The organism is Actinobacillus pleuropneumoniae, from assembly GCF_003290385.1.
Lineage (GTDB): Bacteria > Pseudomonadota > Gammaproteobacteria > Enterobacterales > Pasteurellaceae > Actinobacillus > Actinobacillus lignieresii.
Window position 1 is genome coordinate 1,326,441 of record NZ_CP030753.1, and the last position, 57,671, is coordinate 1,384,111.

55 protein-coding genes, 3 tRNA genes, 3 pseudogenes and 1 riboswitch (2 of these 62 cut by a window edge) are annotated in these 57,671 nt (G+C 41.3%); of the genes and pseudogenes, 27 read left to right on the forward strand and 34 right to left on the reverse strand.

What is annotated here, in order from left to right; genetic code table 11:
* Positions 1-1,487, reverse strand: the 5' portion of a protein-coding gene (plsB, locus tag DRF63_RS06055; RefSeq protein ID WP_005597985.1) for a glycerol-3-phosphate 1-O-acyltransferase PlsB. The gene continues 988 nt to the left of window position 1, outside the view; 1,487 of the gene's 2,475 nt are visible here — the first part of the coding sequence; the start codon lies at positions 1,485-1,487; its stop codon lies off the left edge, out of view.
* A 156-nt stretch (positions 1,488-1,643) separates the two neighbouring features.
* On the opposite strand from plsB, the gene lexA reads away from it, so the two are divergent.
* The 8 genes from lexA (at position 1,644) to DRF63_RS06095 (ending at position 8,888) form a co-directional block, all read left to right on the forward strand.
* Positions 1,644-2,276 (forward strand): transcriptional repressor LexA, encoded by a 633-nt coding sequence (lexA, locus tag DRF63_RS06060; protein WP_005597987.1) that lies wholly within the window; start codon positions 1,644-1,646, stop codon positions 2,274-2,276.
* A 59-nt stretch (positions 2,277-2,335) separates the two neighbouring features.
* On the forward strand, positions 2,336-3,016 hold the full coding sequence (mutH, locus tag DRF63_RS06065) for a DNA mismatch repair endonuclease MutH (RefSeq protein ID WP_005597989.1): 681 nt from the start codon (positions 2,336-2,338) through the stop codon (positions 3,014-3,016).
* Positions 3,017-3,101: 85 nt separating this feature from the next.
* A complete protein-coding gene (locus tag DRF63_RS06070) occupies positions 3,102-3,833 on the forward strand; it encodes a TerC family protein (RefSeq protein ID WP_005597990.1) in 732 nt (243 codons plus the stop codon).
* 114 nt (positions 3,834-3,947) lie between these two features.
* Entirely contained in the window at positions 3,948-4,985 is a 1,038-nt protein-coding gene (nagZ, locus tag DRF63_RS06075; protein WP_043993299.1) for a beta-N-acetylhexosaminidase, read from the forward strand.
* A gap of 80 nt (positions 4,986-5,065) precedes the next feature.
* Positions 5,066-6,241 carry a 23S rRNA (uracil(747)-C(5))-methyltransferase RlmC gene (gene rlmC, locus DRF63_RS06080; RefSeq protein WP_005597991.1) on the forward strand — a complete coding sequence of 392 codons (1,176 nt, stop codon included), beginning with the start codon at positions 5,066-5,068 and terminating at the stop codon, positions 6,239-6,241.
* Between the two features lie 207 nt (positions 6,242-6,448).
* Positions 6,449-7,759, forward strand: coding sequence for a phosphopyruvate hydratase (eno, locus tag DRF63_RS06085; RefSeq protein WP_005597992.1), 1,311 nt, complete (start codon positions 6,449-6,451; stop codon positions 7,757-7,759).
* Positions 7,760-7,834: 75 nt separating this feature from the next.
* Positions 7,835-8,464, forward strand: coding sequence for an NUDIX hydrolase N-terminal domain-containing protein (locus tag DRF63_RS06090; protein WP_005597993.1), 630 nt, complete (start codon positions 7,835-7,837; stop codon positions 8,462-8,464).
* Between the two features lie 13 nt (positions 8,465-8,477).
* On the forward strand, positions 8,478-8,888 hold the full coding sequence (locus DRF63_RS06095; RefSeq protein ID WP_005597994.1) for a DUF2251 domain-containing protein: 411 nt from the start codon (positions 8,478-8,480) through the stop codon (positions 8,886-8,888).
* 58 nt (positions 8,889-8,946) lie between these two features.
* Here DRF63_RS06095 and recQ read toward each other — a convergent pair whose 3' ends face one another.
* From recQ to DRF63_RS06125, 5 genes and pseudogenes are all read right to left on the reverse strand, one after another.
* Positions 8,947-10,755, reverse strand: coding sequence for an ATP-dependent DNA helicase RecQ (gene recQ / locus DRF63_RS06100; protein WP_005597995.1), 1,809 nt, complete (start codon positions 10,753-10,755; stop codon positions 8,947-8,949).
* Positions 10,756-10,839: 84 nt separating this feature from the next.
* Positions 10,840-11,145 carry an iron donor protein CyaY gene (cyaY, locus tag DRF63_RS06105; protein ID WP_005597996.1) on the reverse strand — a complete coding sequence of 102 codons (306 nt, stop codon included), beginning with the start codon at positions 11,143-11,145 and terminating at the stop codon, positions 10,840-10,842.
* An 8-nt stretch (positions 11,146-11,153) separates the two neighbouring features.
* Positions 11,154-11,930: pseudogene (locus DRF63_RS11175) on the reverse strand (glycosyltransferase family 25 protein).
* Positions 11,931-11,970: 40 nt separating this feature from the next.
* Positions 11,971-13,014 (reverse strand): tRNA (adenosine(37)-N6)-threonylcarbamoyltransferase complex transferase subunit TsaD, encoded by a 1,044-nt coding sequence (tsaD, locus tag DRF63_RS06120; RefSeq protein ID WP_005598001.1) that lies wholly within the window; start codon positions 13,012-13,014, stop codon positions 11,971-11,973.
* A gap of 91 nt (positions 13,015-13,105) precedes the next feature.
* Positions 13,106-13,882: an outer membrane protein assembly factor BamD gene (locus DRF63_RS06125; RefSeq protein WP_005598002.1), complete on the reverse strand. Its 777-nt coding sequence runs from the start codon at positions 13,880-13,882 to the stop codon at positions 13,106-13,108.
* Positions 13,883-14,034: 152 nt separating this feature from the next.
* On the opposite strand from DRF63_RS06125, the gene rluD reads away from it, so the two are divergent.
* On the forward strand, positions 14,035-15,012 hold the full coding sequence (gene rluD, locus DRF63_RS06130; RefSeq protein ID WP_005598003.1) for a 23S rRNA pseudouridine(1911/1915/1917) synthase RluD: 978 nt from the start codon (positions 14,035-14,037) through the stop codon (positions 15,010-15,012).
* A 43-nt stretch (positions 15,013-15,055) separates the two neighbouring features.
* On the opposite strand, the gene DRF63_RS06135 is transcribed toward rluD, so the two are convergent.
* The 7 genes from DRF63_RS06135 to DRF63_RS06165 form a co-directional block, all read right to left on the reverse strand.
* Complete coding sequence (locus tag DRF63_RS06135) at positions 15,056-15,769, reverse strand: YwiC-like family protein (RefSeq protein ID WP_005598004.1); 714 nt, start codon at positions 15,767-15,769, stop codon at positions 15,056-15,058.
* 58 nt (positions 15,770-15,827) lie between these two features.
* On the reverse strand, positions 15,828-16,802 hold the full coding sequence (pfkA, locus tag DRF63_RS06140; RefSeq protein WP_005598005.1) for a 6-phosphofructokinase: 975 nt from the start codon (positions 16,800-16,802) through the stop codon (positions 15,828-15,830).
* Between the two features lie 109 nt (positions 16,803-16,911).
* Positions 16,912-18,114 (reverse strand): aminotransferase class V-fold PLP-dependent enzyme, encoded by a 1,203-nt coding sequence (locus tag DRF63_RS06145; protein ID WP_005598006.1) that lies wholly within the window; start codon positions 18,112-18,114, stop codon positions 16,912-16,914.
* Entirely contained in the window at positions 18,114-18,812 is a 699-nt protein-coding gene (locus DRF63_RS06150; protein ID WP_005598007.1) for a thermonuclease family protein, read from the reverse strand. The genes DRF63_RS06145 and DRF63_RS06150 overlap by 1 nt, the downstream gene beginning before the upstream one ends.
* 65 nt (positions 18,813-18,877) lie before the next feature.
* Entirely contained in the window at positions 18,878-20,245 is a 1,368-nt protein-coding gene (locus DRF63_RS06155) for an alanine/glycine:cation symporter family protein (RefSeq protein WP_005598009.1), read from the reverse strand.
* Between the two features lie 108 nt (positions 20,246-20,353).
* Positions 20,354-20,460, reverse strand: a riboswitch (glycine riboswitch).
* A gap of 250 nt (positions 20,461-20,710) precedes the next feature.
* A complete protein-coding gene (locus DRF63_RS06160) occupies positions 20,711-21,763 on the reverse strand; it encodes an AI-2E family transporter (protein ID WP_005598011.1) in 1,053 nt (350 codons plus the stop codon).
* A 93-nt stretch (positions 21,764-21,856) separates the two neighbouring features.
* On the reverse strand, positions 21,857-22,231 hold the full coding sequence (locus tag DRF63_RS06165; protein ID WP_005598013.1) for a cytochrome b562: 375 nt from the start codon (positions 22,229-22,231) through the stop codon (positions 21,857-21,859).
* A gap of 148 nt (positions 22,232-22,379) precedes the next feature.
* Between DRF63_RS06165 and trhP the strand changes: the two genes are divergently transcribed.
* The 7 genes from trhP (at position 22,380) to DRF63_RS06200 (ending at position 29,254) form a co-directional block, all read left to right on the forward strand.
* Positions 22,380-23,777 carry a prephenate-dependent tRNA uridine(34) hydroxylase TrhP gene (gene trhP, locus DRF63_RS06170; protein WP_005598015.1) on the forward strand — a complete coding sequence of 466 codons (1,398 nt, stop codon included), beginning with the start codon at positions 22,380-22,382 and terminating at the stop codon, positions 23,775-23,777.
* A 246-nt stretch (positions 23,778-24,023) separates the two neighbouring features.
* The gene (locus tag DRF63_RS06175; protein ID WP_005598017.1) at positions 24,024-25,271 is read left to right on the forward strand and encodes an O-antigen ligase family protein; all 1,248 of its coding nucleotides are present in this window, start codon (positions 24,024-24,026) and stop codon (positions 25,269-25,271) included.
* Entirely contained in the window at positions 25,271-26,551 is a 1,281-nt protein-coding gene (gene waaA / locus DRF63_RS06180) for a lipid IV(A) 3-deoxy-D-manno-octulosonic acid transferase (protein ID WP_005598019.1), read from the forward strand. Before DRF63_RS06175 ends, waaA begins: the two co-directional genes overlap by 1 nt.
* A gap of 1 nt (position 26,552) precedes the next feature.
* Positions 26,553-27,029, forward strand: a complete 477-nt coding sequence (gene coaD, locus DRF63_RS06185; protein WP_005598022.1) for a pantetheine-phosphate adenylyltransferase — start codon at positions 26,553-26,555, stop codon at positions 27,027-27,029.
* Positions 27,030-27,031: 2 nt separating this feature from the next.
* Positions 27,032-27,586: an oligoribonuclease gene (gene orn, locus DRF63_RS06190; protein WP_005598024.1), complete on the forward strand. Its 555-nt coding sequence runs from the start codon at positions 27,032-27,034 to the stop codon at positions 27,584-27,586.
* 7 nt (positions 27,587-27,593) lie between these two features.
* Positions 27,594-28,085 (forward strand): tRNA (adenosine(37)-N6)-threonylcarbamoyltransferase complex ATPase subunit type 1 TsaE, encoded by a 492-nt coding sequence (gene tsaE / locus DRF63_RS06195; protein ID WP_005598026.1) that lies wholly within the window; start codon positions 27,594-27,596, stop codon positions 28,083-28,085.
* 23 nt (positions 28,086-28,108) lie between these two features.
* Entirely contained in the window at positions 28,109-29,254 is a 1,146-nt protein-coding gene (locus DRF63_RS06200) for an N-acetylmuramoyl-L-alanine amidase family protein (RefSeq protein ID WP_043991856.1), read from the forward strand.
* A gap of 78 nt (positions 29,255-29,332) precedes the next feature.
* Here the strand turns inward: DRF63_RS06200 and pgi are convergent, their stop codons facing one another.
* The 13 genes from pgi to DRF63_RS06265 form a co-directional block, all read right to left on the reverse strand.
* On the reverse strand, positions 29,333-30,973 hold the full coding sequence (pgi, locus tag DRF63_RS06205) for a glucose-6-phosphate isomerase (RefSeq protein WP_005598030.1): 1,641 nt from the start codon (positions 30,971-30,973) through the stop codon (positions 29,333-29,335).
* A 36-nt stretch (positions 30,974-31,009) separates the two neighbouring features.
* Positions 31,010-31,261, reverse strand: a complete 252-nt coding sequence (gene ubiK / locus DRF63_RS06210; RefSeq protein WP_005598032.1) for a ubiquinone biosynthesis accessory factor UbiK — start codon at positions 31,259-31,261, stop codon at positions 31,010-31,012.
* Positions 31,262-31,382: 121 nt separating this feature from the next.
* Positions 31,383-31,457, reverse strand: a tRNA-Gln gene (locus DRF63_RS06215).
* A gap of 25 nt (positions 31,458-31,482) precedes the next feature.
* A tRNA-Leu gene (locus tag DRF63_RS06220) sits at positions 31,483-31,567 on the reverse strand.
* Between the two features lie 3 nt (positions 31,568-31,570).
* Positions 31,571-31,647 (reverse strand) — tRNA-Met (locus DRF63_RS06225).
* A 174-nt stretch (positions 31,648-31,821) separates the two neighbouring features.
* The gene (gene aroE, locus DRF63_RS06230; protein WP_005598034.1) at positions 31,822-32,646 is read right to left on the reverse strand and encodes a shikimate dehydrogenase; all 825 of its coding nucleotides are present in this window, start codon (positions 32,644-32,646) and stop codon (positions 31,822-31,824) included.
* A 6-nt stretch (positions 32,647-32,652) separates the two neighbouring features.
* Positions 32,653-33,207: an L-threonylcarbamoyladenylate synthase type 1 TsaC gene (gene tsaC, locus DRF63_RS06235; RefSeq protein ID WP_005601623.1), complete on the reverse strand. Its 555-nt coding sequence runs from the start codon at positions 33,205-33,207 to the stop codon at positions 32,653-32,655.
* Entirely contained in the window at positions 33,200-33,733 is a 534-nt protein-coding gene (locus tag DRF63_RS06240; RefSeq protein ID WP_005619441.1) for a DNA topoisomerase family protein, read from the reverse strand. The genes tsaC and DRF63_RS06240 overlap by 8 nt, the downstream gene beginning before the upstream one ends.
* On the reverse strand, positions 33,730-34,038 hold the full coding sequence (gene yqfB / locus DRF63_RS06245; protein ID WP_005598038.1) for a N(4)-acetylcytidine aminohydrolase: 309 nt from the start codon (positions 34,036-34,038) through the stop codon (positions 33,730-33,732). The genes DRF63_RS06240 and yqfB overlap by 4 nt, the downstream gene beginning before the upstream one ends.
* Complete coding sequence (gene recX, locus DRF63_RS06250) at positions 34,031-34,486, reverse strand: recombination regulator RecX (protein WP_005598040.1); 456 nt, start codon at positions 34,484-34,486, stop codon at positions 34,031-34,033. The genes yqfB and recX overlap by 8 nt, the downstream gene beginning before the upstream one ends.
* Before the next feature lie 72 nt (positions 34,487-34,558).
* Positions 34,559-35,689, reverse strand: a complete 1,131-nt coding sequence (recA, locus tag DRF63_RS06255; RefSeq protein WP_005598042.1) for a recombinase RecA — start codon at positions 35,687-35,689, stop codon at positions 34,559-34,561.
* 113 nt (positions 35,690-35,802) lie between these two features.
* Positions 35,803-36,408 carry an aminotransferase class IV family protein gene (locus DRF63_RS06260; RefSeq protein WP_005620210.1) on the reverse strand — a complete coding sequence of 202 codons (606 nt, stop codon included), beginning with the start codon at positions 36,406-36,408 and terminating at the stop codon, positions 35,803-35,805.
* Positions 36,386-37,354, reverse strand: a complete 969-nt coding sequence (locus tag DRF63_RS06265) for an aminodeoxychorismate synthase component I (protein WP_005598045.1) — start codon at positions 37,352-37,354, stop codon at positions 36,386-36,388. Before DRF63_RS06265 ends, DRF63_RS06260 begins: the two co-directional genes overlap by 23 nt.
* A 134-nt stretch (positions 37,355-37,488) precedes the next feature.
* Here DRF63_RS06265 and DRF63_RS06270 point away from each other — a divergent pair, with 134 nt between their 5' ends.
* The 8 genes from DRF63_RS06270 to ruvC all read left to right on the forward strand — a co-directional run bounded on the left by DRF63_RS06270 (position 37,489) and on the right by ruvC (position 44,762).
* Positions 37,489-39,123: a DNA recombination protein RmuC gene (locus DRF63_RS06270; protein WP_005598047.1), complete on the forward strand. Its 1,635-nt coding sequence runs from the start codon at positions 37,489-37,491 to the stop codon at positions 39,121-39,123.
* Positions 39,095-39,706: an anthranilate synthase component II gene (locus DRF63_RS06275; protein ID WP_005604884.1), complete on the forward strand. Its 612-nt coding sequence runs from the start codon at positions 39,095-39,097 to the stop codon at positions 39,704-39,706. The genes DRF63_RS06270 and DRF63_RS06275 overlap by 29 nt, the downstream gene beginning before the upstream one ends.
* A gap of 71 nt (positions 39,707-39,777) precedes the next feature.
* A complete protein-coding gene (locus DRF63_RS06280; RefSeq protein ID WP_043991857.1) occupies positions 39,778-40,227 on the forward strand; it encodes a DUF302 domain-containing protein in 450 nt (149 codons plus the stop codon).
* A gap of 171 nt (positions 40,228-40,398) precedes the next feature.
* A complete protein-coding gene (gene aspS / locus DRF63_RS06285; RefSeq protein ID WP_005598050.1) occupies positions 40,399-42,174 on the forward strand; it encodes an aspartate--tRNA ligase in 1,776 nt (591 codons plus the stop codon).
* Between the two features lie 33 nt (positions 42,175-42,207).
* On the forward strand, positions 42,208-42,678 hold the full coding sequence (gene nudB / locus DRF63_RS06290) for a dihydroneopterin triphosphate diphosphatase (RefSeq protein WP_005598052.1): 471 nt from the start codon (positions 42,208-42,210) through the stop codon (positions 42,676-42,678).
* Positions 42,679-42,701: 23 nt separating this feature from the next.
* Positions 42,702-43,442: a YebC/PmpR family DNA-binding transcriptional regulator gene (locus DRF63_RS06295; RefSeq protein WP_005598055.1), complete on the forward strand. Its 741-nt coding sequence runs from the start codon at positions 42,702-42,704 to the stop codon at positions 43,440-43,442.
* A 133-nt stretch (positions 43,443-43,575) separates the two neighbouring features.
* Positions 43,576-44,100, forward strand: a complete 525-nt coding sequence (locus tag DRF63_RS06300) for a hypothetical protein (RefSeq protein WP_005598057.1) — start codon at positions 43,576-43,578, stop codon at positions 44,098-44,100.
* An 83-nt stretch (positions 44,101-44,183) separates the two neighbouring features.
* Complete coding sequence (gene ruvC, locus DRF63_RS06305) at positions 44,184-44,762, forward strand: crossover junction endodeoxyribonuclease RuvC (RefSeq protein WP_005598058.1); 579 nt, start codon at positions 44,184-44,186, stop codon at positions 44,760-44,762.
* A 39-nt stretch (positions 44,763-44,801) separates the two neighbouring features.
* Here the strand turns inward: ruvC and DRF63_RS06310 are convergent, their stop codons facing one another.
* The 3 genes and pseudogenes from DRF63_RS06310 to DRF63_RS06320 form a co-directional block, all read right to left on the reverse strand.
* Positions 44,802-46,316 carry a M16 family metallopeptidase gene (locus DRF63_RS06310; RefSeq protein ID WP_005614008.1) on the reverse strand — a complete coding sequence of 505 codons (1,515 nt, stop codon included), beginning with the start codon at positions 46,314-46,316 and terminating at the stop codon, positions 44,802-44,804.
* Between the two features lie 156 nt (positions 46,317-46,472).
* Entirely contained in the window at positions 46,473-48,746 is a 2,274-nt protein-coding gene (gene metE / locus DRF63_RS06315; RefSeq protein ID WP_005598062.1) for a 5-methyltetrahydropteroyltriglutamate--homocysteine S-methyltransferase, read from the reverse strand.
* A 229-nt stretch (positions 48,747-48,975) separates the two neighbouring features.
* Positions 48,976-50,187 (reverse strand): annotated as a pseudogene (locus DRF63_RS06320) (DASS family sodium-coupled anion symporter); the annotation flags it as partial.
* Positions 50,188-50,436: 249 nt separating this feature from the next.
* Here DRF63_RS06320 and DRF63_RS06325 point away from each other — a divergent pair.
* Positions 50,437-51,366, forward strand: a complete 930-nt coding sequence (locus DRF63_RS06325) for a LysR family transcriptional regulator (RefSeq protein WP_005598065.1) — start codon at positions 50,437-50,439, stop codon at positions 51,364-51,366.
* Positions 51,367-51,443: 77 nt separating this feature from the next.
* Here DRF63_RS06325 and DRF63_RS11410 read toward each other — a convergent pair.
* The 5 genes and pseudogenes from DRF63_RS11410 to DRF63_RS06350 all read right to left on the reverse strand — a co-directional run bounded on the left by DRF63_RS11410 (position 51,444) and on the right by DRF63_RS06350 (position 55,651).
* Positions 51,444-52,340: pseudogene (locus DRF63_RS11410) on the reverse strand (Slam-dependent surface lipoprotein).
* A gap of 132 nt (positions 52,341-52,472) precedes the next feature.
* On the reverse strand, positions 52,473-53,522 hold the full coding sequence (gene rluB / locus DRF63_RS06335) for a 23S rRNA pseudouridine(2605) synthase RluB (RefSeq protein ID WP_005598071.1): 1,050 nt from the start codon (positions 53,520-53,522) through the stop codon (positions 52,473-52,475).
* A 71-nt stretch (positions 53,523-53,593) separates the two neighbouring features.
* Entirely contained in the window at positions 53,594-54,211 is a 618-nt protein-coding gene (locus DRF63_RS06340) for an L-threonylcarbamoyladenylate synthase (protein WP_005598073.1), read from the reverse strand.
* 197 nt (positions 54,212-54,408) lie between these two features.
* Entirely contained in the window at positions 54,409-54,639 is a 231-nt protein-coding gene (locus DRF63_RS06345) for a hypothetical protein (RefSeq protein WP_042655098.1), read from the reverse strand.
* A 115-nt stretch (positions 54,640-54,754) separates the two neighbouring features.
* Positions 54,755-55,651, reverse strand: a complete 897-nt coding sequence (locus DRF63_RS06350; protein WP_005598075.1) for a Dyp-type peroxidase — start codon at positions 55,649-55,651, stop codon at positions 54,755-54,757.
* Positions 55,652-55,810: 159 nt separating this feature from the next.
* On the opposite strand from DRF63_RS06350, the gene DRF63_RS06355 reads away from it, so the two are divergent.
* Positions 55,811-57,361 carry an anthranilate synthase component 1 gene (locus DRF63_RS06355; RefSeq protein WP_005598077.1) on the forward strand — a complete coding sequence of 517 codons (1,551 nt, stop codon included), beginning with the start codon at positions 55,811-55,813 and terminating at the stop codon, positions 57,359-57,361.
* A gap of 13 nt (positions 57,362-57,374) precedes the next feature.
* Positions 57,375-57,671, forward strand: the 5' portion of a protein-coding gene (locus DRF63_RS06360) for an aminodeoxychorismate/anthranilate synthase component II (protein WP_005598079.1). 291 nt of this gene lie beyond the right edge of the window; 297 of the gene's 588 nt are visible here — the first part of the coding sequence; the start codon lies at positions 57,375-57,377; the stop codon falls past the right edge of the window.

Below are 57,671 nucleotides of genomic sequence, written 5' to 3' on the forward strand. Positions count from 1 at the left end.
AACCATTTCGGACGACTGTCTTCAGCTTGAGATTCTTTCCATTCCGGAAAATGCTGATTTAAATAATTATTAACCTGAATAGGCTCGGCAAAGTTCACATAGCATTGTCCTAAGTTTTTCAGTTTCTTGATCACGCGTAAAACTAAGCCGGCGTTTTCTTTCTCTTTTTCCGCACCGCGCAACTCTTTCGCATAAGTATCCACTTCCAACACGTGTTCATAACCGATATACACCGGCACGATGCTAATCGGACGGGTTAAGCCGCGCTGCAGAGCTTGTAAAGTCATCGACATCATACCGGTTTTCGGCTCAAGTAAACGTCCGGTACGGGAACGACCGCCTTCGATAAAATACTCCACCGAATAGCCACGATAGAAAAGCTCCGCCAAATATTCGCGGAAAATCGTCGAATATAAGCGGTTTCCTTTAAAAGTACGGCGAATAAAAAATGCGCCCCAGCTACGGAAAATCGGTCCTGCCGGAAAGAAATTCAGGTTAATCCCCGCTGCGATATGCGGCGGTACCAATCCTTGATGATAAAGCAAATACGAAAGCAATAAATAGTCCATATGGCTACGGTGACAAGGTACATAAACGATTTCATGTCCTTCTAACGCCAATTTACGTACGCGATCCCCGTTTTGAACGTTGATCCCCTGGTACAACTTATTCCATAACCAGCTCAATACGCGATCGGCAATGCGTAAACTCTCATGGCTAACGTCCGCCGCAATCTCATTCACGATCTTTTCCGCTTCTTGGCGCGCTTTTTCAATTGAAATTTTCTTCGTTTTCGCTTCTTCTTCTATTGCCGCTTTAATCGCCGGCGATTGAATAATTTTATTAAACATCGCTTGACGATCAGGCAATCTAGGCCCCATTGCGGAATAACGTTGCTTCGCAAAATGGATTTTTGCCACTCGTGCGAGTTTTTGAGCGATGCCTTCATCGGCACCGTGTTCCGCTACCATATATTTCAACGACAACGCCTGAGAAAAGCGCACAAAATTATCACGCCCGAACCAAATCATCGAAATAATGCGTTGGAAACTGCTCATTAAGCGTAAATGCGGTTCGGATTCTTTCCCCGGAGAACGTCCCCACAATACCGAAGCCGGTATCAATTGCACGTCCAACGATTCATTATTGCGATGTAAATCCAAATAACGATAAAAGATGGACTCCGTTTCGCTCTTTGCACCTTTAGACTTAAAAAAGCGGCGTCCCTCGTCTAAGAAAACATAACGAGGTAAAGATTGACCGTTTAATTCGTTATTCTGTAACGGATCGGGTAAATTAAGCGACAAGCAGTTTTTTTGGAGAATCAATAAATCGGTTTGAGAAGTGTAAGGTAGAACATAAATAATGGGCTGTTCCAAATTTAAGTTAAGCTCTTTGACCGGATCGGTCGGGATAGCACGAGATTTAACTAACAGTGAAAGCGGAACATTTAATACTTTACGATAAAAATTTAAGAGGCTAGACATTTTAATATCCTTAATTGTTATGGTTTATGCCGTCTAATGTATTTCGTCCGCAGTTTACCATAAATTTGTGAGGATTTTCTGAATTTATCTAGTTACAAATAAAAAATTACTGTATATAATAACAAAAAATCTGTATATAAAGACAGCGAGGAAAAAATGTCACGTAAACACTTAACGGCTCGTCAGCAAGAAATTTTTGATTTTGTTAAACATCACATAGAAACCACCGGTATGCCGCCGACTCGTGTTGAAATTGCAAGAGAAATCGGTTTTAAATCGCCGAATGCGGCAGAAGAACACTTAAAAGCATTGGCGCGTAAAGGTTATATCGAAATGCTTTCCGGTACATCGCGCGGAATTCGTATTTTAGTCGATAACGAAGAAACTGCGGCAAATGACGATGGTTTACCGTTAATCGGCAAAGTGGCTGCCGGTACGCCGATTATAGCGATTGAACATGTGGAAAGTCATTATCCGGTAAACGGCGCGATGTTTAATCCGAATGCCGACTATTTGCTCAAAGTAAACGGTAACTCCATGGAAAAAATCGGTATTTTAGACGGTGACTTACTTGCGGTGCATAAAACCAATTTTGCCCGTAACGGCCAAGTCGTCGTCGCTCGCGTTGATGACGAAGTGACCGTAAAACGCTTGGAGAAAAAAGGCGATCTTATTTATCTTCATCCTGAAAATGACGAGTTACAACCGATTATTGTCGATCCTCGTATCGAATATATCGAAATTGAAGGAATCGCCGTCGGTGTAATTCGCAATAACGCTTGGATGTAAATTCTCTACTGCGGGGAAAATGCGTGATAAGCGTTCCCCTAAATCGTTATCATACGCTTATGCAACTTTCCACCTTTTCACATTCCGAAGACGAATTACTTAAAAAAGCGAACTGGCTTGCCGGTTTTACGCTGGGTGAAATCGCACATCAATTAAATATTGGTGTGCCTTTGGATTTGCGTCGTGATAAAGGTTGGGTCGGGCAATTAATCGAAACGGCTTTAGGTGCAAAAGCCGGCAGCAAGCCCGAACAAGACTTTGCTCATCTAGGCATTGAACTGAAAACCATCCCTATCAATCATAAAGGTTTTCCGCTTGAAACCACTTTTGTCAGTTTAGCGCCGCTGACCCAAAATACCGGCATTACTTGGCAAACCTCTCATGTTCGCCATAAATTACAAAAAGTGCTATGGATTCCGGTACAAGGAGAAAGACATATTCCGGTTGCCGAACGCCACATCGGTCAGCCGATTTTATGGGAGCCTTCATGTGAGCAAGAACAGCAGTTAAAAAATGACTGGGAAGAATTGATGGAATACATTATTTTCGGACGTTTAAACGAAATTAATGCTACGCTCGGCGAAGTGCTGCAATTACGCCCTAAAGGCAGGAATAGTCGATCACTCACTGCAGCTGTTAATCAACAGGGTGAAAGGGTTCAATCGTTACCGTTAGGTTTTTATTTACGTAAACAATTTACCGCTGAAATTTTACAGAATTTTTTACGTTCTCCTCTTTAATTTTTACATGACTCTCGCTATATTAGCGCCTTTTAAATTATAGGTAGTAACCTATTAAATTTTTCTCTGTTTAAAAGGACATTTTATGTTTGATTGGATTGCCAATCCCGAGGCGTGGGTCGCGCTCTTAACCCTTACCGGGCTTGAAATCGTATTAGGTATCGATAACATTATCGTTATCAGTATTTTAGTTTCACGTCTTCCGATTCACCAACGTCAATCAGCCCGTATTATCGGTTTGGCACTTGCAATGGGTACTCGTATTCTGTTATTGCTTTCCCTTGCTTGGATGATGAAATTGGTCGATCCGCTTTTCTCCATCGCGGGGATGCCGATTTCCGGTCGCGATTTAATTCTTTTACTCGGCGGTATTTTCCTGATAGTGAAAAGTGCCATGGAGTTAAAAGAATCGATTGCAGGTGAATCTCATGAAGAAAAAGAGGACTCGGCGAAAAAAGCCAGCTTTTTAATGATTTTAGTTCAAATCGCGATTTTTGACGTAGTATTCTCTCTCGACTCGGTAATCACAGCGGTTGCAATGGCGGACGATATTCCGGTAATGGTAATTGCAATTATTATTGCGGTTGCAGTAATGATGCTGGCGGCAAAAGCTATCGGTGATTTCGTGGATAACAACCCGACCATCAAAAACCTTGCATTGGCTTTCTTAATTTTAATCGGTGTGGTGTTAGTCGGCGAAGGCTTCAATATCCATATTCCGAAATCCGCCGTTTACACGGCAATGGGCTTCTCCGTTGTGGTAGAGCTGTTAAATATTAAGATGCGTAAAAATCAAGCAAAACACGCTAAAGCGTAATAAATCGGCCTTTGATGAAAATCAGGGGCTTTTTTAATGTAAAATAGTCCATCCTTATTTTATGACAAGCGGTCGATTTTGCGCCGAACTTTGCAATTACACTCGCAACAAATTATGTTATTGATTGATATAAAAGATAAAGAACTCAGCCAAGAAGAAGTTGAAATTCTTGAACATCCGCTCGTATCCGGCTTAATTTTATTTAGCCGTAATTTTCACGATAAAGTCCAATTGGAAGCCTTAGTGAAATCGATTCGCCAACGGGTAAAAAAACCGTTATTGATTACCGTCGATCAAGAAGGCGGTCGAGTACAACGCTTCCGTGAAGGCTTTACTAAGTTGCCGGCAATGCAAGCGTTTCATACCCTTGCAAAAAACCCGCAAGAATCGACCGCTTTAGCCCGACAAACCGGTTGGTTAATGGCGGCTGAAATGTTTGCCTTAGACATCGACTTGAGTTTTGCACCGGTCTTAGATTTAGGGCATCAGTGCAAAGCGATTGGCGATCGTTCGTTCGGTGAAAATCCGGATTCGATGCTACCGATAGCCGAAGCCTTTATCGACGGTATGAGAGAAATGGGTATGGCGACCACCGGTAAACATTTCCCCGGTCATGGACATGTATTAGCCGACTCTCATTTAGAAACGCCTTTTGATGATCGTCCGAAAGAGGCGATTTTCAACCGTGATATTCTGCCGTTTAAACAACTTATTTCAAAAGGTAAACTGTCCGCGATTATGCCGGCTCACGTAATTTATACGCAATGTGACAGCCAACCGGCAAGCGGATCGGAATATTGGTTAAAACAAGTTTTACGTAACCAACTTAACTTTAACGGCGTGATTTTTTCCGATGATTTAGGTATGAAAGGCGCCGGTTTTATGGGTAATTTTGTAGAACGTTCTGAGAAAGCGATTCACGCCGGTTGTGATTTACTGCTGCTCTGTAATGAACCGGAGGGAGTTATCCAAGTATTAGACGGTTTAAAATATCAACCGACTAAAACGCAAACCGAACGCCATATCTCCTTGATGAAACGTAAAACGGTACGTTGGAACGAGCTTGAAGCGAGTCCTCGTTATCAGCAAGCGCAGCAACGTTTAACCGCATTACAAAACGACTGGCTTGAATATAAAGCGCAGCACTGCTAATCAGCCATTTATCTTTTTAGGGTATAAATTATATTTATGCCCTAACAAACCACTAAAAATACCTCGATTCTTTTAACAAAATGATATTAAACTGCCCGCATTTTCAACAACAAAATTGCGTTTCGTGCCAATGGTTAGAAAAGCCGTATGCTACGCAACTTACCGATAAAGAAATCGATCTTAAGCGGTTAATTTCGCCTTTTATTTTGCAAAATTTCACCGAAATCTTACCGCCTGTCCAATCGTCACAAAAACAGTTTCGTAATAAAGCGAAAATGGTGGTATCCGGCAGTGTCGAGCGTCCGATTTTAGGCATTTTAAAAGATCAAACCGATCCGCAAAGTGGCATTGACCTGTGTGATTGTCCGATCTATCCGACTGAATTCGAAGCGATTTTCCCGATTCTAAAAGACTTTATCGCTCGAGCGGGACTCGTGCCTTATAACATTTCGAAAAAGAAAGGCGAATTGAAGTATATTTTGCTTACGCAAAGCCGATATAACCAATCGGTTATGTTGCGTTTTGTGCTAAAAAGCGAGCAAAAACGACCGCTTGTTGAACGCGAATTACCGAATCTGTTAGCCAAACTGCCGAAAGATTCGGTGGTAAGCCTGAATATTCAGCCGCAACACGCGGCAATTTTAGAGGGCGAAACCGAAATCTTCCTCACCGAAAAAACTACGATTGAAGAAAATTTCAACGATATCCCGTTATTTATTCGCCCGCAAGGCTTTTTTCAAACCAATCCGAATGTGGCAAGTCGGCTTTATGCCACAGCGCAAAACTGGATCAAAGATTTACCGATTCAGCAATTTTGGGATCTGTTCTGTGGTGTGGGTGGCTTTGGTTTACATTGTGCCAAAGCATTACAAGAGAAGAATGAGAATGTTCAATTAACCGGTATTGAGATTTCCGCCTCGGCGATTGCCAGTGCCACGAAATCCGCCGAGCAATTACAACTTAAAAATATTACATTCGCTTCGCTTGACTCGGCACAATTTGCGCTAAACGAGAAAAGTGCAACACCGGATCTTGTGATAGTGAACCCGCCTCGCCGTGGTATTGGAAAACCGCTTGCGGAGTTTTTAAACCAATTGGGTACACCTTATTTAATTTATTCAAGCTGTAATGCCCGAACAATGGCGCAAGATTTTGAAGCCTTAAGCAATTATTCACTCCAAAAGGTGCAATTATTCGATATGTTTCCGCATACTTCACATTATGAAGTGCTGACGTTTTTAGTGAAAAAATCGTAACTTTTTATAGCCCGATATGGGTAGAAGTTTATATTTTTAGTAAAATCTCGGTATAATTAAACCGCTTTAGTTTCATTTATCCGTATTCGATCAAAGAAGTGCTAGATTTTGTGAGCTAAATCACTTTTCTACAAGACAAAAGCGTAAAATATCTTTACTATATCACTATTCTTTTTTTTATTAACTCTCAATTAGAGGATATTAACAATGGCTAAAATCGTTAAAGTAATCGGTCGTGAAATCATCGACTCACGTGGTAACCCAACTGTTGAAGCGGAAGTTCACTTAGAAGGTGGTTTCGTCGGTTTAGCGGCCGCTCCATCTGGCGCATCTACCGGTTCACGTGAAGCATTAGAATTACGTGACGGTGATAAATCACGTTTCTTAGGTAAAGGCGTATTAAAAGCTGTTTCAGCGGTAAACAACGAAATCGCACAAGCTATCTTAGGCAAAGACGGTTCCGCTCAAGCTGAAATCGACCAAATCATGATCGATTTAGACGGCACGGACAATAAATCTAAATTCGGTGCAAACGCAATCTTAGCGGTTTCTTTAGCAACCGCTAAAGCGGCGGCGGCATCTAAAGGCTTACCGTTATATGCTTATATCGCTGAATTAAACGGTACGCCGGGCGTATATTCAATGCCGTTACCGATGATGAACATCATCAACGGTGGTGAACACGCTGACAATAACGTTGATATCCAAGAATTTATGATTCAACCGGTTGGCGCATCAACATTAAAAGAAGCGCTTCGTATCGGTGCGGAAGTATTCCACAACTTAGCGAAAGTATTAAAATCTAAAGGTTTAAATACTGCTGTGGGTGACGAAGGTGGTTTTGCACCTAACTTAGCATCAAACGCAGATGCGTTAGCATGTATCAAAGAAGCGGTTGAAAAAGCGGGTTATGTTTTAGGTAAAGACGTAACTTTAGCGATGGACTGCGCATCTTCTGAGTTCTATAACAAAGAAAACGGTTTATACGAAATGAAAGGTGAAGGTAAATCTTTCACTTCTCAAGAATTTACTCACTACTTAGAAGGTTTATGCAACGAATACCCAATCAAATCGATTGAAGACGGTCAAGACGAATCCGACTGGGAAGGTTTTGCATATCAAACTAAAGTTTTAGGCGGTAAAATCCAATTAGTTGGTGACGACTTATTCGTAACTAACACCAAAATCTTAAAAGAAGGTATCGAAAAAGGTATCGCAAACTCAATCTTAATCAAATTCAACCAAATCGGTTCATTAACCGAAACTTTAGCGGCAATCAAAATGGCTAAAGATGCCGGTTATACCGCAGTTATCTCACACCGTTCTGGTGAAACTGAAGATGCGACTATCGCGGATTTAGCGGTTGGTACGGCTGCAGGTCAAATCAAAACAGGTTCTATGAGCCGTTCAGACCGTGTTGCTAAATACAACCAATTAATTCGTATCGAAGAAGCATTAGCGGCAGCTGGTACGCCTGCACCGTTTAACGGTTTAAAAGAAGTTAAAGGTCAAGCGTAATCTTATTTGATTCGTAAGTAATAAATGCCACAGAAATTTCTGTGGCGTTTTTGTAATTTTTACTTGGTATTCCTTATGCAAGAAGTTCTCCTTTCCGAGCCTTGGCTAAAATGGGCGATTGAAATTCAAAGCATTGCACAAAACGGGCTGACTTATACCACAGGCATTTATGATCGTGAACGTTACGAGCGTTTACGTGACATTTCCGCCGAGATGCTAAGCTGCAAAACAGATATTCCCGTTGAGAAAATCAAATTGCTTTTTTGCAATGAAGAAGGTTATCAAACACCCAAAATTGACACGAGAGCCGCGATTTTTAAAAGCGGGCAAATTCTACTGGTACAAGAAAATGACGGTCGTTGGGCATTACCCGGAGGCTGGGTTGATGTGTTGGAAACCATTCAGTCCAATACGATAAAAGAAGTAAAAGAAGAAGCCGGTTTAACTGTAAAAACACATTTTATCATCGCAATTCATAATCAACATCGCCGTAATGATCCTAATTATCCTTATAGCGTTCTAAAAACCTTTGTGATGTGTGAATTACTTGGCGGCGAATTTGTAGAAAATAGCGAAACGATTGCTTCACAATACTTTTCTCTGAAAGATCTTCCGTTTCTTGCTCAAGAAAAAAATACTCGCGAGCAAATCGCTTTATGCTTTGAAGCATACCAAAGTAAACACTGGCAAACTCAATTCGATTAAATAAGGAAAACTAATGTTATATTCTGTTTTAACCGATCAATTACTTATCGGTCAAGGTTATCGTAACGGCGCACATTCGACACAACACGAGCAATTAGTCGTGATGTTTGAAGATGACGGCGAAACCGGTTATTTTTATGCCATGGACTTACATCAGGCAGAAAATCCGGTAGTGGACAGCCTATTTGTGTACAGTAAAGCCGATATTGACGAGAAGACGTTAGCGGAACCGCGCCGTTTAGAGATCTGTTGGTCGGAAAACGGCTATCAAGCCTTTTTATTGTTAAACGGTTATCCGCACGCCGCTTTCGATTTTAGCCAATTTGTCGGCTATAACCACACCAAATTCCCGCAACCGGAATTAGGCAGTATGTGGGTTCATAAAGAAACCAATACCGAATTAGTGGAAAAATGGCTAGGCTAATCACCAAACAAGCGGTTAAATTTCGCTAATTTTTAACAAAATTTAACCGCTTGTCCGTTTATTGGCGATTATTACAATGCTCTCGAATCAGGCTTAAAAACGCACCGCCGAAACGTTCCAGTTTACGTTCTCCGACCCCATTAATATCCAACATTTCCACTTCGCTAAGCGGTAAAAATTCCGCCATTTCCTGCAAAGTCGCATCGTTGAATACCACATAAGGCGGGATATTTTCTTTATCGGCAATTTGTTTACGTAGAAAACGCAGGCGAGCAAATAAGTCTTTATCGTAACGAACCGAACTCTGTTTCTGTACATAAGCCGTTGCCGAGAAGGTTAAGCGAGGCATTGCCAATTCAAGTTTTTTCTCCGAACGCAGCACCGGACGAGCTTCTTCCGTCAGCTGTAATGCCGAATGGTTCACGATATTTTGACGAATTAAACCCAAATGAATTAATTGACGAATAATACTTAACCAATAATCTTGGCTCTGCTCTTTACCGATACCGTACACCGAAAGCTGATCATGATTAAACTGGCGAATTTTTTGGTTATTTAACCCTCGTAATACGCCAATCACATGGTGTGCGCCAAAAGTTTGACCGGTACGGTAAATAACCGACATCACTTTTTGCGCATCTAACGTACCGTCATATTTACGAGGCGGATCTAAGCAAATATCACAGTTTTTACAGGGTTCTTGGCGTGATTCGCCGAAATAATTCAATAGCACTAAACGGCGGCAGGTTTGCGATTCGGCAAAAGCACCGATGGCTTGTAATTTATGTTGCTTTATATCGCGCTGTTCGCTTTCCGGCTCTTCCAATAATACTTTCTGTAACCACGCATAATCGGCGGGATCATAAAATAACACCGCTTCAGATGGTAAATCATCACGTCCGGCACGCCCGGTTTCTTGATAGTAGGATTCGATACTGCGTGGCAAATCGAAATGCACCACAAAACGCACGTTTGATTTATTAATCCCCATCCCGAAAGCAATAGTAGCCACCACAACTTGAATATTATCTCGCTGAAACGCATTTTGAACCGTTTCACGTTGCTGAACCGACATACCGGCGTGGTAACCCATTACTGAAATTTTACGTGACGCCAATTTTTCGGTAATTTCTTCCACTTTTTTACGGCTATTGCAATAAACGATACCGCTCTTGCCCTGCTGTTTACTGATGAATTTTGCCAACTGTTCCACTGGCTTAAATTTTTCTTGTACCGTATAGCGAATATTCGGGCGATCAAAACTGCCTAAATAGGTATGCGGATCGGTTAAGCGCAGGTGCTGCAGAATATCGTGGCGAGTCGTAGGATCTGCCGTTGCCGTTAATGCCATCAGCGGCACATTCGGAAAGGTATCACGCAAATTGCCTAATAAAGTGTATTCCGGACGGAAATCATGCCCCCATTGCGAAACGCAATGCGCTTCATCGACTGCAATCAGGCTAATTTTGCATAACGAAATAAAATGGAAAAAGCCTTGAGTCATTACTTTTTCCGGCGAGAGATAAAGTAATTTCAACTGACCGGAAAGTGCTTTCTGTTCGACAAGCTGTTGTTCTTCAAAAGTTTGCGTGGAATTTAAAAAGCCGGCTTCGATACCATTGGTAAGCAACTGATCAACCTGATCTTTCATCAAAGAAATCAGCGGAGAAATCACTAGCGTAATGCCGTCTAAGCAAAGCGCCGGTACTTGGTAACAAAGCGACTTACCGCCGCCGGTGGTCATAATGACTAAACAATCTCTACCCGCCAGAACCGAATCGATCACTTCTTGTTGTCCGTGACGAAAAGATTGATAACCGAAGACATTATTCAATACGTCTTTGGCGGCGGTTTGAGATAATTGCATTATAGTTCCGATAAGATAAGCTAAAAAAAGACTAGACAAGCGATCAAATTTGCAAAATATTTTGCAAAAGCGACCGCTTATTGATTAAAAACTGATTTGTTCGCCGTGACGTGCAAAAGCTTCTTCCAGATGCGTCCAGAACGAACGCCCTTCTGCGGTAACCCATTTGCCGTCACGGAAAGCGAAATGGAAGCCGCCTAATTTGCTGGCAAGCCATAACTCTAACATCGCTTCTTGTTTATTGATGATAATCTGCGATTCGTCATCAAAAGTCAAAGTACATACCGCACCTTGAATCTCGGTATCGATACTTAAACCTTCGTCATCAATTTTTTCTTCGATTTGTTGCCACACTTGTTCAACTTTTTGATGGAATTCCGCTACGTTCATAAGGTCCTCTATTTAAAATAAATTTTCTTTCTCTTAAGTTGTAAAAAAGGTCTTTTTAATTCTTTAATCAGTTTTTTCAAAGGAGTGAGTTTTTGCTTGCCAATTTTCTTTGTACAGCGAATATCTCGTTCGTCTTTTAAAGCACTCTTAAAATTCGTATCTTTATTTAAAATGAAATCTTGAATACAAACCGCCGGATTCATCTGTAACACAAGATAGTCTTCATTTTTTAATAACGCTTCAAAAATCAGATCATCAATCAGTATCGATAAATGATACGTATTAAGTTGCTCTAAAATATAATCGATACCTTTTCGGGAAACGATATAACCGGCCGCACCGACATGTTTCGATTTCAATTTATAAAATTTTCTGCCTAAATAAGTCAATCTGGGAAAAATCGACATATCGGCGCGATAAAAATGCTGCTCCAGCTTCAATATGTCCATATCTTTCGGCAAATAATACGGTTGAAGCAATGCTTACGCATTTTCGCCCAAGTAAATGTCGCCTTCAAAAATGGCGATATAATCTAAGCCTTGCTCTTGCGCCAAACGCCACAACGCAATATGACTTAACGCGCAAGCGATTTCCCCTTTGGTCAAAGGGCTTGTCGTAATATCAATACCGAATTCTTTTGCTTTTCGCTCAATTAAATCGGGCGTAATTGCATCGAAAAACACAAAAGGAATATGCTGTTTAGCAAATTCCGACATCATATGATTTCGACGTTGTGAATTATTTTTTAGACTAATAACATAGTTGCGCAATTCCATACTTTGCATAAGATTCCATCCTTAGAAAATAAAGCAAAATTTTTTACATCTAACCGCCTGTCGTTGAAATATCAGGAAGTTCGGTCATATTCCACCGAGGTTTTACGCTGATGCTTAAATCGCTGGTTTCACCGTTTTTTAAGCGTAAAAACCCGGTATAAGCAATCATTGCACCGTTATCGGTACAAAATTGCGGACGAGGGTAATAAACCTCGCCTTTTAAATTTTTCATCATCTCCGCCAAATCGGTACGTAATTGCTTGTTAGCACTTACACCGCCCGCCATCACAAGACGTTTATAGCCGGTTTGCTGTAAAGCTCGCTTACATTTGATGATAATCGTGTCCACCACCGCTTGTTGGAAAGCGTGAGCAATATCACAGCGAGTTTGTTCGTCCAGCCGCCCGTTCTCGTCTAAATTGGCATTAATCGTATTAGCGGCAAAGGTCTTTAAGCCGGAAAAGCTGAAATCCAGCCCCGGTCTGTCCGTCATCGGACGAGGAAATACAAAACGATTCGGCGTACCTTTCTCAGCCAACTGCGAAACCGCCACGCCCGCCGGATAATCCAATCCGAGTAATTTGCCGGTTTTATCAAAGGCTTCGCCGGCGGCATCGTCAATCGATTCGCCTAAAATTTCATACTGCCCTACGCCCTCCACTTTAACAAGCTGGGTATGTCCGCCCGAAATCAATAACGCCACAAACGGAAACGCCGGCGGGTTATCTTCCAACATCGGCGCCATTAAATGTCCTTCCATATGGTGTACGCCGAGTGCGGGCACGTTCCACGCATAGGCGAGCGAACGGGCGATTGTCGAGCCGACTAATAACGCTCCGACTAAGCCCGGACCTGCGGTATAAACCACACCGTCAATATCGGCTGCAGTTAAATTCGCTTCTTTTAACGCTTCTTGAATCAGCGGTAACGTTTTACGGATATGATCACGTGAAGCCAACTCCGGCACGACGCCGCCGTAATCCGCATGCATTTCGATTTGGCTATAAAGTTGGTTTGCCACCAAGCCTTTCTCTTCATCATAAATTGCCACTCCCGTTTCGTCACAGGAAGTTTCAATACCTAAAATTCGCATATTTTCGTCTTATTTATGAAATGGGAAAGGGGCATTATTCAAAAATAACGCCCCTAAAATTGCAAAACTTTTATAAAAATCAACCGCTTGCTTAGAATTGTTCGCTATATTCAGGCTTAATCGCTTCAGGGAAGTTTTTATCTTTATTCGCTTCGATTAATGCCGCGACTTTCTCCGCCGAATCTTTCACGCCCATTTGTTCATAGGCTTTTTGCATATAAGAAAGCGCTTGATAGGTCGGTTTACTTTCCGGATAAAAACGCATCATTTCTTCTACTCGGTTTACCACCGCTACATAAGCCTCTCGCTCATCGTAGAATTTTACGATGGACAATTCATGCTCCGCCATACGATTAATTAAATACGCCATCCAATTTTGCGCATCACGTGCATATTGGCTTTGCGGATAATGTTGCACGATAGTTTGGAAGCTACCGTATGCGTTACGCACACTGTCTAATGCGCGAGAAGCACGATTAACGCCGAAGAAATCTTGAATAAAATTATCGCCTAAACGCGCATTGCTTAAACCCGCCAAATAATAAACATAATCCATACTTGCACTGTTCGGATAGGCGCGTACGAAACGTTCCGCCGCATCCAACGCCTTATAATACTCGCCGATTTTATAATTTGCGAAAATTAAACTTAATTGCGTTTGTTCACCGAACGTACCTTGTCCGCCTTTAGCCCCAATTGCATCCAAATAACGAATTGCAGAATTATAATCGCCGTCTTGCAAATAGGTTTGACCTTTGGTGTAGAGATCTTGTGCCGACGTTTCTTCTAATTCTTTATTCGCACTTGAACAACCTACAACTAAAAGTCCTGCCAATACGAGAGAAGCAAGAGAAGTAAATTTACGCATATGATTTTACCTATAAAAAAGTGTGTGCAATGAAAAGTTAATGTACAATAGTTTCGTTTGACCGATGGCACTTTGCTAAGTTCATACAGATATGCCTTATTTTATAGAACCTCGCTAAATAAGCAACAAACAAATTTTGGAATTTATATTTAATGACTCAACAAATGACATTAACGGCGGAAGTCACCGCCGACTTATTAGGCTGTCGTCTTGACCAAGCCCTCGCTCAGCTTTTTCCCGACTATTCTCGTTCTAGAATAAAAGTGTGGATTGAGAGCGATTTAGTAAAAGTAAACGGTATAGTTGTAAATAAAGCGCGTGAAAAAGTTTTCGGCGGCGAGCAAGTCGAAATTCAAGCGGAAATCGAAGAAGAAATTCGTTTCGAGCCGCAAGACATTCCGCTAAATATCGTGTATGAAGACGATGATATTATCGTAATTAATAAACCGAAAGATCTGGTTGTCCACCCCGGGGCAGGGAATCCGGACGGTACGGTGCTGAATGCGTTATTGCATTACTACCCGCCGATTGCCGAAGTACCTCGTGCCGGTATCGTACACCGTTTGGATAAAGACACGACCGGTTTAATGGTGGTAGCAAAAAATATTCCGGCGCAAACCCATTTAGTCACCGCACTCCAAAAACGTCGTATTACCCGTGAATATGAAGCGGTGGCAAGCGGGGTAATGACGCAAGGCGGTAAAGTGGACGAGCCGATGGCACGCCATCCGACCAAACGCACCGCAATGGCGGTACACCCGATGGGTAAGCCGGCGGTAACTCATTATCGTATAATGGAGCGTTTCCGTAACTATACTCGCCTACGCTTACGCTTGGAAACCGGACGTACTCACCAAATTCGCGTACATATGGCGCATATTGCTCACCCGTTATTAGGTGATCAACTGTATGGCGGTCGTCCTCGTCCGCCAAAGGGGGCGAGCGAAGAATTTTTAGCGGTGTTACGCGGTTTCCAACGCCAAGCGTTACACGCAACCATGCTGCGCTTAGAACACCCGATTACCGGCGAATTGATGGAATGGCACGCACCGCTACCGGACGATTTCGTCGAATTAATCGAAGCCTTAAAAGCCGATTATCAGCTTTATAAAGACGATTTGGATTATTAATGAGAAAAGTCCGTAGCCTTAAACGGTTACGGACTTTTTATTTTTACGGCGAGTAAATCAAACAAATAAAGAAAATAAATACGGTAACAAATTCTAACATACCGATTTGCTTTACATTTAAGCCGAAACTTGGCACTAATGCGGCTCGTATAAATCCGATCAGATAAGCAAAATAAAGCCATTTATCACCTAAAAACCAATAAATCACCGCCAGCAATAAATGTAAGCCGAGGCTTAGCTCCATAAATAACGGATTTCTTCTCTCTCGCACCATACTTTTTACATAAAAAGTAGTGGCAATAAAGAAAAGCGTCGGATGAATCAAAATCGCCCAGTCATATTCCGAGCTAACTAAATAACCGCTTGCCATACCGATCACACCGAAAGTAACAATGCCGGCAATATCATTATTCAAATGGCGTTCGTTTTTTTTCTTCGCATAATAAGTTTGTACTAATCCAAGCGGTAAAATAATCGGTAAAAATTGCAAAATATCCGGTTTATTGATAATCACCGGCAGTGCGAAACCAAGACTGAGGACAAAATAAACGATTGCCCATTTTTTATTACGTGCGGTCGGTTTTTTACTAAATAAGGAAAGGAAAGGATAAGAGAATAAATAGAGGAACAGCCAAGAAAACGCCAACCAAAAATGAAGCGGACTAAATCCGCTTTTAAAACCGGCATATAAAAACGGAACGAATGCCATCACTAATGCGCCGTGTTGATTTGAAATGACCGGTTTATCTTTCAGCATAAAGTATCCTTACATAAAAAAGGCGACTATATTAGTCGCCTTGGTATTCTAAGGAAAATTAGAATAATTTTCTAGCCGCCTCAAACAGTTCTTCTTTGAACGGACGGCGCATATTGTTAATCGCATCAATAATATCGTGATGTACCAAATTCTCATTTTTGATACCGATACAACGACCGCCGTGACCTTGTAATAACAGATCCACCGCATATACGCCCATACGGGAAGCTAAAATACGGTCGAACGGGCAAGGCGCACCGCCGCGTTGAATGTGACCTAATACGGTTGCGCGCGTTTCATGACCGAAACGGTCTTCGATTTCTTTTGCCAATGCCTGAACGTCCGTCATTAATTCGGTAATCGCAATAATCGCATGACGTTTACCTTTATTAAAACCGTCTTCGATATTACGCATTAGCGACTCTTTATCCAAACCTTTTTCCGGCACGATAATATATTCGCAACCGCTGGCAAGCGCCGCACTAATGGTTAAATCGCCGCAGTGGCGTCCCATAATTTCAACGATTGAAATACGCTGATGCGAGGTAGAAGTATCGCGTAAACGGTCAATCGCTTCCACCGCCGTTTCCAATGCGGTTTGGTAACCGATAGTATAATCCGTACCGACGATATCATTATCGATCGTACCCGGAATACCGATACACGGATAACCGAATTCTTCGGTTATAAGTTTCGCTCCCATATACGAGCCGTCTCCGCCGATAACGACCAGCGCATCAATATCGTATTTTTTTAAGGTTTCTACCGATTTTTTACGTACGTCAGGATCTTTAAACTGCGGGAAGCGCGCCGAACCTAAAAAAGTACCGCCGCGGTTGATCGTTTCCGATACGGAACGACGATCAAGCGGAATTACTCTATCGGTATATAAACCGTAATAACCGTCTTGTACGCCATATACTTCTAAGCCTTCGTTTAATGCGGCGCGGACTACGCCACGAATTGCGGCATTCATACCCGGTGCATCACCTCCACTGGTTAGCACGGCAATTTTTTTGATTTGTTTAGCCATTTTTTGACACCTTTTGCTATAAATTTAAATTTTAAAATAAATCGAAAATTGGCGGCAAGATTACCTTATTTAGGGTATTCATTCTAGTGCTATTTCATCTTTTTTTGATCTAATCAAGCAAAATATCCAAGGCTAAATCCAACGCCTTGAAGAATTTCTCCAATTCGTCGGGCGAAGTATAATGCGCCAACGAAATTCTTAGTGTGCCGCTTTGTTGCAAATAATGCAGATACGGCTTCGCACAATGCTCTCCGCTACGTAACGCGATTTTACTTTCGGTCATAATCGCCGCAATATCGGCATGATGAATCCCGTCAAATGCAAAACTAATGGTAGAACAATTCGGCTGAGAAAAAATTCGAATATTTTTATACTTTTTTAACCGCTTGTAGGCTTCTTCCGCCAGATTATCCACAACATGATTCAATGCTTCGAAATCCCATTGTTCGAGCCATTCCAATGTTTTGCCGAAACCAATAATTCCGGCGATATTCGGCGTACCGGCTTCCAAGCGATAAGGTAAAGCGGCAACGGAAAGTGCGGATTCCGAAATATCTTCCAACATTTTACCGCCGAAAAACAGCGGTCGAATTTGCTCTAAACTTTGCAATTTTCCGGTTAAAACACCGACACCGGTCGGGCCATACATTTTATGCGCCGAAAAGGCATAAAAATCCGCATCCAGTTTTTGTACGTCCACTTTTTCGCAACATACCGCTTGCGCGCAATCTAATAAAATTTTTGCATTGGAACGGCGGCGAATAATCGGGATCAGCCGTTCGACCGGCTGACGTACGCCGGTTACGTTTGAAACTAAATTCAAGGCAACGATTTTAGTTCTTTCGGAAACGGCTTGCGTTAAAGCGGTCGGATTTAACTGAAAATTTGCATCTAACGGCAACACAATTAATTTCGCTTGCTTACGCTGTGCTAACTGCTGCCACGGAATAAAATTCGCATGATGTTCGGCAACCGAAATCACAATTTCATCTCCCGCTTCCAGTAAATGTTCCAAACCGTACGCCACTAAATTAATCGCATGGGTGGTACCGCTTGTCCAAATCACCGCATTGCGAGATTCCGTATTAAAACGAGAAGCGACTAAATCTCTCGCTCGCTCATAAGCTCGGCTTTGTATCAGATCGTATTGGCTGCGATGTACCGACCCAGCCGAAGCATAAAATTCGACCGTACTATCAATGAGAATCTGTGGTTTTAAAGTCGTGGCGGCGGAGTCCAGATAACTCCATTCCGCTTGTTGTCGAAAAAAAGGAAATTGAGATCTAAACGCTTCCGTTTGCTGCATATTCATTAACGCACCGCCTCCCGATACAATTTATTACAAGGAATACCGTCACGATTACCGTCCATCGTTTTAGAACCGCATAGATCGAAATAACGCTTCGCACTTTGGTAATCGCTAAAATCACGACAATGTAACACTTTATGACAATCTACCGCTTTCTCTTTAGCAAGCGGTCGTGTTTTAGCCCTATTTTGCAAATGCCAATCGAAATCCGACCGCTTGTCCGCCTGATGAATTTGCCGCCATTGTGCGGGATTTATCGGCGATTTATCTTGCCATAATCCTTGCTTTTCTCGCTTCGCTTTTTGCATGGCATTTTCATAAATCGGCAAGGTTTCACGGTATGCCCACGCCATGCCTCTTTTTACTAATAATAAATTGATATTGCGTTCTTGCTCGTCATATACCACCGCTAATAAACGTTGGTAACGATCATAGCCGTTATACCGTAATATCACTTGTTTTTTAAACACGAGATTTGCCAATGTTTGTTTCGCTTTATTACCGTAGGGCTGAGCGGATTCCGGTGCGTCAATATGTAGCAAACGTACTTTAAGCGGTTTGCGTTTGTGTAAACAGGTCAGCGTGTCGCCGTCGCTGATTCCTACCACTTTACAACTGATTTCATTGTCTGAAGCGGCATAGAGCGAAGGAGAGATTAAATTAAAAAAGACGAATAAAATTAAAGAATAAATAACTTTCATACAAAATAAAAAAGTGTAGGTATTACCCTACACTTTAACAGATTTTCCATAACTCGGCGTGAATCTTATTCGAGTTCACCGTTTTTTAAACGAGCAAAATAACTTTTAGTTTCTTCGATAATGACTTTACGCAACGCAATTAATGCGATGAGATTCGGGAACGCCATCAAACCGTTTACGATATCCGCAATCGTCCAAATCGTATTTAATTGTAAGAACGGTGCGGAAGCAATTAATAAGATAAACAGTAAACGATAGAATTTAATTCCTTTGGTTCTGCCGTTCGTGAGGTACACGAAACAACGCTCACCGTAATAGCACCAGCCCAAAATAGTGGTAAAGGCGAAGAAAATCAATCCGACGGTAACGATGACCGCCCCGAACGAGCTGTCTAAACCTTGGTTAAAGGCAAGATTGGTTAATTCAGCCCCTTCGGCTTTACCGGTCCAAGCGCCGGTTAATACGATAACTAAACCGGTCATAGTACACACAATAATCGTATCCAAGAAAGTACCGGTCATGGAAATTAAACCTTGGCGTACCGGCTCTTTAGTTTGTGCCGCCGCTGCCGCAATCGGCGCCGAACCTAAACCCGATTCATTCGAGAAAATACCGCGTGCCACCCCTAATTGAATTGCTTGCATTACGGTAAAACCGAAGGCTCCGCCCAATGCGGCTTCCGGATTAAACGCCGCATGCACGATTAACACGATTGCATCCGGTACTTTTTCCGCATTCATAATTAATACGCTGACAGATGCAATCACATAAGCGACCGCCATAAAAGGTACGATAATCGATGCGATTTTAGAAATACGTTTCACACCGCCTAAAATGATCGAAGTCACGACTAAGGTTAAAACAATCGAGCTAAATACGACCGGTATATCGAAAGTCGATTCTAACGAATGAGTAATACCGTTTACTTGCGGGAAGGTACCAATCCCTAATAAGGCAACCAATACACCAAAAAATGCAAATGCTTTTGCCAGCCATTTCCAGTTTTTACCCATTCCCATTTCGATATAATACATCGGGCCGCCGGCGACAAAACCGTCTTTATCACGACCACGGAATTTAATCGCCAATAAACCTTCCGCATATTTGGTCGCCATACCGAATAAAGCGATCAACCACATCCAGAATAATGCGCCCGGTCCGCCCGAATGAATAGCGGTCGCTACGCCGACAATATTACCGGTACCGATGGTTGCGGCAAGTGCGGTCGAAAGTGCGGCGAAAGCGGGAATATCGCCGGATTGTCCTTTCCCTTTTTCCGGTTTGAACATATAGACGAATGCACGCGGAAGCTGCGAGATTTGAATACCTTTCAAAGCGCAAGTCAGATAAATACCGACACCGGAAAGTAAAATTAAAAGCGGAGCGCCCCAAATAAGGCTATTAATTTGATTAAGAATTGCGTCAAATGACATGATGGTTCCTCGTAAACATAACTTACAAGGAAAGAAAAGCAGGCTATAAGCGGTCGAATTTCGCCAAAAATTTGCAAAATCCTAAACACAAATAGAAAATAGGTTGTACTTTTCTCCCCTGTCCTTTTGCCTGAGCGTTTCATGCTTACGCACTTGCGCCTTCGGCGTCCATTTTCCATTAACTACATGGATTGGATCTCTCCAAGGGTTCGTCCAGTAACTGTCCTCGCTATTGCTAGCACCTGAAAGATTTTACCTCGTCGGTAGAGCTTATCGCTCTTCTCCAGCTACCTTCATCCGAACGTATCTTTTAAAAAAAGAATGTGCGGAATTCTACCGATTCTTTAAAAATCGTCAATAGCCTAAAAACATATTTTTAAGCAAACGTTTGCTTTTTGCTTATAGTTTACACAATCCAATAAAAAAGCGACCGCTGTTATGATATTGGCGATCGCTTTTTCACCTTTAACGACGAGTCGGTACTTCTTCTATATCGCCCAGTAATACCGCATAACGACGGGTCGAACGGCTTGACTCTAAAGCGATTTTTAACGCCATCGTAAGCGGTACGGACAACAACATACCAACCGTACCTAATAACCAACCCCAGAATAATAAAGACAAGAACACGACAAGGGTTGAAAGCCCGAGACGTTTGCCCATCATTTTCGGCTCCAAGACATTACCGAATAACATATTGATGCCAACTACCCCAATCAATACGCCGATACCGACGGAAAATCCGTTTAATAAAAGCGCTTGTAATACAATCGGAATACCGGCTAAAAACGAACCGATATTCGGAATATAATTCAGTAAAAAAGCAAGTGTCGCCCAAAGCACTGCATATTGCACATCAAGCACGATCAATAAAATCCAAATCGAGATACCGGTTAATGCACTCACAACCGTTTTTACCCCTAAATAGCCGATAACTCCGTCTAATACTTGGTTAAGATAATATTCCTCATTCGACAAATCATCATCCGGACTTAATGCCAAAGCCAGTTTATATTTAGCCATCGGTGATTCGAACAACATAAAAATCACCACTAAAAATAACACGAAAATATTCGATACCACACCGGAAAAGCTAAGCAGCAAACGGCTGACAAAATTCATAACTACGCTTGGGTCGAATTTATTCAGCACATCTTCTTGGGTAATACTAATCGGTAAATTATAAGCTTTAATCAAGGCAAAAACCGTGTCCAAACGCTCCGTTAATAGCACCTTATATTGCGGAATCGAAGCGGTAAATTCCTGAATCGCCCCATTAAACATTCCGGCCAGAAAGAAGAAAATTAAAACGATTAAACCGAGTAATAAACCGATTGCCAGCCCTAACGGAATATGACGCTTGGTCATAAACTTAATAATCGGCGAGCAAATAATCGCAATAAATAATGACAACAAGAAAGGAATAATAATCTCCCCTGCCATTTTTATACCGGCGAGAATCACGATAATTGAAGCCGTAGCGACTAATACTTTGGTTAATGATGACGAATGTTCCATAGTTCTCCGAAAACAAGCGGTTAAATTTGAATAAATTTTTGCAATTTACATTGCATAAACAAAGAGGCGATTATTCAATCGCCTCTCCCATGATTACTTATACTCGGAATGATATTTTTTCTTAAGACCGTTTAAACGTGATACCGCCATTTTGGCTTCTTTCAATTTATCTTGTTTAGCCAGTTCTTCCGCCTTCTTCACTTCGTCAATCACTTCTTGCATACCTGCTTGATAGCCTTTGAATAGTTCTTGATCACCGCCTAAACTTGCCGGCATTGTATTTTTAGCTTTTTCCGCTTGTACTAAGAACTGTTTTGCCGATTCCTGAAATTCCTCAGCCGTCTGCGCGCGATTAAAAGCTCCCATGTGCTTATTCATTTGGAACATTTCCATCATCACGCCGTTCGCTAATGCAACGGATGAAAAAGCAAACATCGCTACAGCTAACGTTTGTTTAAATTTATTCATAATTTCCCCACATGTTAAGTAATAGATTAAAAAATCGTATTCTAATCTATCTACATCTTGCTAGAAAGTAATATTTGTTAGAAAATAGACAATTTTATGCGCCCTACTTGTAGAGCGTACTGACTTGTTATCAGAAGAGAATAGACCTATGTCCGAATTAAAATACCCGAAACCCGAATTACTTTCACCGGCCGGTACCTTAAAAAATATGCGCTATGCGTTCGCTTACGGTGCCGATGCCGTTTATGCCGGTCAGCCTCGTTATAGCTTACGTGTGCGTAACAATGAATTTAACCACGCCAATTTGCAAATTGCGATTGATGAAGCGCATAGCTTAGGCAAGAAATTCTATGTGGTGGTGAATATCGCACCGCACAACTCAAAACTCAAAACCTTTATCAAAGATCTAAAAGTTGTGGTGGATATGAAACCGGATGCGTTAATTATGTCCGATCCCGGTTTAATTATGTTAGTGCGTGAAAACTTCCCGGAAATCGATATTCACCTTTCAGTACAAGCGAATGCGGTAAACTGGGCGACGGTAAAATTCTGGAAACAGATGGGGCTTACCCGTGTCATTCTTTCACGTGAATTATCATTGGAAGAAATCGAAGAAATCCGCCAGCAAGTGCCGGATATCGAGCTTGAAATTTTCGTACACGGCGCACTTTGTATGGCATATTCAGGTCGTTGCCTATTGTCCGGTTATATCAATAAACGTGACCCGAACCAAGGTACTTGTACCAACGCTTGCCGTTGGGAATACAAAATGGAAGAAGGCACAACAGATGAAGTCGGTAACATCGTGCCGCAATCCGCCGTTCAACGCTATGAACCGGAAATCGAAGTGAAAAATATTGCGCCGACATTAGGTGAAGGCTTACATACCGATAAAGTATTCTTATACACTGAGCCAAATCGCCCAGACGAACAAATGACTGCATTTGAAGATGAACACGGCACTTACTTTATGAACTCAAAAGACTTACGTGCCGTACAACACGTAGAAAGATTAACCCACATGGGCGTTCACTCACTCAAAATTGAGGGACGTACTAAGTCGTTCTACTATTGTGCGCGTACCGCTCAAGTTTATCGTAAAGCGATTGATGATGCGGCGACAGGTAAACCATTTGATGAGTCATTAATGGACACCTTAGAATCACTTGCACACCGTGGTTATACCGAGGGTTTCTTACGTCGCCATACTCATGACGAATATCAAAACTACGAATACGGCTACTCGATTTCGGACCGCCAACAATTTGTCGGCGAATTTACCGGTAAACGTAACGCCGAAGGTATGGCGGAAGTCGCGGTTAAAAATAAATTCCTCGTGGGGGATTCGGTAGAAATGATGACCCCGAAAGGTAATATCGTGTTCAAAATCGAACGTATGTTAAACCGCAAAAATGAACAAGTGGAAGCAGGACTTGGTGACGGACATTTTGTCTTTTTAGACGTACCAGCGGATATTGAGCTGGATTATGCACTATTAATGCGTAATCTTGTAGATTCTAATACAAGAAATCCGCATAAAGCGTGATCCGCTTCACAAAATAAGCAATGTATGAAAAATGTTGCAAATTTGTTATTGAATTTAAACACAAGATACATATAATTTTGCACAGTACTCATAGAAGTATGACTCCATAATAAATTTCACCCCTCAGGAACGAGGGGTTTTTTTATGTTTATTCAAAAAATTTATATAACTAAATCGCCTTTTCTTTCCTCTCCTCTACAATTTTTAAGTATAATAACTCGTCATTCTTTTTATATGGAACATGCTATGTTAGCGCGAGTTAAATCTTATAATAACCAACTCTATTCAATCCTAATCGGTCTGTTTTTTATTTTGGCGCTTCCTTTAAAAATCAGTTATAGCCTAATTCCGATTCTATTGGCTGTTTCAGGTATTGCGTTACTTGTTCCCCATATTAAATCCCGTACTTTTAACTTAGATAAAGCGGATAAATGGCTGATTGCTTCGTTTGTCTTTTACTTTACGCTTTGTGTAATTTCATTCATGACGCATAAAGGCAAATTCAGCGAGCTTGATCTACCGAGTCGAGCCGTTCTCACTCTGCCGATTCTAGCCGTATTGTATAAAAAGCACATTCAACAAGTATGGATCCTATATGCTATTCTAGCCGGCGGTATTGTGGCGGGAGTCGTCAGTATCATTCAAGTTTTCGGTTTTGATCTTGATAAGCCCTTTCCGAAAACGATGCATATTCAAGCCGGTGATATGGCGATGTCTTTAGCTATGTTCTCATTTTGCGCATTATTTTATTTCCATGCGCAGAAACAACGTCTATTGACTGTTACTTGTTTAATCTCCGGATTACTTGCGATGATTGCCAGTTTCCTAACGACCGCACGCGGTGCTTGGATCGGTGTTCCGGCTGTGCTTGCGGCCATTTTCTTGTTAAACCGTAAGAACTTATCCAAATGGGTCGTTACCAGCGTACTTTTAATCACACTTTCCGGCGGATTCTTTGCTAAAGAGACGATTTACCAGCGTTATCTTGAAGCGAAAAGCGATATTTCCGCTTATGTAGATCGTTCAAATACCAGCACCTCCGTCGGCGCTCGTTTTGATATGTGGAAAAGTTCGCTACTGGGCATTCAAGAAAAACCGCTATTCGGTTGGGGGTTAGAAGGCGTGAAAGAGATGCGTAAACAACATTTTGAGCAAGGAAAGATTTCCCAGTACGCATCCGGATTTGCACATGCGCATAACCAATATTTACACGATACCGCAACCAGAGGCGTATTAGGATTAATTGCTTTATTAGCTATTTTATTTGTACCGCTTAGCTCGTTTTGGCGCAATGTGCGACGAGCCGCACCGAACTCGTTAGCTCACTTATGGGGCGTTCTAGGGATTACGCATATTTTATTAATGATGAGCTACTTTTTAACTCAAGCGTTTTTATCGCATAATTCCGGCGTAATGTTTTATTTTACCGTTACGCTTATTTTCCTAGGATTACAAAAAACCGCACAAAATCAACCGCTTGTAGGAACTCAATAATGTTACGTATTTTCTATACCGTTATCAGTTACATTATCCAACCGTTTATTTTACTGATGATGTGGAAACGCGGTTATAAACAACCGGCTTATCGTCATCGTTTATTTGAACGTTACGGTTGTTATCATGAATTGGCAAAGCCCGTAGCGGGTGGTATTATCGTGCATGCCGCCTCAGTGGGAGAGGTTATCGCCGCAACACCGTTAATTAGGGAAATTCAAACCGCCTATCCCGAGTTGCCGATTACGGTTACAACTGTTACGCCGACGGGATCCGCGCGAGTCAAATCCGCTTTCGGCAATAGCGTGTCACATTTTTATTTGCCTTATGATTTACCCGATGCCATTTTACGTTTTCTAAACTTTATCAATCCTAAATTGATGATTGTAATTGAAACCGAATTATGGCCGAATCTTATTCATCAGGTTCATAAGAAAGGCATAGCCTTTATCATTGCTAATGCTCGACTTTCGCCTCGTTCCGCCAAACGCTACGGTTGGATTAAGCCTAGCGTCGAACATATGTTAAATAAAATCTCATTAATTATGGCGCAAGATGCGGTCAGTGCCGAACGCTATTTAGCATTAGGTTTTTCTCCCGAAAAATTGGTCAATACCGGTAACCTGAAATTTGATTTGGAAATTACCGATACGTTACGTCATAAAGTGGATAATACGAAACAAGAGTTGAATTTGGCTAACCGCCCGGTTTGGATCGCCGGCAGTACGCATGAAGGCGAAGAAAAGCTGATCCTAGACGCACATAGACAACTTCTCTCTCAATGGTCGGATTTAGTACTGATTCTAGTGCCTCGCCACCCCGAGCGATTCGGAACGGTGGAGGAATTATTAGTCAAATCCAATCTCAATTATATAAAACGTACCGATAAACATCCGTTAAAACCCAATACTCAGGTTCTACTCGGCGATACCATGGGAGAAATGATGCAATTATACGGGTTAGCTAAAATTGCTTTTGTCGGCGGAAGTTTAGTCAAACACGGCGGACATAACCCGTTAGAACCGATTGCTTTTGAACTTCCGGTTATTTCCGGTGTACATACATTTAATTTTCCGGAAATTTTTGAAAAATTGCGTTATGTGAAAGGGGTGGTGGAAGTGAAATCCGATGCGCAAGACATCGCACAAGCGGTACACTTTTTACTCAGCAATGCGGATGTTTGTCAAAAAATCAGCCAAGCAGGGTTCGATGTTTTACAAGAAAATCAAGGCGCTCTCAAACGCCATATGGCACTTATCGCCCCTTACTTAGAGAAATAAAATGAGCTATACCGTTATTTATGCAGGGACTTTTGATCCCATGACCAACGGACATTTAGATATTATCGAACGAGCGTCCGAGCTGTTCGGACAAGTGATTGTCGCCGTTGCGAAAAACCCGAGTAAACAACCGTTATTCTCACTTGAAGAGCGAACCGCTTTGGTGCGACAAAGTTGCGCTCATTTAGCTAACGTACAAGCGGTCGGATTTAGCGGATTACTTGCGGATTTTGCCAAACAACACCAAGCGAAAGCATTAGTCCGAGGAATCCGTGGCAGTGATGATATTGAGTATGAAATTCAGCTTGCTCAACTGAACGATAAATTATCCGGACGACTGGACACCGTGTTTTTACCGCCGTCCGTCACCTGGCGTTATTTATCTTCGACAATGGTACGTGAAATTTATCGCCATCAAGGCGATGTGGCGCAATTTGTGCCTAATGCGGTACTTTGCGCCTTAAAAGAAAAGGAATAAATATGAGTAAATTAGATAACCAAAATCTTATATGGATTGATTTGGAAATGACCGGACTTGATCCGGAAAAAGAGCGTATTATCGAAGTTGCGACGATTGTAACGGATAAAGATTTAAATATTTTAGCCGAAGGTCCGGTATTAACCGTTCATCAATCGAACGATTTGCTTAATAAAATGAGTGATTGGTGCATTAAAACGCATACGGAAAACGGCTTAATCGAACGCGTAAAACAAAGCAAATTAACCGAACGTGCGGTCGAATTACAAACCATCGATTTTTTAAAACAGTGGGTGCCGAAAGGTGCTTCGCCGATTTGCGGTAACAGCGTAGCGCAAGATAAGCGTTTCTTGTATAAATATATGCCGGATCTTGCCGATTATTTTCATTATCGCCATTTGGATGTGAGTACTTTAAAAGAACTTGCGCGCCGTTGGAAACCGGATATGCTGAATGCCTTCAACAAAAAAAATACGCATTTGGCTTTAGATGATATTCGAGAATCGATCGAAGAATTAAAATTTTACCGTACCCATTTTATTAATTTAGAGAAATAACCGTCCGATGTCCGATTTAGTTACTTTTTATTTTCCCGATGAAAACCGAATGTTGCAATTCGGGCAACAATTTGCCAACGCAATAAGAACATACCTTGAACAAGATTCCGCGCATTGTTGCGTTATTTATTTAAACGGTGAACTTGGTGCCGGAAAAACCACTTTAACTCGTAGTATCGTGCGAGCCTTCGGCCATCAAGGAAATGTGAAAAGTCCGACTTATACGTTAGTGGAAGAATACCAATTAACGCCTTTTTGTTTATATCACTTTGATCTCTATCGCCTAGCCGATCCCGAAGAATTGGAGTTTATGGGGATTCGAGATTATTTCCGCCCTCAAACGCTTTGTTTACTCGAATGGGCGACTAAAGGTAAAGGCGTTATTCCGCCGGCGGACATTATCATTCAAATCGATTATGCCGAGCTTGGACGTAATCTCACCTTGCAACCTCAAAATGAAATCGGTGATCAAATTATTGCAAAATTTCTGAATAACTAGACCGCTTAACCAAAAGGAAAAAAATGAACAAGTTAATAAATTATATTGCAGTTAGTTTATTTGGCTTAATGATTAGCTTAACCAGTTATGCAAAAGTCGTCGTCGTTATCGATGCGGGACACGGCGGTAAAGACCCGGGTGCAATCGGTAAAACCTTAGGAATTAAGGAAAAAGAAGTGACGCTCGGTATTTCGAAAGAATTAAAAGCATTACTTGATGCGGATCCTAATTTTAAAGCGGTCATGACACGTAAGAGCGACTACTTTATTCAGTTACCGAATCGTACGGAAATCGCCAGAAGAAATAAGGCGAATTACCTTATTTCCATCCATGCGGATTCATCACCTAATTCGAGTAGCCAGAAAGGCGCTTCCGTATGGGTGCTTTCCAATCGCCGAGCCAGTGACGAAATGGGGAAATGGCTTGAGGATCACGAAAAACAATCCGAATTGTTAGGCGGTGCGGGATCGGTATTATCCAATAATAACGAACGCTATCTGAATCAAACCGTGTTGGATTTACAATTTTCTCATTCTCAACGTTCCGGTTATGAATTAGGAAAAAGTATTCTCTCGCATATGGGAAATATCACGACATTAGCCAAAAGCGCTCCTCAGCATGCCAGTTTAAGCGTATTACGTTCGCCGGATATTACATCCGTATTAGTTGAAACGGGATTCCTATCCAATTCGACGGAAGAGCAACAGCTGGCAAATCCGGCTTATCGTCGTAAAATCGCTCGAGCGATTTATAACGGCTTAGTCGCTTATCGTGCTCGTTATACCAATGGTTCGCCTAAAGCAACAGCTAGTACCGAAACGAAGAAAGAACAATCCGTCGCTAAAAAACAAAATAGCGAAAAAGCAGATAAATCGGTAAAAAAAGATAATAAATCCGATAAAGCAAATAACGCTATTAAAGATAAAAAATCAGAGGGGAAAGAGAAACAAAACAAAACACAAACTAAACAGGGCGAAAAGTTAAAAGAAGAATCTTCGTCTAAACGCCCGGAAATTCAAAAATCAACCACCGGTTACCATATTGTTCAGCAAGACGAAACGCTTTACTCTATTGCTAGAACATATAAAACGACACCGGAAAAATTAAGTAAACTCAACAATATCAAGAACAACAATATTACCGTCGGCAAAAAATTAAAAGTATGGTAAAAATAAATAGCGGTCATTTTTACAAAATAAATTGCAAAAATGACCGCTATTGCTTGGTATTAAATACTTACGGACGGATTAACGCCATGCTTTAAATTGATTAATTAAACCGTTAGTCGAACTGTCGTGACTGCTAATTTTCTCCGCATTTTGTAACTCAGGTAAGATACGATTTGCGAGTTGTTTACCTAATTCTACGCCCCATTGGTCAAAGCTGTAGATATTGAAAATTACCCCTTGTACGAAGATCTTATGTTCATACATTGCAATCAACGCCCCTAAAGTGAACGGTGTAATTTTTTGCACTAAAATTGAGTTTGTCGGTTTATTACCGGTAAATACTTTAAACGGCACAATTTCCGCAACATCCGCTAAATTCTTACCTGCCGCCACAAATTCCGCTTCAACGGTTTCTTTCGATTTCCCAAAAGCAAGCGCTTCTGTTTGTGCAAAGAAGTTAGATAATAGTTTTGCATGGTGATCGCCGACCGGATTATGTGTTTGTGCCGGAGCGATAAAATCACAAGGAATCAGCTTCGTGCCTTGGTGAATTAATTGATAGAAAGCGTGCTGACCGTTAGTGCCCGGCTCGCCCCATACAATCGGGCCGGTTTGATGCGTTACCGGACTACCGTCACGACCGACGAATTTACCGTTTGATTCCATATTGCCTTGTTGGAAATAAGCAGCAAAGCGATGTAAATATTGATCATAAGGTAATAACGCTTCGGTTTCCGCACCAAGGAAATTACTGTTCCAGATACCGATTAACGCCAATGTTGTCGGGATATTTTTCTCAATCGGTGCAGTACGGAAATGGTTATCCATTGCATGTGCGCCAGAAAGCAATGCTTCAAAGTTTTCAAAACCTAATGACAACGCAATAGAAAGACCGATTGCCGACCATAACGAATAACGACCGCCTACCCAATCCCAGAATTCGAACATATTTGCCGTATCAATCCCGAATTTTGCGACTTCTGTCGCATTAGTCGATAATGCGGCAAAGTGTTTCGCCACTGCCGATTCGTCTTTTGCCGCCGCTAATAACCACTCGCGTGCGGTTAAAGCATTGGTCATCGTTTCTTGAGTAGTAAAGGTTTTTGAAGCAACTAATACTAATGTCGTTTCAGGGTTCACTTTTTTCAGTACTTCCGCAATATGCGTACCATCTACATTTGACACAAAGTGCATATTCAAATGATTTTTATATGGACGTAACGCTTCGGTTACCATATAAGGGCCTAAATCCGAACCGCCGATCCCGATATTAATCACATCGGTAATTGCTTTTCCCGTATAGCCTTTCCAGCCACCTGAAATAACACGCTCACAGAAATCTTTCATTTTAGCCAGTACAGCATTCACTTCCGGCATCACATCTTTGCCATCCACAAGTACAGGCGTATTAGAACGATTACGTAATGCGGTGTGTAATACCGCACGATTTTCGGTACGATTGATTTTTTGACCGGAGAACATCGCTTCGGTTGCAGAAGCTAAACCGCATTCATTCGCTAACTGACGTAATAAAGCTAAGGTTTTTTGGTTAATTGCATTTTTAGAAAAATCGACGAGAATTTGCTGTTCAAAATTTAAGTGATATTTGTCAAAACGATTAGCATCTTCGGCAAATAGCTGAGGAATATTTAAATTATCCGCTTTATGCTGCTCTAAAGCGGACCAAGCTGCAGTTTTGGTTGGGTTAATATTTTGCATTTGGACTATCCTTTTGCTGATTAAAATTAAAATAAATTACTCTTGAGATTGACGAGATTCGAGATCATTCAACCGTTTTTCTAATTCATTAAGTTTTTCGCGGGTACGGAGTAATACTTGAGATTGCACATCAAATTCTTCACGGGTAACAACATCAAGTTTAGCTAATTGGGCTTGGAGGATTTGTTTAAACTTTTCTTCGAGATCATTGCCGACATTTTTTAAAGGTTGAGGCAATGCATTATGGAGCTGTTGAGCTAACTGCTCAAAATTCTTAGGATTTAACATTTACTTTCTCCTTATGGGATAGCTTTTAATTCTAATTAATTTTATGCGAAAGCTAAAGAAAATAATAAGGATTATTATGTATAAATCAAAAAACGGATAAGAATAATATTGAATAGTAAGATGGCTGGGGTACTAGGATTCGAACCTAGGGATGCCGAGATCAAAACCCGGTGCCTTACCGCTTGGCGATACCCCAACACTAATTGTTATAAATCGATAAATGGTGCGGGAAGAGGGACTTGAACCCACACACCTCGCGGCGCCAGAACCTAAATCTGGTGCGTCTACCAATTTCGCCATTCCCGCAAATGGTGGCTACAGCGAGATTCGAACTTGCGACCCCAACATTATGAGTGTTGTGCTCTAACCAGCTGAGCTATGTAGCCATTTTAAATTTGCGTTCACCATATCGGTTTACGGGGTGTATTATGCTGATTTTATTTTGCCTCGTCAAACACTTTTTTAAAAAAAAGTCAGAAATTTGATTATTTGGCTATACATTGCTCATTTTGTCATAAAAATAACTAAATTTTGCTTATTTTATAATAGGTTATGAAATCTTATTTTGCATTTTCCATTTCATTTTTCAATTGTTTAAGCACTTTTTCAACGTTCGGAAATTCATTTTCCCAAAGTTTAAATGCAAAGCCTGCCTGACCGACCAACATGCCCAAACCGTCTTGATAACGCACTGCACCGCACTCACGCGCATAATTTAAAAACGGTGTCTGCATATCAGGTGCATATTGCATATCATAAACCGCAGCACTTTTTAAAAGATGAGCCGCAACAGGCACATATTTACCTTGTAAGCCTAAAGATGTCGCATTAATAATCAAATCAAATTGTTGCTCTGCGATTTGCGCTAATGAAGCGGTTTGAATTTTGCCGTATTTTGCAAATTTTTCTGCTAAACGAACCGCTTTCTCTAAGGTTCGATTATAGATAGTAATCTGCTGTTTCGCTTTTAGCAGCGGAAAAAGTACCCCCTTAGTCGCTCCGCCTGCGCCTAAAATAAGTACCCGCTGATGAGGTTTCAGCCAACCTAGACGTTCTAAATCAGAACAAAGTCCAAAACCATCAGTATTATCCGCATATAAACGTCCGTCATCTAAACGTTTTAATGTATTACAGGCTTCCGCTAACAAACAGCTCTCACTATATTCATCCGCAAGTGAGAACGCGCGTTCTTTAAACGGTGCGGTAATATTTGCCCCTTTTGCCCCCTCTGCAAAAAACTGCATAAGCTCGTTCTCAAAATTCAGCTCATTCCCTAACTTAGCAACATAACTAATAGACTTACCGGTTTGCTCGCCAAAAAGTTGATGAATACGAGGTGACTTACTTTGCGCAATCGGATTTCCCCATACTGCATACTGATTCATGTTTATTTATCCTTGTCTAAAAATATGTTGTGTAAAAATATCTCGAATTTCAGAAGGATTGGTTTTGCCAGCAGTTTCCGCTTCCAATACAGGAAAATCCGCACCGAATTGCAATTTGACTTCATCTGCCGTTCGGCACGGTTCTTGTCCGGTTAAATTGCAACTGGTTGAAGTTAGAGCAAATCCGGTACGTTCACAAAGATCAATGACTGCAGGAATACAGCATAAACGTACAGCAATCGTATCAAATTGCCCAGTCAAATATTGAGGAACCGCCTTTTTAGCGGGCATTACCCAAGTAATCGCTCGTTCCGAAGGCGTTTCAAAAATTTGCCAATGCGCTGCGGTTAATTTATTCTCATCAATATAAGGAAGTAATAGCTCTTTGGTTGGAGCTATCAGAATAAGCCCTTTTTCTTCCGGCCGTTTTTTTAATTTTAATAAAGCTCGCACGGCTGACTCATTATTAGGATTACAACCTAAACCGAAGACCGCTTCGGTAGGATAAGCAACCACACGATTCCGTTTTAATTGCTCAACAATATTTTCTAAGTTATTCATTTTCTTCACTAAATAGATATTGGCATGACTTATTCGCACATAGATACATCGATTTTCCACGCTGCTTCTTAAGCGTCACGATTGAACATTGGCATTGAGGACAAGTTTTTGCTATAGGTTTAGATGCCAACGTAAACTTACAGTTAGGAAATCCGCTACAACCATAAAACGTTTTACCCGAACGCCCCTTTCGCGCCACTAATTTATGCGTTTTACACTCCGGACAATCAAATTCTTCTTGTTCTTCCGCCTCATTATGTACAGTAAAATGACACTCCGGATAATGACTACAGCCAATAAAAATCCCAAAATTACCCTGTTTTAACTGTAAAAAGTGTCCACATTCAGGACAAATTTCCGTTAAATCTTTAATTACGCGGTTAGTCTGATGTAGCGATTTTATATAGTCACATTGCGGATAACTACTACAACCTAAAAATAAGCCTTGTTTCCCTCGTTTAATTTGTAATGCAGAACCACACTCTGGACAAAGTTCTACTTGTTTCGTTGATTTAAAAAGACTCATTCAATTAATTCAAACTCAATCACAAAAAAGTCATTATCATTCGGATAAATCTCTCTGATGACTTGCTTCAGCTCTGCTAACGACATATTTTCTTGTTTAGCGTGTTGCTCGTTTAATTGCTCGAAACGGATAGGCGTAACGGAAATTACTCGAATGTCAGCAAAGAAAAGATTAGTTTCATTAGTAAAAACCTTTAGTTCTTGCTTAGGTTGAAAATAAGCTTCGGATTTATCTCGAATGGTAATGTTTTTCTTACCGGCTAAAATATCTGCCTCGAAACGGCTAAAAAAAGTAATATTATTCATATTCTGTGTCATTGTAATCTATGTCCATTAGATGGCTAAAGTGATCATTATAAAAGCCTCGGCTAAGCATAAAACGCCACATTTTTTGTTTGGCTTTAATATCCCATACCTGCGGTCGTTTTTTCTCAAAAACTTGTTCGGCAAGTATAAACCAATCAATCTCGGCATTCTCCAATTCTTGGTTTATCAGCCAATCTTTAATCCCTTTGAGTTTCAATTCTTGTTTTAAGCGGCGAGGACCAATTCCTTGTTGTGAACGGTAACGAATAAAACCGGCACAATAACGCTCATCACTTTGCCAATTATTCGCTTGCGCGCGTTCGATAGCCTGCTCTATTTCTTCTTGGCTATATTCTTTTTGAACTAATTTTCGTCGTAAATCTTGTTCACTATAATCTCGCTTAGAGAGTAAATATAACAGATAATTTATTGCCGTGTAGCTAGCCATACGTAAAATAATAAATAATTAAATATATAAAAAACAAATGCGGTTTCTACCTTCGCAGAAACCGCATTTTTATTATAGTTCTTCTTCGTTAAACGCTTCGTCTTCAAAGTCATTCACATCATCGGCATCTAGCACATTTTGTTCACCTGCCGATGTTTTTTCCGGTGTTGAAATAAGTTGCTCACGAATATCTTGTTCAATTTTCTCTGCAATCTCCGGATTTTCTTTTAACCATTTAATTGCATTATTTTTACCTTGACCGATTTTCGTACCTTCGTATGAGAACCATGCACCCGCTTTTTGGATAAAACCGTTTGCTTCGGCAAGAATTAATAGTTCATTCATACGTGAAATACCTTCACCATACATAATGTCGAATTGAACTTCACGGAACGGCGGCGCAACTTTATTTTTCACAATTTTCACTTTCGTTTCGCTACCGACCACTTCATCTCCGTCTTTTACTACACCTGAACGACGAATATCTAAACGAACCGAAGCGTAGAATTTAAGTGCGTTACCGCCGGTTGTTGTTTCAGGGTTACCGAACATCACACCGATCTTCATACGAATTTGGTTGATAAACACCACTAAGCAGTTAGTCGCCTTAATGTTTGCCGTTAATTTACGTAACGCTTGTGACATTAAACGTGCTTGTAAGCCCATATGAGAATCGCCCATATCGCCTTCAATTTCCGCTTTCGGCGTTAATGCAGCAACCGAGTCCACAATAATTACATCAACCGCACCGGAACGAACCAACGCATCACAAATCTCGAGCGCTTGTTCACCGTTATCCGGTTGTGAAATTAACAATGCATCGGTATCCACGCCTAATTTACGTGCATAAACCGGATCAAGCGCGTGTTCCGCATCAATAAACGCACAAGTTTTACCTGATTTTTGTGCTTGCGCAATGACCGATAAAGTCAGCGTCGTTTTACCTGAAGATTCCGGCCCATAGATCTCAACGATACGTCCCATCGGTAAGCCACCGATACCTAATGCGGCGTCTAAACCGATTGAACCGGTTGAAACCGCTTCAATATCAAGCGCTTGCGTGTCGCCTAAGCGCATAATAGAACCTTTACCAAATTGTTTTTCAATTTGGGCAAGAGCAGCAGCTAATGCTTTTTCTTTTTGTTCCGGATCGATTTGTTTTGTTACTGTGTTCTTTTGCGCTTTTTTGTTATCCGCTGCCATAGTATTGTCCTTTGCAAACTTTTCTGAAAAAACGACCGCTTGTCGTCAATTAACTGTGTATTATTATAGTGTTTACTTATACAGTTTCAAGCATTTTTTTACTGTTTTTCGATCTATCCGGCAAAATTGATCGCCGAAATCGGTAAAGCCCTTTGTAAATCAAAAGGATTAAGCGCATTTACCATCATAATTTGTTCATACTGAAGCAAATCTTGCGCTGTAATTTGCACCAAATCAACCACACCGGTTTCAACCAGTTTAGTCAGCTGCGTACCTTTTAATAAATAATCTTGCGAGCTAAACCACAGTCCTTGTTTTAAAAACAGTAAATTTCCAATCGTACAATCGCTCACCTTGCCATTATTGATAATAATCACTTCATCGGCTTGCAAAGTTTTGAGCGAATCCAACCGCTTGCGATCGCTATATTTAAAGCGGTAATCCAAATTCTCGGTATAAACACATTGGAAAACGTTGATCTTACGTTGCGAATAAAAGAAAAATTGCTGCTGAAACTCGCTCGCATTGTAATCAATACGGCAGCGCACACTGCCCTGCTGAAATTCGTCCGGTACACAAATCACTTCTGCTAATTGCCATTTTGGTTGCGCATTAAAATATTGCTTCATCGCACTTTCAAAACGTTGCTGATGATAAGCTAAATTTTGCGGTTCACCATCAATAATTGCAATCGTTTCAAACAATGGAAATCGGCACATAAACTTTCTCCAACAGTTCATTATATTCATCGTTCAGTACGCTTTTTGCAGTAATACCACCACCGCTACGGAAAAGCAGTCGCTCATTATTCTGTTCAATAAAACGAATCGCCACCGCACTCTCTAAATTTTCACCGTCAAAATAGCCGAAAATACCGGTGTAATAACCTCGCTGTTCGATTTCCGCTTGTTGAATAATCTCTACGGTTTTCTCCTTCGGCGCACCGCTAATTGAGCCTGCCGGTAGGAGTTTCGCTAACAGTGAGCCAATACTCGCTTGCCAATTTTTGTTTAGTTCGCCGCAGATTTCGGAACTGGTTTGGTAAATCGCGCCACGGTAGGTATTCACTTTCTCTAAATAGCGATATTTCGTCACCTGAATATTTTGTGAAACTAACGCTAAATCATTACGAATCAAATCTACAATCGTATTGTGTTCGGTAAATTCTTTATCCGATTGCATCAGCTTCTCCGCCGCATTCGGCTCATTCGCATTGATTGTGCCTTTCATCGGGTAAGAGTAGATTTTATTTTGTTGGATCCGCACAAAAGTTTCCGGCGAAAAACAAACAAACCGCCCTTTCAGCCACAATTTATATTTTGCCGAACTGGCGAAAAACAGTTCTTCTAAACTGTAATTGGTTTGAATTTCAGTCGGATAAGTCAAATTCAATAAATAGCTGTTACCGGCTTGGATTTCCTTTTGAACAAGCTCAAAACCTTGCTGATAAGTTTCAAACGAGATGGGATTGATTTGAAATTCAAATGGTTTGCGAACGTTTTGCGACTGAACATTCGACTTGCAAAAAAAATCGAAAAATAGACCGCTTGCCGCCGCTTGTTCCAGTGGACAAATGATTGGCTTTTGCTGTTCAAAATCAATTAAAAAGAAAAACGGGCTTTTCTGTTGCCCGAGTTGATTGGCGGTTTGAATAAAATGTTGCATAAACTCAAAATGTGACGAATATTGCCGTTATTCTAGGGGAATTTCCGCCAATTTAGCAATGTTCTTTCACTTTTCATTTTTCGCCGGATTGCTATAATACTGTATATTTTTCTATTAGATTCAGGTTTACCTTTATGATTATTGATGAAATATGGTTTTATGTAGCGATTGCCGTGTTATTGGTTATCGCTGTGTTTCTATTTTTTCTCCAATCACGCTATCAACGTGATGCATTTGAGCTTTCACAAGATTTGACCAAAGCACAAGCCGAACTCACCCAAATTAACCAAAAATTTGAGCAACTTGCCGTTGAAAAAAATCAGATCGAACAATGGGCAATTCAATATAAAACCCAAGCCCAAGCGGGTATTGAGCGAATTAGCGAAAAAGAAGCGCAAATTAACCGCTTGCACAGCAAAATTGAAGAAGCGGAACAGCAAGAACAACAATTAGAACGCTATATCAATGAGCTTAAAGAGCGTATCGGTGCATTCCAAGCCAAGTCGGAAAGTTTAGAAGAACAATTACAATTTAATCAAAATGTACTTTCGCATAAAGAACGTGAAAGCCAATCGCTTTCGGCTCAACTTAGCCAAACGCAAAATGAATTAACCGAATTGCGTACCTCACTCTCAGAAAAACAAGCGAATTTTGAAGCGCAACAACGCAATTTTATCGAGGTAAAACAACAGCTAAATGTTGAGTTTCAACATTTGGCACAGCAAATTTTGGAAGAAAAAACCAAAAGTTTTACCGCGAGCAATCAATCTTCGTTAGATGCCCTGTTAAAACCGTTTAAAGAACAAATCGAAGGTTTCCAAAAACGAGTAAATGAAGTGCATAGCGAATCGCTAAAAGGCACGGCAAGTTTAGAAGCCGAACTGAAAAGGGTGCTACAAATCGGTGTGTCGATGTCGGAAGAGGCACAAAACCTCACCAACGCGCTTAAAGGCAACAATAAAATCGCCGGTAATTGGGGCGAAGTACAGCTTGAATCGGCACTACAAGCGGCTGGATTATTAGCCGGCGAGCACTATGTGGCTCAAGAAAGTTTCCGAGACCAAGAAGGCAAACGCTTCGCACCTGACTTTGTGGTGCATTTACCCGATCAAAAACACTTAATTATTGATAGTAAAGTATCGTTGCTGGCTTACGATCAAGCGGTCAGATCCGAAGAAAATTTTGCTATTACTCAGGCGTTGGATGAACATTGCAGATCACTCCGCACGCATATCGACGGCTTGTCGAAAAAAAATTACAGCAGTTTGCAAGGAGTAAAAAGTCCGGATTTCGTGTTGATGTTCGTACCGATTGAGCCGGCTTATATTGAAGCGATGAAGCACGATCCGCAGCTGTTTAATTACGGTTATGAACGTAATGTCATTTTGGTTTCTTACACTACTTTAATGCCGATTTTGCGTACCGTTGCAAATTTATGGCGAATTGAGCGAGGTAATGCCGAAGCACGTGAAATCAGCGAAAAAGCGGGCGAAATTTATAATCAAGTATGTACTGTTGCAGATCGTTTGGCGAAATTGGGCAATACGCTGAATACGGTCAATAACCAATATAATCAAACGGTAACCTCATTAGTCGGACGCCAAGGCTTGGTCGGCAAAGTAGAACGCTTCCAGCAACTTTCCGCCAAAGCGAGCCAAACGATGCCGGCGGTTGAGATGCTCACCAATGATTTTGATACCAATAAACTCACACTAATTGCAGAAAAGATTGAAGATAGCAATGCAGCAAACAATGAAGAACGCCACTAATTTATTAATTATCGATAACCACGATTCCTTTACTTTCAATCTGGTTGATCTACTACGTAAAATCGGCGTGCCGATGAAAGTGGTTTTAGTAGAACAATTAGTGCTTGATGAGGTGGAAAACTTTAGCCATATTTTGATTTCACCCGGCCCGGATGTACCAAAAGCTTATCCGCAAACCTTTGAAATGTTGGAACGTTTTCAACAAACCAAATCGATTTTAGGCGTCTGTTTAGGTCATCAGACGCTGTGTGAATTTTTTGGCGGCGAGCTATACAACTTGAATGAAGTCAGACATGGGCAGCAACGCCCTTTAATCCAAATTGGCGATAACCCGATTTTTGACGGTTTACCCGAGCGTTTTAATATCGGTTTATATCATTCGTGGGCAATCTCGCAAAAATCCTTGCAAAATACACCGCTTGTTGCCACGGCAGTTTGTGATCAAAATGTCTTAATGGCATTTAAACATCAGCATTTACCGATTTACGGCGTGCAATTCCACCCTGAATCCTTTATTACCGAACACGGTGAACAAATGCTACGCAATTGGCTTAACATTGACGATAAAAGCAAATTAGCTTAAAGAAACCTTATTGTAAGAATACAAACGATTAACAGTCTAACCGTCATCTGTTTTTATTGAGGATGAAAAGAATGAAGCTAAAAATATTTGCACTTGTCTCTTTATTAGCGAGCGCTTTAGCGAATGCCGAAACCAATTTAAAACCGACGATTTTTGAAAGTAAATTCGACTTTCAGCAAACCGTTGAAACATTAGAAACCGGTTTTAAAGATAAAGGTATGGCGATTTTTACCAAGATCGATCACCAAGCCGCTGCGAAAGCCGCCGGTCTTGAAATGCAACCGGCAACCGTGATTATTTACGGTACGCCGAAAGCCGGTACGCCGTTAATGGTAAAAGATCCGACACTTGCGTTACAATTACCGTTAAAAGTATTAGTTACCGAACCGACCAAAGGCAAAGTAGAAGTCATGTTACACAAAGCGGAACAAGTTGTCGCCCATTCAAATACGCCGTATTCAGCGGTAGAAAACAGTTTAGCGAAAGCTGAAAAATTAATTGAAGCAACTGTTGCCAAATAACTTTTCCAATTAATAAATAAGCGGTCATTTTTTAGTAAATTTTGTTACAAAATCGACCGCTTTATTTGTTTTTATCTCCAATTCCTGCCAATTTTCCGCTATAATTTCAAAGATTTTGTCTCCGCATTTCTCACAGCGGAAAACCTATTTTTAAATCTTAAGGATATTTTTATGATGCGTTCTCATTACTGCGGTGCTTTAAACCGCTCGCACGTTGGTCAAACCGTAACATTAAGCGGTTGGGTTCACCGTGTGCGTAACCTCGGTCGTTTTATTTTTATGCAAATCCGTGACCGTGAAGGTATCGTGCAAGTTTTCTTTGACGAGAAAGACGAAGCGATTTTCAAAATCGCTTCAAGCCTACGTTCGGAAGCCTGTGTGCAAATTCAAGGTGAAGTGATTGCCCGTGACGAATCGCAAATCAACAAAGAGATGGCGACCGGTGAAATCGAAGTATTAGTGAAAAACGTCGTTGTGTACAACAATGCCGACGTTTTACCGCTTGATTTCAACCAAAACAATACTGAAGAACAACGTTTAAAATATCGCTATCTTGACTTACGCCGTCCGGAAATGGCGGAAAAACTCAAAACACGTGCGAAAATCACCAGCTTCGTACGCCGCTATATGGACGACAACGGTTTCCTTGATATCGAAACGCCAATGCTAACCAAAGCGACACCGGAAGGCGCACGTGACTATTTAGTACCAAGCCGTGTACACAACGGTAAATTCTATGCCTTACCGCAATCACCGCAGCTTTTCAAACAGTTGCTAATGATGTCGGGTTTTGACCGTTACTACCAAATCGTAAAATGTTTCCGTGATGAAGATTTACGTGCCGATCGTCAGCCGGAATTTACCCAAATCGATGTGGAAACCTCATTCTTAACCGCTGAAGAAGTGCGTGAATTAATGGAAAATATGATTCACGGCTTATGGTTGGATCGCTTAAACGTAGATTTAGGCAAATTCCCAATCATGACGTGGCAGGAAGCGATGCAACGTTTCGGTTCTGATAAGCCGGATTTACGTAACCCGTTAGAATTAGTGGACGTGGCGGATATTTTAAAAGACGTTGAGTTTAAAGTATTTAACGAGCCGGCAAATTCGGCGGACGGTCGTGTAACCGTGCTTCGTGTGCCGAACGGTGCAAGCCTTACCCGCAAACAAATTGACGAATATACCCAATTTGTCGGTATTTACGGTGCAAAAGGCTTAGCATGGGCAAAAATCAATAATGTGAATGCTGGTATGGAAGGCATCCAAAGCCCGGTCGCAAAATTCTTAAACGAAGAGGTTTTCAAAGCGTTAATCGAGCGTACTAACGCAACCAGCGGCGACATCCTATTCTTCGGTGCGGATAAATGGCAAGTCGTTACCGACTCAATGGGTGCTTTACGTCTGAAAGTCGGTCGTGATTTAGCATTAACCGATCTTTCAGCTTGGAAACCGCTTTGGGTAATTGACTTCCCAATGTTTGAAAAAGACGATGAAGGCAATCTTTCTGCAATGCACCACCCGTTCACTTCACCGAAAAATTTAACGCCGGAAGAACTGGCGGCAAATCCGGTGAATGCGGTTGCGAACGCTTACGATATGGTTATTAACGGTTATGAAGTGGGCGGCGGTTCAGTACGTATTTACGATCCGAAAATGCAACAAACCGTATTCGGTATCCTCGGCATTAACGAACAAGATCAACAAGAAAAATTCGGCTTCTTATTAGACGCATTAAAATTCGGTACGCCTCCGCACGCCGGTCTTGCATTCGGTTTAGACCGTTTAACTATGCTTATTACCGGCACGGAAAATATTCGTGATGTCATCGCATTCCCGAAAACTACCGCAGCGGCGTGTTTAATGACCGAAGCACCAAGTTTCGCAAACCCGCAAGCGTTGGAAGAGCTTGGTATTGCAGTATTGAAAAAAGAAAAAGCGGAATAAAGCAAGCGGTTAAAAATTGCTGATTTTTTGCAAATGAAATACAAAAATCCTAACTCCGTTTTAGTTGTGATTTATGCGAAAAATTCGGGAAGAGTCTTAATGCTACAACGCCAAGACGATCCCGAATTTTGGCAATCGGTAACAGGTTCGCTTGAGCCGAATGAACGGCCGTTTGAAACGGCAATTCGTGAAGTGAAAGAAGAAACCGGCATCGATATTTTGGCGGAAAAATTTACGCTAACGGATTGCAACGAATCGGTAGAATTTGAGATTTTTCCGCATTTTCGGTATAAATACGCGCCTGACGTTACTCATTGCTCGGAACATTGGTTTTTACTTGCCTTAACGCAAGAAAGACAACCGATATTAAGTGAACATTTAGCGTTTAAATGGGTGAGCGTCGAAGAAGCCGTCCGGCTAACAAAATCACCGAATAATGCGGCGGCGATTGCAAAATATTTAACTCCCCTCTTTAGAAAAGAGGGGAACTTTTTCAAAACATAAATTTAAAAGAAGGAAACAACAGAATGGCAGGTCATAGTAAGTGGGCTAACATTAAACACCGTAAAGCGGCACAAGATGCACAACGCGGTAAAATTTTTACTAAATTAATTCGTGAATTAGTTACTGCGGCAAAAATTGGCGGAGGCGACGTTTCTGCGAACCCTCGTTTACGTTCTGCAGTAGATAAAGCGTTATCAAACAATATGACACGTGATACGATCAACCGTGCGATCGAGCGTGGCGTAGGCGGCGGCGATGACACCAATATGGAAACGAAAATCTACGAAGGCTACGGTCCGGGCGGTACGGCGGTAATGGTTGAATGTTTAAGCGATAACGCGAACCGTACCATTTCACAAGTTCGTCCAAGTTTCACTAAATGCGGCGGTAACTTAGGTACCGAAGGTTCTGTCGGTTACTTATTCAGCAAAAAAGGCTTAATTTTAATTGCTTCAGGCGATGAAGACGCACTAACCGAAGCAGCGATTGAAGCGGGTGCAGACGATATTCAACCGCAAGAAGACGGTTCGTTTGAAGTCTATACCGCTTGGGAAGATTTAGGTAGCGTACGTGACGGTATTGAAGCGGCGGGCTTTAAAATCCAAGAAGCGGAAGTCACTATGATCCCATCAACTACGGTTGAACTTGATGCGGAAACCGCACCGAAATTACTTGATTTAATTAACCGCCTTGAAGATTGTGACGACGTACAAAACGTTTATCACAACGGCGAAATCAGCGACGAAGTTGCAGCCCTTCTCTAATTTCTTGCCCTTAAGCCAACCTTTCGGTTGGCTTATTTTTTAGTAACTTATTGAACTAATGTTGGCTTTTGTTTCTCTAATGAAAGCGTTGAAAAACGTGTGTGTTTGTTTTTTTAATTGTAAGGAATAAAAAATGAAAGGAATTAAACTTATCTCTTCATTATCTTTCGCCGCACTTTTAGCCGCTTGTTCAACCGCTAATGATGTAGCTTCAACGGTCGGCGAAGGCGTATCAAATGCCGCCTCAGCGACAACCAATGCCGTAAAAGAAGGTGCGACCGCCGTATCTAACGGTGTTTCAAACACAGTAAATACCGTAAAAAATAAATTAACCGCCTCTTCTAAAACCGTGGTTTATCAATGCCAAAACAATAAAACCGTGGTTGCCACCTATGACTTTGAAGGTGAGAAAGCAACCGGCTTAACTTTAACCGTGAATGATGTGGCGGTAAAAGAGTTAATGCGTGATGAGAAAAATAAAGACTTTGCGTCATTCGCTTCAAAAACGCACGTATGGAACCTAGATGAAACCTTCTCACTTTCAACCTTTAATAAAACCGAAGCGGGAATGTTATTCAAAAAAGGTAAAAATGCGGATGAAATCCTTGCAAAAAACTGCGAAGTTAATCAAACTGCAACTGCAAAGTTAAATAAATAACAGATTGATTCGTTTAGATAAGCGGGCGGATTTGTAAAATTTTTTGCAAATCTGCCCGCTTGTTTTCATTCATTGGACAAACTATGCCGATTATTTTAGGAATTGACCCCGGTTCACGGGTTACCGGTTATGGTGTAATTCGTCAAACCGGACGCCATTTAGAATATTTGGGAAGCGGCGCAATTCGCACTTCCGTTGATGATTTACCGACTCGTTTAAAACGCATCTATGCAGGCGTGACCGAAATCATCACTCAATTCCAACCTGATATGTTTGCGATTGAACAAGTGTTTATGGCGAAAAATGCCGATTCCGCACTCAAACTCGGACAAGCTCGCGGTACAGCGATTGTCGCAGCGGTAAATCACGATTTACCGGTATTTGAATATGCCGCCCGTTTAGTCAAACAAACCGTGACCGGCATCGGCTCGGCGGATAAAATCCAAGTGCAGGATATGGTCACTCGAATGCTTCAACTTTCTTCCAAACCGCAAGCCGATGCCGCCGATGCGCTTGCGATTGCGATTACGCACGCTCACTCGATCCAACATTCCTTAATCGTTGCGAAGCAGAGCGACCAAAAAGTCGGTAGCGACAAAGAACAAATCCTTGCTTTGATGAAAACTCGTTACAGTCGGGGACGATTCCGTTTAAAAGGGTAAAAATAAAGAGTAATCAATCGCTTGATTACTCTTTCCGCTCTAAGGATTTTTTTCGGTAGCCGGCTGAGTCGCTTCCGTTTTTTCTACTTCTGCTTTTTCCACTTCCGTTTTCTCCGCTTCTGTCTTTGCTAGCTCTGTTTGTTCCGCTTCCGCTTGCAACTTATTTACCGTTTCTAATGTAATTGGTTTTATCTGCACCTTTCTTGGCGGTTGGTAATTGATTAAACGATCTTTGCTGCCAATCCATTGTTGGATTCTTTCATTTACTTCTTTAGCCGAGACTTTTTTCAGCATCGGTTCCAATAATTCCGCCAATTTCTTCTGCGTTAAATACGGCTTATCCGCTAATACGCTTTCCGACATGATTTGTAACCACTGTTGGAAATCTCGATCGTTTTCATCTTTTTTAGCATTTTCTATCTGAATTTGAACCGCTTCTTTTTGTTTGGTCAGTTCCTCTTCGGTAATAGGCGAACCTTTGAGATGCTCTATTTCGCTAAAAATTTGTTTTAAGCCTAACTCATGTTGCGTTGATGCAACCGTCGCAAACCAACCTAATGCGGCGGTATTTCTACCGATATCGGATTTACGTACCGTTATAGCGGACACGCCTTTAGGCAAAGCGGCGGATTGATCCTGTAACCGTTGCGACAATAACGCTAGTGCCAAACGATCAATTAAACGCTCGTAGCGCGCTTCATTAGTACGCACTCGATGTTTCATTTCGTCAAAACGGAAAATATATGCGACTTGGCTGACACTACTACGCGCATCTTGGAGTTTATTAATCGCTAATCCTTCGGATAATTTCGGCTCTAAATAATCTCTTTTCGGCATTTCTTTAGCTGTAAAACTCGAGAAGCGTTGCTGAATTTGTTGTTGCGCCGCTTCCGGCTCGATATCGCCGACCACTAATAGCTGCATATTATTCGGCGTGTACCACGTTTGATAAAACTGCTGCAACTGGGTCGCCGGTAAATTTTGGATATTCTCCGCTGTGCCGATAATCGCTCTGTCGGCATAACGAGAATCCGTACGTACCGCCGCAATACGTTTCTGATTCATTAATCTACCGACACTCTGCGCTTGTCGCCACTCTTCCAAGATATGCTTACGCTCGTCATCCAAATCTTCTTGGGTTAGCTTCGCTTGGAATAGCATTTGCTCCAACAAATAGAGACTTTTATCCAGATTGGAGGTTGAAGGCGGAATCATATGGTAAGTGGTATGATCATAACCGCTCTCGATACGATAATTATTTTCCGGCTTCCACTTTTGTTCGTTTAGATACGGCGTTAAACCGTTGGGGTGAGCTTTAGTGCCGCGTAACACCAAATGCTTAAGTACATTGGTTGCGCCTAACTGCGTATCGGTTTCGTCAATCGCTCCGGCATTGACTTTCATTCGGATTTCAATCCGTCCTTTTTCCGCATGTAACGGCAGCAAGGTATATCGTAAACCGTTTTCAAGTTGCCCTTGAACCGGCTCGCTTTTTTCCGCATAACTTGCCGTTGAAGCGGCAAATAGCACTAAAGAAGTTAAAATAATGCGCATTTTTATTTTCCTAAATAGAAAATCCTCTTGCTTGAAACAAGAAAGATATAAGTGGCGATATTCTAACAAATAATTTAAACAAGCGGTCTAATTTGCCTATTTTTTTGCAAATTAAACCGCTTGCTTTTATGAAAAATTAAATGCGATTTTGTCGAGTTATTCGGCTAATTCCGCACGTAATTTTTTCGTTACTTCAACCATCACTTGTAATTGTTCAATAGTTTCTTTCCAACCGCGCGTTTTTAAGCCGCAATCCGGATTCACCCATAAACGTTCTTTCGGTATTACCTTCAATGCCTTACGTAATAAATGCTCGATTTCGCCGGCGGTCGGTACACGAGGGCTATGAATATCATAAACGCCCGGGCCGATATCATTCGGATATTTGAAATCTGCAAACGCCGTGAGTAATTCCATATCCGAACGTGAGGTTTCAATCGTGATCACATCCGCATCAAGCCCTGCAATCGCCGGTAAAATATCGTTAAATTCCGAATAACACATATGGGTGTGGATTTGGGTATCGTCTTTTACCCCCATATAACTTAAACGGAACGCTTCACCCGCCCATTGTAAATAGGCATCCCAATCCGCACGTTTAAGCGGTAAGCCCTCTCGAATCGCCGGCTCATCAATCTGAATCACTTTAATACCGGCTTTTTCCAGATCTAATACCTCATCGGAAAGTGCCACACCAATTTGCTTACATACCGTGGAACGCGGAATATCGTTACGCACAAACGACCATTGTAAAATCGTCACCGGACCGGTTAGCATACCCTTCATCACTTTATCGGTCAGGCTTTGAGCATATTGCGACCAACGTACCGTCATCGGTTCAGGACGAGTGACGTCACCATAAATCACCGGCGGTTTTACACAACGAGAACCGTAGCTTTGTACCCAACCGAATTTGGTGAAAGCAAAACCGTCCAGCAACTCACCGAAATATTCCACCATATCGTTACGTTCCGCTTCACCGTGCACCAGTACGTCTAAATCCAGTTCTTCCTGCTTACGTACCACAAATTCAATTTCCTTTTTCATTGCCGCTTCATAATCGGCAAGCGAGAGTTCACCTTTTTTAAATGCGGCACGGGCGTGACGAATTTCCAATGTTTGCGGGAAAGAACCGATATTGGTAGTCGGAAGAAGCGGTAAATTTAGCCATTTATTTTGCAATTTAATTCGCTCGGCAAAAGGTGACTGGCGCTTATCCGCATTTGCCGGTAAGTTAGCTAAACGTTGCGCGACTTCCGCTTTATGAATCACGTTGCTGTTTGCTCGAGCATCTGCCGCGGTTTGGCTGTCATTTAATTGCTCTGCGACCGCTGACCGCCCTGCATTTAACGCCTGTTTTAAAACTTGCAACTCTGCCACTTTTTGTAAGGTAAAAGCTAACCAGCGATATAATTCAGGATTATTTTGCTGTAATTGCGTTTCTACCGCTAAATCATAAGGTGTATGCAATAGCGAACAGCTCGGTGCAATCCATAAACGCTGATTAAATTTCGCTTTTAACGGTTCCAACACATCCAATACACGATTTAAATTCGCTCGCCAAATATTACGCCCATCAATCACACCGGCAGAAAGCACTTTCGGATAATCTTCAAATGCACTGAGTTGTTCCGGCGCACGCACGAGATCAAGGTGTAAACCATCTACCGGCAACGCTTTTAATAAAGCAGCGTGTTCCGCCACCGAGCCGAAATAAGTTGCCAATAATAGCTTCGCATTCACTTTAGCTAATTGAGCGTAAACATCTTGATAAGCCGCAAGCCATTCTTGAGGTAAATCTAATGCCAATGCCGGTTCATCAATTTGAATCCATTCCACACCTTCAGCGGCGAGTGCGGTTAAAATCTCAAAATAAATCGGCACAAGTTGCTTGAGTAAATCAAAGCGGTTAAAGGCTTCGCCTTTTTCTTTACCTAGCCATAAAAATGTGAGCAGACCGACGATCACCGGTTTAACCTGATGTCCGGCAGCTTTCGCTTCACGAATTTGATTCACATAATGCGTAGGATTCGCCTTAAACGTGGTATTTTTCTGAAATTCCGGTACAAGATAGTGATAGTTAGTATCAAACCATTTGGTCATTTCAATCGCAAACTGCTCTTTATTACCACGTGCTAATTGGAAATATTGATCAAGGCTCAGCGTTTGGCTGTCAAAACCAAAACGAGCCGGTATCGCGCCGGTTGCTACTTGTAGATCTAAAATGTGATCGTAAAACGTAAAATCGCCGACCGTGACAAAATCCGCATCGGCTTGCGCTTGATGCAGCCAATTTTTTTCACGTAACGCTTTTGCCAGATCTAATAAATCTTGTTCGGCTAATTCTTTACGCCAGTAGCGTTCCTGCGCAAATTTTAATTCACGTTTTGCCCCTACACGTGGGAAACCTAAGATATGTAATGTTGTCATACTGCACTCCTGCAATGTTCTGATTCGGATGACTTAACTATGCAATGAGCTAAGTCGATATCAAAATAATGCAAGAACCGTTAATATTATGCAACTTCATAATTTTCAATTTAATTATGAAACATATTAATAAATAAATTCTTATCTATATAAAAAACAAGCGGTCAAATTTGCATTTTTTTATACAAATTTGACCGCTTAAATCATTTATCACATCTTAAAATATCGATTACCACCAACCGAGTAACTTCATCCAAGCGCCACCAACGGTAAACCAAATCACTAACGAAGCGACCGAAATAATGAAGCTGACGCCCCACCATTGTCCCGTCGTGTTATAACCGGATCCGAATAATGCAGGTCCCGGACCGCCGGCATATTGGGTTAAGCTCATTGATAAAGTCGAAGTATAGCCTAAGCCGATTGCCGCTAACATCGGCGGTGTTCCGACCGCAATTGCCGCCGCAAGGAAAGCAAGATACATAGCGGAAATATGCGCCATTGCCGAAGCGAAGAAATAGCGCGTATAGAAGTAAACCAGTACCAAAATACCAAATGCAAGATCACCGACAGTCCAGAGGAAGAGTAATAACACAAAATCTAATGCTAAAATCCATTCCGCTTTACTCATTTTGCCCATATTTTGTAATTCTTGACGAGCCATTTCCGCCATTTTAGGCGTATCTTTTAATTCGGGCGGATAAATCAAATAGAGTAAATACGGCAGCACGATTAAACAAACGACACCCGGCACCAATGTGCCGATAAACCAAGTAATCCATGAAATCTCTACCCCTTGACCGCGAGCAAGTTCGGCAATCAGAGGGTTACCCGCCATAGCGGTTAAAAACATCGTACAAACAATCGTATCGATTTGCGATACGGCTAAAGCTAAAAACGCACCGGCACGTTTTGCTGTCGGACCGGGCTTAGAATCGTATGCTTCGGCAATCGATTTCATAATCGGATACATAATACCGCCGCCGCGTGCAGAAGCGGACGGAATTCCCGGACCGATAACCAAATCGGCAAGCGCAATACCGTAAGCAACACCCATCATTCTCTTACCGAAACGAGAAACGAAATAAAGTGCGATACGTTTACCCAATCCCGTTTTAATTACCGCTTGCGATAAAAACATTGCAATCCCGATTAACCAAATCGTTGCATTGGAAAAACCGGATAACATCGCCACTTCGTCTTTACCCGCTTTAATCGGAGTTAATTCGGTAACACCGCTAATCACTAATGCGACTAAAGTAGCCGCACCCATAGGCATTGCTTTTGCAATAATCGCCACAATCGTTGCAACGAATAAAGCCAACATTCCCCATGCTCTTTCACTCAACCCTTCCGGAGTCGGAATTAAGACGATACCAACGCCAACCACAACGGAAATCAGTAATCCTTGCCAATTAAAGCCTAATTTAACCTCGACCGGAGGTGCTTTTTGATCTGCCTACATAATTTTTCTCCTAACTAAAACGGATTATAATCTAACGATAATTTCCATTAGATATTGCAAAAAAAACACATCATATTTTGATATTAATTAAACATTATTTTTTTATAACGTAAAAAAAGTATCAAAAACGCCGAACCCATGATTATTTTCATTTTTAGTCTTGGCATACCAAGCATTTATCTATAGTATCTTTCATCATCTTTCTTTTTATAATGAATTATTTACATGAAACCGATTTTTCTTGAACTACGCCACTTAAAAACACTGGTCGCTTTAAAAGAAAGCGGCAGCGTTTCTCTTGCGGCAAAACGCGTACATCTCACGCAATCCGCGCTCTCTCATCAGCTTAAATTATTGGAAGATCAATATGAACTGACCTTATTTGAGCGTAAAACCCAGCCGCTACGCTTTACGCCCGCCGGAGATCGGCTGGTGAAGCTGGCGCATGATATCTTGCCTAAGATTGTAGAAGCCGAACTCGATCTTGCCCGTGTTAAACAAGGGGAAGCGGGAGAATTACGTATTGCGGTCGAATGTCATACTTGCTTTGACTGGCTGATGCCGGCAATGGATACTTTCCGCCAAAGTTGGCCTTTAGTGGAATTGGATATTGTATCCGGTTTCCATACCGATACTATCGGGTTACTCTTAACGCATCGTGCGGATTGGGCGGTTGTTGCCGAAGCGGAAGAAACGGAAAGCATTATTTATCGTCCGTTATTTTCTTATGAAATGGTTGGCATTTGTGCTAAGGATCATCCTTTAGCCGATAAAGATATTTGGCAAGCGGAAGATTTTATTGACGAAACTTGGATTACTTATCCGGTACCGGACGATATGTTGGATTTACTGCGTAAAGTGTTGCGACCTGCGGGGATTATGCCTACACGCAGAACCAGCGAATTAACCATTGCGATTATTCAGTTAGTTGCGAGTAAAAGAGGGATTGCAACCTTACCGTATTGGGCGGTGAAACCTTATTTGGATCGAGGCTATGTGGTTGCCAAGAAAATTACTCAACAAGGGCTATACAGTAATCTTTACGGAGCATTCAGAGAATCGGATCAACATTACGCTTATCTTAATGATTTCCATAATACGGTTAAATCGCAAAGTTTTGAAACGCTACCGGGACTGATGGTATTGGATAAATAACTTTGAATAAAATTAAAAGCGGTAGAATTTGTTAAAATTTATACAAAATCTACCGCTTTGCGTATTAAATCAAGATGTTACTTTTGTTGTTTTGCGCCAAATACGCCGCCCCAGCTTTTATCGCCAAGTTTGGCACCTTTTTCCTTAGCACTGTCGAATGCTCCTGCCAGTTCCTTAGCATTTTCACCATAGAACTTACCTTCGACGATAGCATCTGTACCTTTAAAACTATCAAAGGTAGCTTTACCGGTAAAACTATTTCCAGAAATCTTACTATCTATATCAACATTTTTACTGTCTTTTAATTTATCGAAAGTTAAAGTTCCTGTTAATTTTTTCGTACCGAAATCAGCCTCAAACTTTGAAGTACCAATAGATTCGGCACCATTACCGACTACGCTTGCTAACAAGTAAGCATCACCTGTGTAAGTAAATTTACCGGATGTTGGCATTTCTGCTGTTGCATTACCGTTATAGAATGAATAACTTTTACCTTTTGATTCATACACACCAAATCGAACCGAACTATATTTATCACAGCAAACTACGAGTGAATTATCCGGTGAAACTTTCCAATTACCTTCGGCTTTTGTCGCATCTGCAAACTTAATTTCAATACCATCTACCTTAATAGAATTCAAATTAGCATCTGTCAATTTCTCTTTAGTTAATTGAGGAAGATTCTTTGAAACTCCTTCAACAATAAATACTCCGCCACTTGTTTTATCTTTAGGTTGATCTTGCTTTGGTTGCTCCTGCTTAGGTTGGTCTTGCTTTGGTTGGTCTTTCTTTGGTTGCTCCTGCTTAGGCTGCTCCTGTTTCGGCTGATCTTGTTTCGGTTGAGGCTGCTTAGGCTATTCCTGCTTAGGTTTGTCTGATTTAGGTTTAATATCAATAGAATGGTTCTTACTGCCACAAGCGGTAATAACCAATCCGGCTAATAAAGTTACTGCAAATTTTGTGATGTTTTTCATATAAAACTCCTCATAGATATTATAGGCGAGCGAATTATACACAAACAACTTTAAATAAAAAAACAAAATTTACAATTATTATGTAAAGATAAAAAAGCCAATATTTCTCATATTGGCTTACCTAGGTTTGTTTTACGCTTTCGTTCTGTATTTAGAATGCTGTTTTACCGCTTTACGAATTTGGCGAATATTGGTACGACGGCGATTTTTCGTCACATCGACTTTGGTTTCGGTTTCCGCCGGTAGGCCGACAAGCTCACGCAAATAGTTTACTTGCTCTAAGCCCATTTCTTCCCAACCGCCGCGCGGTAAACCTTTTTCCAATTTGATATTACCGTAACGAATACGAATCAAACGACTAACCTCAACACCTTGCGATTCCCATAAACGACGAACTTCACGGTTACGTCCTTCGGTTAAAGTGACATCAAACCATTGGTTTAAACCTGTGCCGCCGACCGTTTTAATCTGTTTAAAGTTTGCCGGACCGTCTTCTAACTGAACACCCTTACGTAAACGTTGTAACATTGCTTCATCAATATTACCGAACACACGCACGGAATATTCACGCTCTACTTCACGACTCGGGTGCATTAAACGATTCGCTAACTCACCGTCCGTAGTAAACAGTAATAAACCCGAAGTATTAATATCTAAACGACCTACCGCAATCCAACGCGCTCCGGTTAAACGAGGTAAGCGATCAAATACCGTTGCACGCCCTTCCGGATCTGAACGAGTACACAATTCGCCTTCCGGTTTGTAATACATCAATACGCGACAAATTTCTTTTTGTACCGGAATTAGGCTGATTAAATTACCGTCAATACGAATTTTAGTTGCACTGCTTACTTGCACACGATCGCCTAAGCTTGCGATTTTCCCATCAACACTTACACGCCCTGCCGCAATAATCTCTTCCAACTCACGGCGAGATCCCTGACCGGCACGCGCTAGAATTTTCTGTAGTTTTTCACCGACTACTTTCTCTTTCTTCTCTGAGGTTTCAGTGATGGAAGCGGTCGGTTTTGCTGATTTTTTTGCAAAAGATTGCTCACTTTTTGCTTTTAACGGTTTTGAGGTCGGGCGTTCGGCACGCTTTTCATTACGCTCGGCTAAACGTGGATTTTTAGAAAATTTTGCCGATTTCGAATCGGCATTTTTTGTTTGAAATGTTTTCATTAAGATTCCTTTGTCGCTCTCACGAGCGTCTTTAAAAATATATATATCCTCCTTTAAGAAGGAGAAAATCATTAATTAAACGGCGTAATATCGCCCGATCCTTCACGAATAATTCGAGGACTCTCTTCGGTTAAATCAATCACGGTTGTCGGCTCTTGACCTAAATAACCGCCGTGAATAATTAAATCCACACGATGTTCCAAATGTTCTCGAATTTCATCCGGATCCGATTCGGTAATTTCCGTATCAGGTAACATTAGCGAACACGATAAAATCGGCTCGCCTAACGCTGCAATTAATGCCAAAGCGATCGCATTATCCGGTACACGAATCCCTATCGTCTTACGTTTGGTCATTAATCTACGCGGTACGTCTTTGGTTGCCGGTAAAATAAAGGTGTAAGGATTTGGGGTGTTATTTTTGATTAAGCGATAAGATTGATTAGTGACTAATGCGTAAGTGGAAAGCTCTGACAAATCACTACATACCAAGGTAAAATTGTGATTTTCAGGTAATTTACGAATCGCAACAATGCGATCCATTGCGTGTTTTTCACCGATTGCACAGCCTAAAGCATAACCTGAATCTGTCGGATAAATAATAACGCCACCATTTTTAATAATTTCTACCGCTTGATTAATCAAACGTGCCTGAGGGTTATCAGGATGAATATAAAAAAATTGGCTCATAGCGTAATATCCTTCGAAAAAAATGTTGGTGCATTATACACCAACATTCTTATATTCTCTAAAGTAATTGTGCGTTATAGAAATCATCTCGTAAAAGAACACTATAGATGAGATTTTTTAACACTACGTACAATAAAAAAAGCAAATGTAGATAAAAGCACGGCAACGATAACAAGTCCGATTGATAATCCCATTGTTTATTCCTCCATCAAATTCTCTTTATTTTTACGTATAAAATCTGCCATAAATAAACATATATACATTGAAAATAAAAGCACAGTGCTATTAAATAATTTATAAAACAAACCATTCAGGCTATATAGTACAACAGGAATTGCTAAAAGCTCAATTTTACTAATATCATCCAAAATCTTACACCAAGAATCTAAGCTTTCTCTATTAAAAGGTTTCTTAAATATATTAAACATTTATATCTCCATTTATCAGAATAATATAACCTTAAAAGAAAAAGCACTTCTAAGCAGTAAACTATGCTTATTTTTACGATTCAGATCGCAAAATAATCTACTTTTGTATCTATTATTACACCATAGCCAATTGTTCTAACGACGGCGCAAAATAGTAACTACCGGAAACCGGTTTAGTAAACCCTAACAAGCGGTCTGTTTTACCGTCTAATTCGCCAAACATACTTTTAAGCTGTTGGTCGATATTATGTAAACGTTTTGCAAAAGCAATAAAATATAAACCATGCTCACCACTCGCTAAACCGTACGGCAAACTGTGGCGTAGAATTTTTAGACCTTCGCCGTTTTCTTTTAAATCCACGCGCCCTACATGAGAATTTTCCGGCACATCATCAAGCTCAATGCTATCCGCTTTTGTTCTGCCGATAACTTGTTCCTGACGCTCCGTGTTCATCTTATGCCATTTTGATAATTGATGAACATAGCGTTGGCTCAATACATAACTGCCGCCGGCATCTTCACCCTCATCAATTAAAGCGACTTCACGCAATTTTTCATCGGTTTGCGGATTCTCCGTACCATCAATAAAACCGGTTAAATCACGCTCTTCCACCCAACGAAAACCATGGGTTTCCTCTACAATTTCCGCCACCGCTTTTAATTGTTCCACCACCATTAAAGCGATAGAAAAATTAATATCCGGACGATTAGATTGGATATGCACTAAAAAATCACGTTGGGTTGCCGGCGCATACTCTCGTTCCGCTTTTCCTAGTGAGACAAAATCCTTTAATTCGGTAGCGGAATTAGCCTTTAACTGGCTCCAAAGTGCCTTACCAAAAGCCAGGGTAAGCCCTAATGCCTCTGTAGCAAACTGCTGCTGAATTTCTTGAAATTGATGCTGAATGTTATGAATTCTAGGACGGAACATTTCAATATTTAGCACATTCGCTTCAATAAAAATGCCTGATTTACGATGGGTTAATGTAATGCCTGATTGTGGAGTTGCCATAATATATCCCGTAAGTAAAAAATAATGGTTATTGTACAAAAGCAAATAAATAAAATCTGTAGTTTTAGTCAAATCTTGCACATTTAAAAAATATACTTGACTTATTACATTTATACTAGTTTAATAGTACATAAATAATTTTAAACAAGGAATCGTGAAATGAATCTCCATACTCAGCAAACACAGCTCCCCTATTATGAAGATACGACCGTCGCGTTTTATCATCTCTGTGATCATAAACCGCATACGCTATTATTGGATTCGGCGGAAATCCACAGTAAAAACAGCTTAAAAAGTTTATTGTTCGCTCAATCCGCATTACATATTTATTGCGACGCACAAACCGTAACTTTTGAGGCATTGACCGAAAACGGTAAAGCAATCTTACCTCATCTTCAAACTGCCCTTGCGCAATTATCTCCGGCACCAACTTGCAAAGTCTCAGCGGAATTTAACCGCTTGTCAGCAGCCTTCCCGCCCATTGCCCAAAATTTGGATGAAGACAGCAAACTTAAAACTAGCACCGTGTTTGACGGTTTACGTTGTGTGAGCCGACTTTTTGCCGATAAAGCGGAGCCGATCTATTTAGGCGGTTTATTTAGCTACGATTTGGTCGCTCATTTCATTCCGATGGACGGCATTCAATTACAAGATGACGGCTTAGGTTGCCACGATTACAGCTTCTATCTTGCCGAACAATTAGCAGTTATTGATCACCAAAAACAAGAATCGGTACTGCATACTTTCTGTTTTGATGAAACCCAGCAAAACCGTTTACAGCAACAAGCGGTCGAATTTAGCCAAATTCTTGCAAAATATCAGCCTTGCGAATTGCGTTTACCGATTCAAGCGGCAAGCAGTGAAGTGAAAACCAATATTGAAGACGAAGCCTTTAAACAAATCGTTCAAAAGCTAAAACATCATATTCATATCGGTGATGTATTCCAAATTGTACCTTCACGCCGTTTTAGTTTGCCTTGTCCGAATATTTTAGCGGCTTATCGCCAGCTTAAAATGAATAATCCAAGCCCGTATATGTTCTTTATGCAAGGCGAAAACTTCACTTTATTCGGTGCATCACCCGAAAGTGCGCTGAAATATTCACAAGCTAATCGTCAATTAGAAATCTATCCGATTGCCGGCTCTCGTCCGCGTGGCTTTGATGCTAATGGCAATATTGATCCGGAATTAGATTCTCGCTTGGAATTGGAATTGCGTTTAGATCAAAAAGAATTGGCTGAACATCTAATGCTAGTGGATCTCGCTCGTAATGATGTCGCACGAGTCTGCCAAGCCGGTACACGTAAAGTGGTGGATCTGATGCAAATCGATCGCTACTCACAAATTATGCACCTTGTTTCTCGTGTGGTCGGCACATTGCATAGCGATTTAGATGCGTTACACGCTTACCAAGCGTGTATGAATATGGGTACATTAACCGGTGCGCCAAAAATTAAGGCGATGCAATTAATCTACCAAGTAGAGCAACAAAAACGCCACAGTTACGGCGGTGCTGTCGGTTACTTAACTTCGCACGGCGATTTAGATACCTGCATTGTGATTCGTTCTGCATTCGTACAAAACGGCATCGCTTACGTACAGGCAGGTTGCGGTGAAGTATTGGATTCGGATCCGCAATCGGAAGCGGATGAAACGCGTCACAAAGCGAAAGCCGTATTAAAAGCAATCGCACAAGTTAATACCAAATAAGGACGGATAAGCTATGGCACATATTCTTTTTGTTGATAATTTTGATTCGTTTACCTACAACCTTGTCGATCAATTTCGTGAATTAGGTCATCAAGTGACGATTTTTCGTAACGATTACCCATTAGAAGACTTTCTAAACAAAGCACAAACTACCGAAAATTGTATTGTGGCACTTTCGCCCGGCCCCGGTACACCGGCAGAAGCCGGCAATATGTTAGCAATCATTAAACGACTCAAAGGTGTTGTACCGATGATTGGCATTTGTTTGGGGCATCAAGCAATTATCGAAGCGTTAGGCGGACGTATCGCG

Bases quoted from the DNA above. Each gene is read 5' to 3' on its own strand.
- DRF63_RS06260 (WP_005620210.1), bottom strand. From the start codon at position 36,408: ATGTGCCGATTTCCATTGTTTGAAACGATTGCAATTATTGATGGTGAA.
- DRF63_RS06310 (WP_005614008.1), bottom strand. From the start codon at position 46,316: ATGCGCATTATTTTAACTTCTTTAGTGCTATTTGCCGCTTCAACGGCA.
- DRF63_RS06175 (WP_005598017.1), top strand. From the start codon at position 24,024: ATGTTAGCGCGAGTTAAATCTTATAATAACCAACTCTATTCAATCCTA.
- tsaD (WP_005598001.1), bottom strand. From the start codon at position 13,014: ATGCGAATTTTAGGTATTGAAACTTCCTGTGACGAAACGGGAGTGGCA.
- DRF63_RS06300 (WP_005598057.1), top strand. From the start codon at position 43,576: ATGAAAGGAATTAAACTTATCTCTTCATTATCTTTCGCCGCACTTTTA.
- DRF63_RS06165 (WP_005598013.1), bottom strand. From the start codon at position 22,231: ATGAATAAATTTAAACAAACGTTAGCTGTAGCGATGTTTGCTTTTTCA.
- DRF63_RS06355 (WP_005598077.1), top strand. From the start codon at position 55,811: ATGAATCTCCATACTCAGCAAACACAGCTCCCCTATTATGAAGATACG.
- tsaE (WP_005598026.1), top strand. From the start codon at position 27,594: ATGTCCGATTTAGTTACTTTTTATTTTCCCGATGAAAACCGAATGTTG.
- metE (WP_005598062.1), bottom strand. From the start codon at position 48,746: ATGACAACATTACATATCTTAGGTTTCCCACGTGTAGGGGCAAAACGT.
- pgi (WP_005598030.1), bottom strand. From the start codon at position 30,973: ATGCAAAATATTAACCCAACCAAAACTGCAGCTTGGTCCGCTTTAGAG.
- DRF63_RS06150 (WP_005598007.1), bottom strand. From the start codon at position 18,812: ATGAAAGTTATTTATTCTTTAATTTTATTCGTCTTTTTTAATTTAATC.
- tsaC (WP_005601623.1), bottom strand. From the start codon at position 33,207: ATGAATAACTTAGAAAATATTGTTGAGCAATTAAAACGGAATCGTGTG.
- recX (WP_005598040.1), bottom strand. From the start codon at position 34,486: ATGGCTAGCTACACGGCAATAAATTATCTGTTATATTTACTCTCTAAG.
- DRF63_RS06160 (WP_005598011.1), bottom strand. From the start codon at position 21,763: ATGGAACATTCGTCATCATTAACCAAAGTATTAGTCGCTACGGCTTCA.
- DRF63_RS06325 (WP_005598065.1), top strand. From the start codon at position 50,437: ATGAAACCGATTTTTCTTGAACTACGCCACTTAAAAACACTGGTCGCT.
- recQ (WP_005597995.1), bottom strand. From the start codon at position 10,755: ATGCAATTATCTCAAACCGCCGCCAAAGACGTATTGAATAATGTCTTC.
- eno (WP_005597992.1), top strand. From the start codon at position 6,449: ATGGCTAAAATCGTTAAAGTAATCGGTCGTGAAATCATCGACTCACGT.
- DRF63_RS06200 (WP_043991856.1), top strand. From the start codon at position 28,109: ATGAACAAGTTAATAAATTATATTGCAGTTAGTTTATTTGGCTTAATG.
- rlmC (WP_005597991.1), top strand. From the start codon at position 5,066: ATGATATTAAACTGCCCGCATTTTCAACAACAAAATTGCGTTTCGTGC.
- mutH (WP_005597989.1), top strand. From the start codon at position 2,336: ATGCAACTTTCCACCTTTTCACATTCCGAAGACGAATTACTTAAAAAA.
- lexA (WP_005597987.1), top strand. From the start codon at position 1,644: ATGTCACGTAAACACTTAACGGCTCGTCAGCAAGAAATTTTTGATTTT.
- recA (WP_005598042.1), bottom strand. From the start codon at position 35,689: ATGGCAGCGGATAACAAAAAAGCGCAAAAGAACACAGTAACAAAACAA.
- ubiK (WP_005598032.1), bottom strand. From the start codon at position 31,261: ATGTTAAATCCTAAGAATTTTGAGCAGTTAGCTCAACAGCTCCATAAT.
- DRF63_RS06345 (WP_042655098.1), bottom strand. From the start codon at position 54,639: ATGTTTAATATATTTAAGAAACCTTTTAATAGAGAAAGCTTAGATTCT.
- DRF63_RS06145 (WP_005598006.1), bottom strand. From the start codon at position 18,114: ATGAATATGCAGCAAACGGAAGCGTTTAGATCTCAATTTCCTTTTTTT.
- DRF63_RS06125 (WP_005598002.1), bottom strand. From the start codon at position 13,882: ATGCGTAAATTTACTTCTCTTGCTTCTCTCGTATTGGCAGGACTTTTA.
- orn (WP_005598024.1), top strand. From the start codon at position 27,032: ATGAGTAAATTAGATAACCAAAATCTTATATGGATTGATTTGGAAATG.
- nudB (WP_005598052.1), top strand. From the start codon at position 42,208: ATGAAATACAAAAATCCTAACTCCGTTTTAGTTGTGATTTATGCGAAA.
- DRF63_RS06280 (WP_043991857.1), top strand. From the start codon at position 39,778: ATGAAGCTAAAAATATTTGCACTTGTCTCTTTATTAGCGAGCGCTTTA.
- pfkA (WP_005598005.1), bottom strand. From the start codon at position 16,802: ATGGCTAAACAAATCAAAAAAATTGCCGTGCTAACCAGTGGAGGTGAT.
- DRF63_RS06340 (WP_005598073.1), bottom strand. From the start codon at position 54,211: ATGAGCCAATTTTTTTATATTCATCCTGATAACCCTCAGGCACGTTTG.
- yqfB (WP_005598038.1), bottom strand. From the start codon at position 34,038: ATGAATAATATTACTTTTTTTAGCCGTTTCGAGGCAGATATTTTAGCC.
- DRF63_RS06155 (WP_005598009.1), bottom strand. From the start codon at position 20,245: ATGTCATTTGACGCAATTCTTAATCAAATTAATAGCCTTATTTGGGGC.
- rluD (WP_005598003.1), top strand. From the start codon at position 14,035: ATGACTCAACAAATGACATTAACGGCGGAAGTCACCGCCGACTTATTA.
- aroE (WP_005598034.1), bottom strand. From the start codon at position 32,646: ATGAATCAGTATGCAGTATGGGGAAATCCGATTGCGCAAAGTAAGTCA.
- coaD (WP_005598022.1), top strand. From the start codon at position 26,553: ATGAGCTATACCGTTATTTATGCAGGGACTTTTGATCCCATGACCAAC.
- waaA (WP_005598019.1), top strand. From the start codon at position 25,271: ATGTTACGTATTTTCTATACCGTTATCAGTTACATTATCCAACCGTTT.
- DRF63_RS06265 (WP_005598045.1), bottom strand. From the start codon at position 37,354: ATGCAACATTTTATTCAAACCGCCAATCAACTCGGGCAACAGAAAAGC.
- trhP (WP_005598015.1), top strand. From the start codon at position 22,380: ATGTCCGAATTAAAATACCCGAAACCCGAATTACTTTCACCGGCCGGT.
- aspS (WP_005598050.1), top strand. From the start codon at position 40,399: ATGATGCGTTCTCATTACTGCGGTGCTTTAAACCGCTCGCACGTTGGT.
- cyaY (WP_005597996.1), bottom strand. From the start codon at position 11,145: ATGAACGTAGCGGAATTCCATCAAAAAGTTGAACAAGTGTGGCAACAA.
- nagZ (WP_043993299.1), top strand. From the start codon at position 3,948: ATGTTATTGATTGATATAAAAGATAAAGAACTCAGCCAAGAAGAAGTT.
- DRF63_RS06275 (WP_005604884.1), top strand. From the start codon at position 39,095: ATGCAGCAAACAATGAAGAACGCCACTAATTTATTAATTATCGATAAC.
- rluB (WP_005598071.1), bottom strand. From the start codon at position 53,522: ATGAAAACATTTCAAACAAAAAATGCCGATTCGAAATCGGCAAAATTT.
- DRF63_RS06270 (WP_005598047.1), top strand. From the start codon at position 37,489: ATGATTATTGATGAAATATGGTTTTATGTAGCGATTGCCGTGTTATTG.
- ruvC (WP_005598058.1), top strand. From the start codon at position 44,184: ATGCCGATTATTTTAGGAATTGACCCCGGTTCACGGGTTACCGGTTAT.
- DRF63_RS06070 (WP_005597990.1), top strand. From the start codon at position 3,102: ATGTTTGATTGGATTGCCAATCCCGAGGCGTGGGTCGCGCTCTTAACC.
- DRF63_RS06090 (WP_005597993.1), top strand. From the start codon at position 7,835: ATGCAAGAAGTTCTCCTTTCCGAGCCTTGGCTAAAATGGGCGATTGAA.
- DRF63_RS06350 (WP_005598075.1), bottom strand. From the start codon at position 55,651: ATGGCAACTCCACAATCAGGCATTACATTAACCCATCGTAAATCAGGC.
- DRF63_RS06135 (WP_005598004.1), bottom strand. From the start codon at position 15,769: ATGCTGAAAGATAAACCGGTCATTTCAAATCAACACGGCGCATTAGTG.
- DRF63_RS06295 (WP_005598055.1), top strand. From the start codon at position 42,702: ATGGCAGGTCATAGTAAGTGGGCTAACATTAAACACCGTAAAGCGGCA.
- DRF63_RS06095 (WP_005597994.1), top strand. From the start codon at position 8,478: ATGTTATATTCTGTTTTAACCGATCAATTACTTATCGGTCAAGGTTAT.
- DRF63_RS06240 (WP_005619441.1), bottom strand. From the start codon at position 33,733: ATGAGTCTTTTTAAATCAACGAAACAAGTAGAACTTTGTCCAGAGTGT.